This window comes from Candidatus Nitrosopumilus sp. (genome assembly GCF_028278985.1).
GTDB lineage: Archaea > Thermoproteota > Nitrososphaeria > Nitrososphaerales > Nitrosopumilaceae > Nitrosopumilus.
Map to the genome: position 1 here is coordinate 1 of NZ_JANQTA010000018.1, position 57671 is coordinate 57671.

General features: G+C 34.1%; 64 protein-coding genes and 1 pseudogene (1 of these 65 running past the window's edge). 32 read left to right on the forward strand and 33 right to left on the reverse strand.

The window, feature by feature from the left end; genetic code table 11:
- Together Q0941_RS05810 and Q0941_RS05815 are read left to right on the forward strand one after the other, a co-directional pair.
- A pseudogene (locus Q0941_RS05810) lies at positions 1 to 404 on the forward strand (DNA-binding protein); the annotation flags it as partial.
- Positions 367 to 624 (forward strand): hypothetical protein, encoded by a 258-nt coding sequence (locus Q0941_RS05815; RefSeq protein ID WP_299292159.1) that lies wholly within the window; start codon positions 367 to 369, stop codon positions 622 to 624. The pseudogene Q0941_RS05810 and the gene Q0941_RS05815, both read left to right, overlap by 38 nt.
- On the opposite strand, the gene Q0941_RS05820 is transcribed toward Q0941_RS05815, so the two are convergent.
- The 3 genes from Q0941_RS05820 to Q0941_RS05830 form a co-directional block, all read right to left on the reverse strand.
- Positions 610 to 1236 carry a LysE family transporter gene (locus tag Q0941_RS05820; RefSeq protein ID WP_299292160.1) on the reverse strand — a complete coding sequence of 209 codons (627 nt, stop codon included), beginning with the start codon at positions 1234 to 1236 and terminating at the stop codon, positions 610 to 612. The genes Q0941_RS05815 and Q0941_RS05820 overlap by 15 nt on opposite strands.
- 44 nt (positions 1237 to 1280) lie before the next feature.
- Positions 1281 to 1994, reverse strand: a complete 714-nt coding sequence (locus Q0941_RS05825; protein ID WP_299292161.1) for a PAC2 family protein — start codon at positions 1992 to 1994, stop codon at positions 1281 to 1283.
- A gap of 64 nt (positions 1995 to 2058) precedes the next feature.
- A complete protein-coding gene (locus tag Q0941_RS05830; RefSeq protein WP_299292162.1) occupies positions 2059 to 3153 on the reverse strand; it encodes an NAD(P)/FAD-dependent oxidoreductase in 1095 nt (364 codons plus the stop codon).
- A 102-nt stretch (positions 3154 to 3255) separates the two neighbouring features.
- On the opposite strand from Q0941_RS05830, the gene Q0941_RS05835 reads away from it, so the two are divergent.
- Both Q0941_RS05835 and Q0941_RS05840 read left to right on the forward strand, forming a co-directional pair.
- Entirely contained in the window at positions 3256 to 3429 is a 174-nt protein-coding gene (locus Q0941_RS05835) for a hypothetical protein (protein WP_299292163.1), read from the forward strand.
- Between the two features lie 9 nt (positions 3430 to 3438).
- Positions 3439 to 4245: a hypothetical protein gene (locus Q0941_RS05840; protein WP_299292164.1), complete on the forward strand. Its 807-nt coding sequence runs from the start codon at positions 3439 to 3441 to the stop codon at positions 4243 to 4245.
- Here the strand turns inward: Q0941_RS05840 and Q0941_RS05845 are convergent.
- The 3 genes from Q0941_RS05845 to dcd form a co-directional block, all read right to left on the reverse strand.
- Entirely contained in the window at positions 4242 to 5879 is a 1638-nt protein-coding gene (locus Q0941_RS05845; RefSeq protein ID WP_299292165.1) for a FeoB small GTPase domain-containing protein, read from the reverse strand. The genes Q0941_RS05840 and Q0941_RS05845 overlap by 4 nt on opposite strands.
- Positions 5880 to 5899: 20 nt before the next feature.
- Positions 5900 to 6154 (reverse strand): hypothetical protein, encoded by a 255-nt coding sequence (locus tag Q0941_RS05850; protein WP_299292166.1) that lies wholly within the window; start codon positions 6152 to 6154, stop codon positions 5900 to 5902.
- Between the two features lie 186 nt (positions 6155 to 6340).
- The gene (gene dcd / locus Q0941_RS05855) at positions 6341 to 6892 is read right to left on the reverse strand and encodes a dCTP deaminase (protein WP_299292167.1); all 552 of its coding nucleotides are present in this window, start codon (positions 6890 to 6892) and stop codon (positions 6341 to 6343) included.
- A gap of 369 nt (positions 6893 to 7261) precedes the next feature.
- Between dcd and Q0941_RS05860 the strand changes: the two genes are divergently transcribed.
- The 4 genes from Q0941_RS05860 (at position 7262) to Q0941_RS05875 (ending at position 10982) form a co-directional block, all read left to right on the forward strand.
- A complete protein-coding gene (locus Q0941_RS05860; protein WP_299292168.1) occupies positions 7262 to 8644 on the forward strand; it encodes a GTP-binding protein in 1383 nt (460 codons plus the stop codon).
- On the forward strand, positions 8632 to 9672 hold the full coding sequence (locus tag Q0941_RS05865) for a WD40 repeat domain-containing protein (RefSeq protein WP_299292169.1): 1041 nt from the start codon (positions 8632 to 8634) through the stop codon (positions 9670 to 9672). The genes Q0941_RS05860 and Q0941_RS05865 overlap by 13 nt, the downstream gene beginning before the upstream one ends.
- 8 nt (positions 9673 to 9680) lie before the next feature.
- Complete coding sequence (locus Q0941_RS05870; protein WP_299292170.1) at positions 9681 to 10340, forward strand: bifunctional precorrin-2 dehydrogenase/sirohydrochlorin ferrochelatase; 660 nt, start codon at positions 9681 to 9683, stop codon at positions 10338 to 10340.
- 234 nt (positions 10341 to 10574) lie between these two features.
- Complete coding sequence (locus tag Q0941_RS05875; protein ID WP_299292171.1) at positions 10575 to 10982, forward strand: helix-turn-helix domain-containing protein; 408 nt, start codon at positions 10575 to 10577, stop codon at positions 10980 to 10982.
- A gap of 13 nt (positions 10983 to 10995) precedes the next feature.
- Here Q0941_RS05875 and Q0941_RS05880 read toward each other — a convergent pair whose 3' ends face one another.
- Positions 10996 to 11937: a deoxyhypusine synthase gene (locus Q0941_RS05880; RefSeq protein ID WP_299292172.1), complete on the reverse strand. Its 942-nt coding sequence runs from the start codon at positions 11935 to 11937 to the stop codon at positions 10996 to 10998.
- Positions 11938 to 12031: 94 nt separating this feature from the next.
- Here Q0941_RS05880 and Q0941_RS05885 point away from each other — a divergent pair, with 94 nt between their 5' ends.
- The gene (locus Q0941_RS05885; RefSeq protein WP_299292173.1) at positions 12032 to 13126 is read left to right on the forward strand and encodes an inositol-3-phosphate synthase; all 1095 of its coding nucleotides are present in this window, start codon (positions 12032 to 12034) and stop codon (positions 13124 to 13126) included.
- Here Q0941_RS05885 and Q0941_RS05890 read toward each other — a convergent pair whose 3' ends face one another.
- Positions 13127 to 13858: a carbon-nitrogen hydrolase family protein gene (locus Q0941_RS05890; protein WP_299292174.1), complete on the reverse strand. Its 732-nt coding sequence runs from the start codon at positions 13856 to 13858 to the stop codon at positions 13127 to 13129.
- 173 nt (positions 13859 to 14031) lie between these two features.
- Here Q0941_RS05890 and Q0941_RS05895 point away from each other — a divergent pair, with 173 nt between their 5' ends.
- Complete coding sequence (locus tag Q0941_RS05895) at positions 14032 to 17556, forward strand: chromosome segregation SMC family protein (RefSeq protein WP_299292175.1); 3525 nt, start codon at positions 14032 to 14034, stop codon at positions 17554 to 17556.
- On the opposite strand, the gene Q0941_RS05900 is transcribed toward Q0941_RS05895, so the two are convergent.
- The gene (locus Q0941_RS05900) at positions 17553 to 18515 is read right to left on the reverse strand and encodes an ABC transporter ATP-binding protein (RefSeq protein ID WP_299292176.1); all 963 of its coding nucleotides are present in this window, start codon (positions 18513 to 18515) and stop codon (positions 17553 to 17555) included. The two genes, Q0941_RS05895 and Q0941_RS05900, sit on opposite strands and share 4 nt — an antisense overlap.
- A 97-nt stretch (positions 18516 to 18612) precedes the next feature.
- Here Q0941_RS05900 and egtD point away from each other — a divergent pair, with 97 nt between their 5' ends.
- Positions 18613 to 19635, forward strand: a complete 1023-nt coding sequence (gene egtD, locus Q0941_RS05905; RefSeq protein WP_299292177.1) for an L-histidine N(alpha)-methyltransferase — start codon at positions 18613 to 18615, stop codon at positions 19633 to 19635.
- Here the strand turns inward: egtD and egtB are convergent.
- Genes egtB through Q0941_RS05920 form a run of 3 tightly spaced genes read right to left on the reverse strand, consistent with a single transcriptional unit; the run spans position 19632 to position 22767 of the window.
- Positions 19632 to 20942 (reverse strand): ergothioneine biosynthesis protein EgtB, encoded by a 1311-nt coding sequence (gene egtB, locus Q0941_RS05910; RefSeq protein ID WP_299292178.1) that lies wholly within the window; start codon positions 20940 to 20942, stop codon positions 19632 to 19634. The two genes, egtD and egtB, sit on opposite strands and share 4 nt — an antisense overlap.
- 49 nt (positions 20943 to 20991) lie before the next feature.
- Positions 20992 to 22434: a proline--tRNA ligase gene (gene proS, locus Q0941_RS05915; RefSeq protein WP_299292179.1), complete on the reverse strand. Its 1443-nt coding sequence runs from the start codon at positions 22432 to 22434 to the stop codon at positions 20992 to 20994.
- 48 nt (positions 22435 to 22482) lie between these two features.
- A complete protein-coding gene (locus Q0941_RS05920) occupies positions 22483 to 22767 on the reverse strand; it encodes a hypothetical protein (protein ID WP_299292180.1) in 285 nt (94 codons plus the stop codon).
- A 103-nt stretch (positions 22768 to 22870) separates the two neighbouring features.
- Here Q0941_RS05920 and serB point away from each other — a divergent pair, with 103 nt between their 5' ends.
- The 5 genes from serB (at position 22871) to Q0941_RS05945 (ending at position 26550) form a co-directional block, all read left to right on the forward strand.
- The gene (gene serB, locus Q0941_RS05925) at positions 22871 to 23521 is read left to right on the forward strand and encodes a phosphoserine phosphatase SerB (protein ID WP_367277478.1); all 651 of its coding nucleotides are present in this window, start codon (positions 22871 to 22873) and stop codon (positions 23519 to 23521) included.
- Between the two features lie 33 nt (positions 23522 to 23554).
- The gene (gene cofE / locus Q0941_RS05930) at positions 23555 to 24280 is read left to right on the forward strand and encodes a coenzyme F420-0:L-glutamate ligase (protein WP_299292182.1); all 726 of its coding nucleotides are present in this window, start codon (positions 23555 to 23557) and stop codon (positions 24278 to 24280) included.
- A 47-nt stretch (positions 24281 to 24327) separates the two neighbouring features.
- The gene (locus Q0941_RS05935; protein ID WP_299292183.1) at positions 24328 to 25242 is read left to right on the forward strand and encodes a PHP domain-containing protein; all 915 of its coding nucleotides are present in this window, start codon (positions 24328 to 24330) and stop codon (positions 25240 to 25242) included.
- Between the two features lie 67 nt (positions 25243 to 25309).
- A complete protein-coding gene (locus Q0941_RS05940) occupies positions 25310 to 25543 on the forward strand; it encodes a sulfurtransferase TusA family protein (RefSeq protein ID WP_299292184.1) in 234 nt (77 codons plus the stop codon).
- An 8-nt stretch (positions 25544 to 25551) separates the two neighbouring features.
- On the forward strand, positions 25552 to 26550 hold the full coding sequence (locus tag Q0941_RS05945) for a cysteine synthase family protein (protein WP_299292185.1): 999 nt from the start codon (positions 25552 to 25554) through the stop codon (positions 26548 to 26550).
- Here the strand turns inward: Q0941_RS05945 and Q0941_RS05950 are convergent, their stop codons facing one another.
- From Q0941_RS05950 to Q0941_RS05965, 4 genes are read right to left on the reverse strand one after another with little or no spacing between them, the layout of a single operon-like run.
- Entirely contained in the window at positions 26551 to 27024 is a 474-nt protein-coding gene (locus Q0941_RS05950; protein ID WP_299292186.1) for a hypothetical protein, read from the reverse strand.
- Between the two features lie 38 nt (positions 27025 to 27062).
- Entirely contained in the window at positions 27063 to 27272 is a 210-nt protein-coding gene (locus tag Q0941_RS05955; protein ID WP_299292187.1) for a hypothetical protein, read from the reverse strand.
- Positions 27269 to 28273, reverse strand: a complete 1005-nt coding sequence (gene trxB / locus Q0941_RS05960) for a thioredoxin-disulfide reductase (RefSeq protein ID WP_299292188.1) — start codon at positions 28271 to 28273, stop codon at positions 27269 to 27271. Before trxB ends, Q0941_RS05955 begins: the two co-directional genes overlap by 4 nt.
- Positions 28274 to 28321: 48 nt before the next feature.
- Positions 28322 to 28453 (reverse strand): hypothetical protein, encoded by a 132-nt coding sequence (locus Q0941_RS05965; RefSeq protein WP_299292189.1) that lies wholly within the window; start codon positions 28451 to 28453, stop codon positions 28322 to 28324.
- A gap of 128 nt (positions 28454 to 28581) precedes the next feature.
- Between Q0941_RS05965 and Q0941_RS05970 the strand changes: the two genes are divergently transcribed.
- Complete coding sequence (locus Q0941_RS05970) at positions 28582 to 29022, forward strand: universal stress protein (RefSeq protein ID WP_299292379.1); 441 nt, start codon at positions 28582 to 28584, stop codon at positions 29020 to 29022.
- Positions 29023 to 29066: 44 nt separating this feature from the next.
- Here the strand turns inward: Q0941_RS05970 and Q0941_RS05975 are convergent, their stop codons facing one another.
- Entirely contained in the window at positions 29067 to 29528 is a 462-nt protein-coding gene (locus Q0941_RS05975; protein WP_299292190.1) for a CBS domain-containing protein, read from the reverse strand.
- Between the two features lie 112 nt (positions 29529 to 29640).
- On the opposite strand from Q0941_RS05975, the gene Q0941_RS05980 reads away from it, so the two are divergent.
- Positions 29641 to 29976 carry a hypothetical protein gene (locus Q0941_RS05980; protein WP_299292191.1) on the forward strand — a complete coding sequence of 112 codons (336 nt, stop codon included), beginning with the start codon at positions 29641 to 29643 and terminating at the stop codon, positions 29974 to 29976.
- Positions 29977 to 30006: 30 nt separating this feature from the next.
- Positions 30007 to 30918: a lactate dehydrogenase gene (locus tag Q0941_RS05985; RefSeq protein WP_299292192.1), complete on the forward strand. Its 912-nt coding sequence runs from the start codon at positions 30007 to 30009 to the stop codon at positions 30916 to 30918.
- Here the strand turns inward: Q0941_RS05985 and Q0941_RS05990 are convergent.
- Together Q0941_RS05990 and Q0941_RS05995 are read right to left on the reverse strand one after the other, a co-directional pair.
- Positions 30898 to 31668, reverse strand: a complete 771-nt coding sequence (locus tag Q0941_RS05990) for a DUF6775 family putative metallopeptidase (protein ID WP_299292193.1) — start codon at positions 31666 to 31668, stop codon at positions 30898 to 30900. The two genes, Q0941_RS05985 and Q0941_RS05990, sit on opposite strands and share 21 nt — an antisense overlap.
- A 22-nt stretch (positions 31669 to 31690) precedes the next feature.
- Positions 31691 to 32509: a sulfide-dependent adenosine diphosphate thiazole synthase gene (locus Q0941_RS05995; RefSeq protein WP_299292194.1), complete on the reverse strand. Its 819-nt coding sequence runs from the start codon at positions 32507 to 32509 to the stop codon at positions 31691 to 31693.
- Between the two features lie 177 nt (positions 32510 to 32686).
- On the opposite strand from Q0941_RS05995, the gene Q0941_RS06000 reads away from it, so the two are divergent.
- Positions 32687 to 34495 carry a nitrite/sulfite reductase gene (locus Q0941_RS06000; protein ID WP_299292195.1) on the forward strand — a complete coding sequence of 603 codons (1809 nt, stop codon included), beginning with the start codon at positions 32687 to 32689 and terminating at the stop codon, positions 34493 to 34495.
- The gene (locus tag Q0941_RS06005; RefSeq protein WP_367277476.1) at positions 34492 to 35289 is read left to right on the forward strand and encodes a sulfurtransferase; all 798 of its coding nucleotides are present in this window, start codon (positions 34492 to 34494) and stop codon (positions 35287 to 35289) included. Before Q0941_RS06000 ends, Q0941_RS06005 begins: the two co-directional genes overlap by 4 nt.
- On the opposite strand, the gene Q0941_RS06010 is transcribed toward Q0941_RS06005, so the two are convergent.
- Positions 35290 to 36432, reverse strand: a complete 1143-nt coding sequence (locus Q0941_RS06010; RefSeq protein WP_299292197.1) for a tetratricopeptide repeat protein — start codon at positions 36430 to 36432, stop codon at positions 35290 to 35292.
- Positions 36433 to 36556: 124 nt separating this feature from the next.
- Between Q0941_RS06010 and Q0941_RS06015 the strand changes: the two genes are divergently transcribed.
- Positions 36557 to 38179 (forward strand): collagen-like protein, encoded by a 1623-nt coding sequence (locus Q0941_RS06015; RefSeq protein WP_299292198.1) that lies wholly within the window; start codon positions 36557 to 36559, stop codon positions 38177 to 38179.
- Between the two features lie 162 nt (positions 38180 to 38341).
- On the opposite strand, the gene Q0941_RS06020 is transcribed toward Q0941_RS06015, so the two are convergent.
- The 3 genes from Q0941_RS06020 to Q0941_RS06030 form a co-directional block, all read right to left on the reverse strand.
- Positions 38342 to 38560 carry a hypothetical protein gene (locus Q0941_RS06020; RefSeq protein WP_299292199.1) on the reverse strand — a complete coding sequence of 73 codons (219 nt, stop codon included), beginning with the start codon at positions 38558 to 38560 and terminating at the stop codon, positions 38342 to 38344.
- Positions 38561 to 38676: 116 nt separating this feature from the next.
- The gene (locus tag Q0941_RS06025; protein ID WP_299292200.1) at positions 38677 to 38814 is read right to left on the reverse strand and encodes a hypothetical protein; all 138 of its coding nucleotides are present in this window, start codon (positions 38812 to 38814) and stop codon (positions 38677 to 38679) included.
- Positions 38815 to 38872: 58 nt separating this feature from the next.
- Positions 38873 to 39982, reverse strand: coding sequence for a GTP-binding protein (locus Q0941_RS06030; protein ID WP_299292201.1), 1110 nt, complete (start codon positions 39980 to 39982; stop codon positions 38873 to 38875).
- A 109-nt stretch (positions 39983 to 40091) separates the two neighbouring features.
- Here Q0941_RS06030 and Q0941_RS06035 point away from each other — a divergent pair, with 109 nt between their 5' ends.
- The 5 genes from Q0941_RS06035 (at position 40092) to Q0941_RS06055 (ending at position 45534) form a co-directional block, all read left to right on the forward strand.
- Entirely contained in the window at positions 40092 to 40787 is a 696-nt protein-coding gene (locus Q0941_RS06035) for a phosphoglycolate phosphatase (RefSeq protein ID WP_367277477.1), read from the forward strand.
- Position 40788: 1 nt separating this feature from the next.
- Positions 40789 to 42672: an arginine--tRNA ligase gene (locus tag Q0941_RS06040; RefSeq protein ID WP_299292203.1), complete on the forward strand. Its 1884-nt coding sequence runs from the start codon at positions 40789 to 40791 to the stop codon at positions 42670 to 42672.
- A gap of 224 nt (positions 42673 to 42896) precedes the next feature.
- Positions 42897 to 43646, forward strand: coding sequence for a sirohydrochlorin chelatase (locus Q0941_RS06045; protein WP_299292204.1), 750 nt, complete (start codon positions 42897 to 42899; stop codon positions 43644 to 43646).
- Between the two features lie 138 nt (positions 43647 to 43784).
- Positions 43785 to 45227 (forward strand): SLC13 family permease, encoded by a 1443-nt coding sequence (locus Q0941_RS06050; protein ID WP_299292205.1) that lies wholly within the window; start codon positions 43785 to 43787, stop codon positions 45225 to 45227.
- Between the two features lie 61 nt (positions 45228 to 45288).
- A complete protein-coding gene (locus tag Q0941_RS06055) occupies positions 45289 to 45534 on the forward strand; it encodes a hypothetical protein (protein WP_299292206.1) in 246 nt (81 codons plus the stop codon).
- On the opposite strand, the gene Q0941_RS06060 is transcribed toward Q0941_RS06055, so the two are convergent.
- The 4 genes from Q0941_RS06060 to Q0941_RS06075 all read right to left on the reverse strand — a co-directional run bounded on the left by Q0941_RS06060 (position 45515) and on the right by Q0941_RS06075 (position 48329).
- A complete protein-coding gene (locus Q0941_RS06060) occupies positions 45515 to 46603 on the reverse strand; it encodes a hypothetical protein (RefSeq protein WP_299292207.1) in 1089 nt (362 codons plus the stop codon). The genes Q0941_RS06055 and Q0941_RS06060 overlap by 20 nt on opposite strands.
- Positions 46604 to 47243: 640 nt before the next feature.
- Positions 47244 to 47756 (reverse strand): hypothetical protein, encoded by a 513-nt coding sequence (locus Q0941_RS06065; protein WP_299292208.1) that lies wholly within the window; start codon positions 47754 to 47756, stop codon positions 47244 to 47246.
- Positions 47757 to 47811: 55 nt separating this feature from the next.
- On the reverse strand, positions 47812 to 47946 hold the full coding sequence (locus Q0941_RS06070; protein WP_299292209.1) for a hypothetical protein: 135 nt from the start codon (positions 47944 to 47946) through the stop codon (positions 47812 to 47814).
- A gap of 62 nt (positions 47947 to 48008) precedes the next feature.
- Positions 48009 to 48329 carry a hypothetical protein gene (locus tag Q0941_RS06075; protein WP_299292210.1) on the reverse strand — a complete coding sequence of 107 codons (321 nt, stop codon included), beginning with the start codon at positions 48327 to 48329 and terminating at the stop codon, positions 48009 to 48011.
- A 314-nt stretch (positions 48330 to 48643) separates the two neighbouring features.
- On the opposite strand from Q0941_RS06075, the gene Q0941_RS06080 reads away from it, so the two are divergent.
- The 3 genes from Q0941_RS06080 to Q0941_RS06090 are packed head-to-tail and all read left to right on the forward strand — an operon-like array spanning position 48644 to position 51745.
- On the forward strand, positions 48644 to 49486 hold the full coding sequence (locus tag Q0941_RS06080; protein WP_299292211.1) for a tRNA (adenine-N1)-methyltransferase: 843 nt from the start codon (positions 48644 to 48646) through the stop codon (positions 49484 to 49486).
- 37 nt (positions 49487 to 49523) lie between these two features.
- On the forward strand, positions 49524 to 50387 hold the full coding sequence (locus tag Q0941_RS06085; protein ID WP_299292212.1) for an NAD(P)H-hydrate dehydratase: 864 nt from the start codon (positions 49524 to 49526) through the stop codon (positions 50385 to 50387).
- Positions 50388 to 50392: 5 nt separating this feature from the next.
- Complete coding sequence (locus Q0941_RS06090) at positions 50393 to 51745, forward strand: M20/M25/M40 family metallo-hydrolase (RefSeq protein ID WP_299292213.1); 1353 nt, start codon at positions 50393 to 50395, stop codon at positions 51743 to 51745.
- On the opposite strand, the gene Q0941_RS06095 is transcribed toward Q0941_RS06090, so the two are convergent.
- Positions 51742 to 52158: a DoxX family protein gene (locus tag Q0941_RS06095; protein ID WP_299292214.1), complete on the reverse strand. Its 417-nt coding sequence runs from the start codon at positions 52156 to 52158 to the stop codon at positions 51742 to 51744. The two genes, Q0941_RS06090 and Q0941_RS06095, sit on opposite strands and share 4 nt — an antisense overlap.
- A 105-nt stretch (positions 52159 to 52263) precedes the next feature.
- On the opposite strand from Q0941_RS06095, the gene Q0941_RS06100 reads away from it, so the two are divergent.
- On the forward strand, positions 52264 to 52848 hold the full coding sequence (locus Q0941_RS06100) for a proteasome subunit beta (protein ID WP_299292215.1): 585 nt from the start codon (positions 52264 to 52266) through the stop codon (positions 52846 to 52848).
- Here Q0941_RS06100 and Q0941_RS06105 read toward each other — a convergent pair.
- From Q0941_RS06105 to Q0941_RS06125, 5 genes are all read right to left on the reverse strand, one after another.
- Entirely contained in the window at positions 52845 to 53321 is a 477-nt protein-coding gene (locus Q0941_RS06105) for a PUA domain-containing protein (RefSeq protein WP_299292216.1), read from the reverse strand. The genes Q0941_RS06100 and Q0941_RS06105 overlap by 4 nt on opposite strands.
- Positions 53318 to 54328 carry a homoserine dehydrogenase gene (locus tag Q0941_RS06110; RefSeq protein WP_299292217.1) on the reverse strand — a complete coding sequence of 337 codons (1011 nt, stop codon included), beginning with the start codon at positions 54326 to 54328 and terminating at the stop codon, positions 53318 to 53320. The genes Q0941_RS06105 and Q0941_RS06110 overlap by 4 nt, the downstream gene beginning before the upstream one ends.
- Positions 54329 to 54405: 77 nt before the next feature.
- Positions 54406 to 54816, reverse strand: coding sequence for a peptide-methionine (R)-S-oxide reductase MsrB (gene msrB, locus Q0941_RS06115; RefSeq protein ID WP_299292218.1), 411 nt, complete (start codon positions 54814 to 54816; stop codon positions 54406 to 54408).
- A gap of 36 nt (positions 54817 to 54852) precedes the next feature.
- Entirely contained in the window at positions 54853 to 56469 is a 1617-nt protein-coding gene (locus Q0941_RS06120) for an FAD-dependent thymidylate synthase (protein ID WP_299292219.1), read from the reverse strand.
- Positions 56470 to 56497: 28 nt separating this feature from the next.
- On the reverse strand, positions 56498 to 56785 hold the full coding sequence (locus tag Q0941_RS06125) for a hypothetical protein (RefSeq protein ID WP_299292220.1): 288 nt from the start codon (positions 56783 to 56785) through the stop codon (positions 56498 to 56500).
- A gap of 133 nt (positions 56786 to 56918) precedes the next feature.
- On the opposite strand from Q0941_RS06125, the gene Q0941_RS06130 reads away from it, so the two are divergent.
- On the forward strand, positions 56919 to 57671 hold the 5' portion of the coding sequence (locus Q0941_RS06130; protein ID WP_299292221.1) for a CdvA-like protein. Its footprint extends 126 nt past the window's final position; only the first 753 of its 879 coding nucleotides appear in the window; the start codon lies at positions 56919 to 56921; the stop codon falls past the right edge of the window.

The following is a 57671-nucleotide window of genomic DNA, read 5'->3' on the forward strand; positions in this document are numbered from 1 at the left end:
CACCTGAACCAGAACCAACACCTGAACCAGAACCAACACCTGAACCAGAACCAACACCTGAACCAGAACCAACACCTGAACCAGAACCAACACCAGGCCAAAATGACAGTGACACTGATTCAAAACCTGTTGAAGAACGAGATGTGATTTTTGTTGGCACAAAACCAATTATGACTTATGTTTCTGCCACTTTGACTCAACTTTCTACTAGGGATACTGTTACTATCAAGGCTAGAGGAAAGAGAATCACTCAAGCAGTTGATGTGTCTCAAATGATTGTAAAAAGAATGGATTCTGTTGGTTATGTTGTTAGTGATGTTAGAATCTCATCTGATTCTTTAACATCCCAGGATGGAAAACAACGTAATGTTTCAACAATGGAAATTGATATCTCAAAAAACTAATTTAAAATATTTTATCATTATTGGTTCTGTTTCTTTATTTGCATTAATTCTTGTACTCAATTCTGATGACTCATGTGGCGTATCTCATATTCAAATTATTTCACAAATTAATTCGTATGAAAAAACACTTGATCCTGAATTTTGTGAAGAAATTGTAGAACGAATTGACACATTTAATGAAATATGTGAGCCAAAAATTGAAATTTTAGATTGTGGATAAATCTACTTCTTTCAAAAAATTAATTCCAAAATAAACTAACATTGCACTTAATCCAATCGTTACTATTTTGTAATTTCTGTTAGAAAGAATGTTTCTACTTTTAGATGCTAAATATGAAACTGCTCCCAACCACGCAAAATCCATCCATATGTGTAATGCAAACATGATGAGCACTCCCCCAAATGCCCAGATCAACATGGCATCTGAAATGAGTTTGAAACCAATAGTCAGCCACCAAATTAGGAAAAATGGATTTAGTGCACTAAAAGCAATACCAGCTAAAAGTGGGCCTCTAGTTGAATTACTGTTAATTGGATTGTTTTTGAAAACCGTTCTAATTTGTAATCCTGCAAAGACAAACAATGTAATGGCCCCTAAAATTGAAATTATTATTCTAAATTCAGGAAGTGCTTCAAAAGAGAAAACTCCAATTCCTAGCAAAATTACTAAAGGTAATTCCACCATTGTATGGCCAATGGCCATTTTGATTCCTGCCTGAGCCCCCTGTTTCAATCCATAAGTGATATTTGCAGCAAAAAGTGGACCTGGTGCCATCACTCCTGAGGCTGATATGTCAATTACAATTAATGCAAATTCAAAAACTTGAATCAATTATCTCATATCTGTGATATTTTGTTATGAAATAAAGCTTAGAATTATCTATACATTGTATCTTTGAGATGTTTTGATTCTTCTTCAGTTTCTTTGATTACTGCTTCAGCTTTTTCAGCCTCTTGCTGTAATGATGGAATGTTGCATGATGCTCCTGGAATTAATTGAGACATTGCAATACAAAGTTGTGCACTTGATTTGAAATCTGGACCATTTCCATCAGTATGGAAAATTATCACAATTACATCTTGACCGCTTAAACTACCTTCATTTAGAAGCATTCCTGGAATTCCAGGAACAGTGCCGTGTTCTAAAACTTTGAGTCCTGCATCCTTTACTTTTTGTCTGGCAGCATCTGTACTACCAATTCCTATCATTTCTTCATTTCCATCAGGTGATTTGATTGCAACACTGCTAACAATTAATCCAATTTTGTGTTTCTTTGCCCACTTTAGCATTGTTTTAGCTGTAATTCTATGCAATGACTGATCAAGAGTTAGATATGACAAAAAGACTCCAATTTTCAGATCTTCATTGACAAAAATTCTAGTTGGATAATTTGGTTTTCCGTCTTTTACCACACTGATTGGAGGAAAAATATCTGAATCGATAATTCCTACTTGTTCAAATTGTGATGTATGAATCATTGATTCTGTTGCAATGGCACTGCTAAATCCTACTGATGGAAATCCATCAATTAGGTATCCGTTTTCTAAATTAATTGGCTTAAGTTCTTTAATTCTAATTCTTGGATACAATATCTTAATTTCTAAATTATAGAATAATAGTTTTTATCTACTTTTTTCGGCTAATGATAATTTCTTAGCAGGCACATTTATCTTCAATGCTGCTCAGATTATCAAGATACATTCCTTCTTTCTTGTATTCTTCAACTACTGATGCTACATCTTTACTTAATTTAATGGCAATATGATTTGCAACTACGGCAAATCTCTGTTGAAATTTGTAAATAAAGCAAAAAATCATATCGTGTTGTTGTAGCAACGGACCAGTTACATATAGTCCTGGAGATTTTGTAGATTCATCATATGAGTTTAGTTGTGCTTTTCCTTCCTCCCAATCAAACAACTCTTTGATTAATGATAGACTTCCTGCAAATCCTGTTGCAAGAATTGGTTTTGTTTTTGACGGAATTTTCTTTTGTTCAGTATAAACTGTATATTCATCTTGATTCTTTTCTACTTTGATAACTCTTCCAGTATGAAATTCAATTGTGTTGTTGGCATTAGCCCTTCTAAGTCTGTCTTTTGTATATGGTGATATTGTTCTGCTAGGATCAATATCTTCACTCTCAAGCAAGTTTTCCTTGTCAATAATTAGAACACGCTTTTTTCTTTCAGCCAAATTAATTGCCGTATCCATACCACTTTCATAACCCCCAACAACTAAAAATTCATCACCCTGAACTTCATCCCAATTGGTAATCAGACTGTTATGGATACAATGCTCTGAACCTGGAAATGTATTGTCTTTTGGATATTGAAATTCACCACCAGACCAAACTAAGATTTGTGTTTCAATATTTCCTTTATCAGTATTGATGACAAATCCTTCTTTAGTTTTTGTAACTGAATCTACGTTGGTCCAAGTTTGAACAGGTAACTCAAAATGGTCAGCAAGTTTTTTGAGATAAGCTGCATACTCATGTCCACTTGGATGTTCTGTTTGAAGTGTCAAAGCTGGAGATGTATCAAAAGAGATAGCGTTAAGATCTATCATTCTAAATGTATTGCTGAAAAATGAGGGAGTAAGTAACTTCATCTGCTTTGGCCATTTTAGAAACGAACTACCTATTTCATTGCGTTCTATAACTGTAAAATTAATTCCCATCTTTTTTAGAATTATTGCAATTCCTATTCCTGATGGCCCTGCACCTACTACGACTACCTCGAACATAGGTTGTGTTTCGTGCGTAGACTATTAAAACGTTAAATAATTTTATTAACAATTAATAAGATTCCATTAAATCTTAATATACAAAAATGCCTTAGATTTCCTATGGAAGAATACGAAGCATACGATGTTAAAGCAAGAAAAAAAGTCAAGATTATTGATCCCGAAGTTGTTCAACTCAAAAACAAGCGTTGGGCACTAAAAGGCAAGAGCTCTGAAACAGGTTTGACAGTATTTCGTATGATTGGAAAAGAACAAGCAGAAAAACTAAAAAAATAACTACCGACAATGAGTGATGAAAATCAACCCTACAGTAAAACAGGCAAGTTTGTTGAAAATCTAAAAACCACACAAAATTCTACTGATGAGGATAAAGAGCTATATTCAAAATACGTCCCAAAATATATTCAAAAGAACTGGAAAAGTATATTCTCAAAACAATTGTATGGCATTGGAAAAGATATACTTCATACCAATAACCTCTTGATACAATATGGCTTTACAAAACAAAGACCCCCCGTACCTGAACAGGGAAGTAGCCAGTATTCATTTACTGATAAAAATGATCAAATACATCTGTGGGGTTTTGGAATGGTATTTGCATCAGGAAATCATGGATTATATTTATGGCGTCATGAATTTGTCCCAAAATTACTTGATATTAATTCACTTCCATCCAATGTCTGGTCTCCAGAACAGCTTCCAGAATGTACAATTCCCAAAACTCCTGATGAAACATCATTAATGTTACAACTTCTTGTGAAATCCATCAAGTGGTTAGAACGATATGAAAATTGGGTGGTTGCAACATGTGGACAATCATATCGTGATAAATCTCTACGGTCTCCAAATTCATCTAGCACATCGTCTCTTTATTTAGATCAAAAGTGGTCAGAGTTAAATGAAAAATTTGAAAAAATTCTAAAGAATTCTGAACCGGAACCCGTTGAGGATGTTATTGAAACAGAACCTGTACAACCAAATTTTGAGCAGCCTTCTGTTGTGCCAAAGAACACTTGTGGAGCCTGTGGTGAAAACTATCCTGAAGACATGAAATTCTGTCCATCTTGTAGTTGGGAAGAATTACCCTGCTAAATTCCACCAAGTTTCAAAATTTTATCTGAATGTGCTAGCAGTAATGTAAACGCAGTTACTGCAACAACCTGTTTTCCTATCATTTTAAGTGCAAATATCCATGACATTTCACGAATGACTGTCAAGAAAGTTACAATACATGGAAGCAAGGTTCCAGCAAGATAAACTGCTGTCAAAATCTGTATTGCAGAAAGTGAGTTTACTAGACTTGGTTCAGCAAGTAGCAACAAACCGTCTTTTCGAATAGATCCAAAAATTATTGCAAGTGCTGAATCCTCAGGCAGATTGAAAAATTGCATTAGAAAACCAATCTCATTTGCAAAATAATCAATAATACCTATCCAATCTATGATGGATGCAACAAATGTGATTGCAAAGAAAATCGGAAGTGCCATCTTAAAGAATTGACTAATGTTACTCTTTGATTCTCTCCAAATTGAACTAAATGAAGGCCTCTCAAAGAATACTTGACCTTCAATCACTGGCATGTTTAACTTTAAGCGATTTTCCTTTCTGCTAACTAGTCTGGTGTAAAGAATTGTAGTTCCAGTCAAATAAAGCAAGAATGGGGTTACCAACCATGGCATTCCTGCAGCAGCAAAAACCGCAATAGATGAACCAAATTGATACGAACATGCAGAGCCAAAACTAATTGCAGAAACAGTTGAACCTCTTGAACAACTCGAACAGGATCTACTACTGATGACAGCCGGTACATTACAACCAAATCCCATAACTATTCGAGTTACATCTCTTCCACTGACTCCGATTCTTTTTACTAGAGGATGGATTGCTAATGATGTTCTGTCTAACAACCCTGTAGCTTTGTAAATTCCAAGTAATACTGCGTATATTACAACTACAGGAGCTGCCCAAACAAAAAGAAATGGACCCATAGAAACGAATCCATAATCTCCTGCAAGAATATCTCTTAATGGCGATGGAAGCGTATTCAGGTATTCTATTGGTACAGTAAGGAGATTTGAAATAATTGGATGAACAAAGTCTGCAAAATAATTTGCTCCAATAACTGATAGAATAGATGGAGAAAGCAATAATGCCAATCCAATTAAAATTCCCATGTGCTCTTTTTCCAGAACTGTTGGTTTTGGTTTAATTGAAATTCCTGTATGAAATGTTTTGTTTGAAAATGTTCTTGGATTCTCTAAAGCATCAAAAATTTTACTTTTTTGAGATTCGGTAATTCTTCTTGCATCAACAGGTATTATTGGTACTTTAAGATCTTGCTCTAGATTTTCCAGTTTTGTTGCAGCATTTTTTGAATTGACTCTGTCCCAATTTGTTGCTATTATTACTCCTTTTTTGTTTTTGATTAATGGAAGAAAATATTCAAGATCATCGTCAATGTTTGTGGCACGTGCAACAAGCAATATCGTGTCGTTTCCTTGCATTGATGAAATTGCAATCTTTGTTGTTTCGCTGTCTGAGTCAAAAACAATCCCAGGTGTATCGATGAAGGTGTATTCATCTTTGTTGTAAGATTCTCTTGAAACAGTAGAACCTTTAAGATTACTACTTTCAGCATACTTTCCTGTAAGTGAGGAGATTAATTGTGATTTTCCAACTCCTTCTTTTCCAATTACTGCAAATTGAAAATATTCATTATATGTCATAAAAAAAATGTGAATTGGACCTAGCTACATGATATCTTATTGATTTGAAATATTTCAGTCATGGTGGCATACTCTTCGATTTTTTGTTGTATGTCATCAGAAGTTGTATCATCCATGCCAGAAAAACCAGCTTGGAAAGCGATTTTATTTCCAGATACGTTCACATTTGCCACCTCCATATCTGCATAGACGTTAACGATTTCATTAGCCCACTCTTGTGCTTCGTTTTGGTCCACGTTTTGGACGTCAAGATTTACTTGAATCATCTTTGTCATATGCCCACTTTTAGGCTCGCCCTATTTATCTATTATTAAAAATACCATGAGATTTGATATTTATTATTAAAAATCACTAATTTACTAATAATTCTAAGAATGGCACCTGCCGACTTGTAGAATAAACAACATTTTCTAATTTTGTGTTAACAGGAATAGTAAATTAAACAAAGTAGGATTTTCAGATCAAACTTTTGGAAGAGTTATTCCTTTTTGGTTTTGATATTTTCCTTTTCTGTCTTTGTATGTTGTTTCGGGCTCTTCGTCACTTTCAAAAAACAAGACTTGAGCCAGGCCTTCATTTGCATAAATTTTTGCCGGTAATGGGGTTGTATTTGATATCTCTAGAGTTACATGACCTTCCCATTCAGGTTCAAATGGTGTGACATTAACTATAATTCCACATCTAGCATAAGTTGATTTTCCAAGACATACAGTCATTACATTTTTTGGGATTTTGAAATATTCAACACTACGTGCAAGTGCAAATGAATTTGGAGGGACGATACACACTGGTCCTTTAAAATCAACAAAAGATTCAGAACTGAAATTTTTTGGGTCAATTATTGAATTGTTCACATTTGTAAAAATCTTAAACTCATCAGATACCCGCAAATCATATCCAAAAGACGAAACTCCATATGAAATTGCATCGTCTCTCATCTGTGCTTGTTCAAAGGGTTCTATCATCCCATTTTCTAATGCTTGTTTTTTTATCCATCTGTCATTTTTGATCATACTGTTTACTTACACCTCGACATTTTCAATAACCAATTTTTTCTATTGTACACAATACAGGACGTTCTTTACCACATTTTATGCAAATTTCAGAATGATTGCTGTTTATTTTTCCGCATGGACATTTCCAATAATCTATAGTGAAACTATGGTCCTCTTTTGTTGAGTCTAGGTTATTTTTCATTTGTAAATGCCTCTAACAATTATTTGAATTTCATTTAACAGGTATTTCGTATCTTGTTTTGATTTTTGATTCGATATGATTTTCTTTTCGAGATATTGCACGTCGACGACTAATGATAATAATAATTTAAGTGCTTATAATAATTATTATTAAGAATTATATAATACTTAATAATTGGTTGATCTATGAGTGATACCAATCAACAAGTAGAAACAGTTCGTCCTAGTGATTATCGTGTTCCAGTTACTGTAGTTACTGGATTTCTAGGTTCTGGGAAAACCACTTTACTAAATTATATTCTAACAAAAGAACATGGAAAACGAATTGCAGTAATCGAAAATGAATTTGGAGAAATTGGAATTGATAATGAGTTAGTAGTTGGTGCAGATGAAGAAATTTTTGAGATGAGTAATGGTTGTATTTGCTGCACTGTTAGAGGAGATCTTATTAGAGTTTTAGGAAACCTAATGAAAAGAAAAGACAAATTTGATTATATTTTAATTGAAACAACCGGTATGGCAGACCCATCACCAGTTGCCCAAACATTCTTTGTTGATGATGATACAAAAGATAGTTTTGATCTTGACGCAATAGTTACAGTTGTTGATGCAAAACATGTTTGGCAACATATTGATGATAGTAGTGAATGCCAAGAACAAATCGCCTTTGCAGATATTATTTTACTAAATAAAACAGACCTTGTTACACCTGCTGAGATAGACAAGTTAGAACAAAAAATCTATTCTATGAATTCATTGGTTAAAATTTACCGAACACAAAATTCTGAAGTAGAACTTGAAAAGATTCTAAATGTAAAATCATTTGATCTAAAAGGAAAATTAGAACGCAAGCCAGATTTCCTTAAGGAAGATTTACCCTTTGAATGGATTGGAAAATACAAAATTTCAAACGGTCTTTATGAGATTAATTTCAAAGAAGGACCTGACCCATCTATTAACATGGCAGTAATTCCTGTTAAGGAATCAGATGACATGGAATCAATCAAAGATATGGGTGTGAGAACATTTTCCAATAATATTGGCCCATATGCTAACGAGGATACGTTCACTCAATCCGAAAATCCAATAAAATTCACATTTCCTGAAGAGGGTTCATCAAAAATAAAATTCAAAATTGAAAATTCTGATTCAGATACATATGCAATATTTACAGAACATCTTCCTTCAGAGTATGAAATGACAATTTTAGATGGTGAACAAGTTAAAGAGCCACTAGAAACAAAGATTTATCCTCATAGTCACACTCACGACAATACCGTTTCTTCAATTGGAATAGACATTCCTGGTTCTGTTGATTACAACAAATTTAATGAGTGGTTAGGAGATCTTTTACGAACAAAAGGAACTGACATCTTCCGCTCAAAGGGAATTGTTAGCATTAAAGATAGAGATGATAGAATCATTTTCCAAGGCGTACACATGTTACTTGATGTTACATCTGATAGACAATGGGAAGAAAATGAACAGAGAATAAACAATCTTGTATTCATCGGACGAAATCTGAATCGAGAAGAAATCACAAAAGGATTTAGTTCATGTCTAATCTAAAAAATGAAGAAAAAAAATCAGATAGCATAGAACGTTGGGTTTTTGAGATATCTGATTTTGCATCTAATGTGAAATGGTCTTATGATGGAATGTTTGTAGCAGTTGCATTAGTTTCAGGACCGATTAAGATTTTTAATTCCAAAAATGGTGAAGAAAAAACTTTGGACGGTCATGAATTTGGAACCATGGAAATTAGCTGGTCTCCTGATAATTCCAAACTAGCATCTGTAGGACAAGATGGTCATGTCAAGATTTGGAATGTTAAAACCCAAAAAATTACCAAGACATTGAAAGGAGGTTCTCAGTGGGTTGAGCATGTGTCTTGGTCTCCTAATGGCGATTATATTGCATCTGCAGCAGGTAAGATTCTAAAAATTTGGAGTTCAGATGGTAATCTGTTTCAAGAATACAAGGAACATCCAAGTACTATTACTGCATTTCAATGGAATGCAAATGGTACCGAGATTGCAACTACATCTTATGGAAAAATTTTGATTTTTCTAATTGGTGTAGATGAACCTAAGACAACCTTACCTTATCCAAGCTCTTTGGTATCTTTGTCTTGGCATTCAAGTGGAAAATGGATTGTTGCTGGTACACAAGAAGGTTCACTGGGTGGTTGGGAGTTACCCCCTACGGATGATTCACATTTTGAAATAAATGGATACGAGACAAAAGTGACTCATTTATCTTGGAGTAAAAATGGAAGAAACCTTGCCTCTGCCGGAGGTAGCATGATTGTGATTTGGGATTTTTCAGGTAAGGGGCCAGAAGGAAAAGAGGCTAAAGTTCTTAGAGATGATAGAAGAATTACACAAATGTCTTACCAAAATAATGGAGATCTTTTAGTTTCTGGTACTAAGGATGGCTCGATTCTATTTTGGAGACCAACAGTTCCTGAAAAACCAAGACTTGTCTTTGAAGTGGATGGAGCAATAAGCCAATTAGAATGGTCAAAGGATGGTTCTTCTCTTGTAGTGTGCAGTGAAGATGGCAAAGTAAGAATTTGGAAATCACCTAGAGGTTAAGTGAAAAAATGATTGTTGATTTGGATCTAAAGGGAGGTCACGTAATTCTCATTGGAAGTGGTTTTGAAGGAATGTTGAAGTTAAAATCACTACTAACACAAGATTGTAAGATTTTGGTTTTCAGTGAAGAATCCAATAAAGAAATTCAGAAATATGTTAAACAAAAAAAGATTACTTTTAAGAAATTGAAAATAAAAAATTTGGATTTTTTAGAAAAATATGACCCAGTTATGATAATGGCTACAACTGAAGATAAAGAACTTAATAGAAAAATTTACGAAAAGGCAAAAGCCATGAATTGTTATGGTTATACAGTAGATGATCCATCATTCAGTGATTTTTCTCATCCATCACTTATCAACATAGAAAACTTGGTGCAAATTGCAATATCTACTAAGGGAAAAAGCCCAATAATGTCAAAAAAGATAAGAATTGAATCAGAAAAAATCTTTAAAAAAATAATAAAAAAAGAATATCTGAACTACATTCGAATTCATGAATATGCTAGGGATCTGGCTAAAACGAAAATTCAAACTGCCGATGAGCGAAGAGAATTCATGTATAGCCTGATGGATGATAAGAAACTCAATCGAAGTCTAAAAACAGGAAAACTAGCTGACGCAAAAAAGCAAATCAAAGTACTGTTTGATTTGTGGGTACAAAATTAGTTTATCTTCTTGAAATTGACATTCAAGTTTTGTATTAAATAAAAAAAGAACAAGTGGTTATCCACAAGTACAATTACAACTATTGTCATTGTTACATGAACTGCCACATGTGCAAGTACATTTACATTCGTCTGTCATGCCTTCACCTCCACTCATTTTCCTATAGTAACTATAGAAAGTTAAGTTAATAAACAGTCAAGTGTCAATAACTATAGTAGGTTAGGTTTTGTTAAGTTGCCACGAATTATAGATTTTCTACCAGAAACTTGCAAAAATGAACCAATTGATAATACTTTTAGAATTATTGGCAAAAAATTTACTATTCATATTCTACGAAACATGGTGATACTTGATCAAAACAGGTTTAACGAATTACTAAATTCAATTGAAGGGATTAACCCTAACACATTATCTGCTAGATTACGTGAAATGGAGAAAGAACGATTAATTGAAAAAAATATCACAAAAGGCAATCCTGTCAAAATCGAATACTCGTTAACCAATAAAGGAAGAGCACTTCAACCTATCTTAGAAGAGATGGCAAAATTTTCAATGAAATTTTGTTGCGATGATATTTTTAAAGACGCAAAGCCTCGTACGTTTAAACAGGTCTATGGAAACACCTTGCCAATAATTGACTAGAACAACTCAAAAATTATTTTCTTAATTTGGACAGTAATGCTGAATAAATGAAAGGCAAAATTGTTGTAACTTCTGCATGTAGTGTTGATTGTCTGGCTTTCTGAGTTACTTTACCCCAGGAAATTGCTTCTCTGACTAGTGCACCACTAAGACTTCCATCAAATTCTTGAGCAGTTGTTATGTAAAATGCATAATCCAGTCCTTCTCTGTATTGATTCCACCATAATGTGTGATGTTTTGAAATTCCTCCCCCAATCATGAATGCTCCTGATTTTTCGGCTTTGAAAATATATCCTGAAAGCAAATCTGCATCTCCTGCCATGTTTAATTTGAAATCATTATGTTTTTGTGTAAATAACCAAATCTGACTTCCAACTGCCCCATCCATTATTCCTGGAACAACTACGCTAACGTCATTTTTGTATGCCCAATAAAGAAATGAGTCCTCGCCAAGATGCTTGCCAATCATCTTACAAATTTCAGCAGTATTCATTTCTTTTACTCCATTTTGATACTCTTCTTCTAAAAATGCCTGCATCTTTTCTTCAATTAATGGACCGTAACTATCCATTGGAACTAGAACGTTTCCTAGTCTGTGGATATTTTGATCAGCTAACTCATTATCATCCATTGTAAATGCACCTTCCTTGTAATGTGAAAAATGCCTTGCAATGTCATGATCTAGTGCTCCACATGTAGTAATTGCAACATCAAACCACTTGTTTTTGATCATGTCTTTGATAATTCCTCTAAGTCCAGTTGATACTACAGCTCCTACAAATGACACAAATTTCAAACACTTTTCATCTGAAATCATTTTTGTTAAAATCTCTAATCCATCAGATAGATTGACTGATTCAAATCCTCCTGATTGGGACAACTCTTCAAATATTTTTTCAATTGGAGTGTCTGAATTGATTTGGATATCTTTTACAGGACGACCGGGATCTATCATGATCTTCTTCGTTGAATCCAACTATAAAATCCTGCCTTAAACTTTGTAATCCTCCAAGAAAACTTTAAACCCGCCCAATAACACCAAATTTCGAATGTCAGGTAGAATCAAGGTTGGTTTAGTAGGAATAGGAAATTGTTTTTCTGGTTTAATTCAAGGAATTGAATATTATCGTAAAAATCCATCACAAGAAGTAATTGGAATTATTCATGACAAGTTAGCAGGTTATGGAATTCATGACATTGACTTTGTCTGTGGATTTGATGTAGGTGAAAATAAAGTTGGAAAACCAATCAATGAAGCTATCTATGAGTATCCAAACATGGTTGACTGGATTCCAAAAGATGACATGCCAAAAACAGATGCCAAAGTCTTTGAAAGTCCAGTTTTAGATGGAGTCGGATTGTGGGTTGAAAATAGAGTCAAACCAATCAAGAGCGAAAAATCTGATGAACAAATTGCTGAAGAGGCTAAAAAAATAATCAAGGATACTGGTGCAGAAATTATTGTATCTTATTTGCCAGTAGGTTCAGACAAAGTAACCCAGTTCTGGGCACAAGTTTGTCTTGATACAAACACTGCTTTTGTTAATTGCATTCCTTCCTTTATTGCATCAGACCCAGAATGGGCCAAAAAGTTTGAAGAGAAAAACATTCCGTGTATTGGTGATGATATCAAAGGACAAGTCGGTGCTACAATTGTTCACAGAACATTAGCAAAACTTTGTAATGATAGAGGAACAAAGATTGAAAAAACATACCAAATCAATGTTGGAGGCAACACTGATTTCCTAAACATGAAAGAACAAGACCGATTGGTCTCAAAGAAAATTTCAAAGACTGAAAGTGTTCAGAGTCAACTGGATGAGAGATTAGATGATGATCAAATCTATGTCGGACCTTCTGACTTTATTCCATTTTTGGGGAATACAAAATTGATGTTTATGAGAATTGAAGGACGCCAATGGGCAAACATACCATACAATATGGAAGTTCGTCTAGATGTTGATGATAAGGCAAACTCTGCTGGTATTGTAATTGATGCAGTTAGATTGGCAAAGATTGCACTTGATAGAGGTGTAGGCGGCCCAATCAAACCTGCTAGTGCATATCTGATGAAACATCCAATTGAACAAACATCTGATGTTGCAGCAAAACAAGCTTGTGAAAAGTTTGTAGCAGGCGAATAATCACTTAAAATTATTAGAATCAGAAAATCTCTTCTTTCTGCTTTTGACTAGTTTATCTAGATTGAAATCTTTTACAATCTGATTTTCTCCTTTCAGTTTTGTTACCTTTGTGTTGACAACTTTATTTTTTTCAGACAAATCTATCATAATGCTTTGTCCTCCAAACCTTCTATTCTCTACATTTGCAGCCAGAATTGGAATTCTATTCTCCAATGCTCTTACCTGAACATACATGTGCCATGGTTCTATTCCTCGTCTAACAATTCTGCTGGGTGAGAGTAGAATCTGCGCTCCTTTTTTGGCCAAAGCGTTTGCTACCTTTGGAAAGACCATGTCATAACAAATTATGATGCCAAATTTACAGGCAGTTTTGAAGATTTTAGCCTCTTTTCCAGGCTTGACTGTGTCAATTTCATAGTCAAAAGGATGGATTTTCTTCTGATGCCCTATGATGTCTCCTTTGGGTCCAATTACTGGGGATATGATATGTGTGACATTTTTTGTGTAAAATGCACCTGGAATAATCGTCATGCCATAGTCCTTTGCTATTTTTTTGAATTGAGCAAATTCTGAATCAAAATCTGAAATAATATTGTTTTTGAGCCACTGCTCTGGCAGGCATACAATTTCGGTTTCTTTCTTGCCTAGTTTTTGCAAGATATTTGCAACCTTGGATATTCCAATTTCATTTGTAGAATAGTTTACAGTCTGAACCATTCCTATCTTTGGCATGTAATAACAAAATCAACTTCATAATTATAAGTAGGCATGAATAGTCGATCACTTTTGATTTCAGTATAACCACCACTACGAAAAATATCATAATACAACAAGAAAAATTATGCAATTATGTCAACTAAACTTGTTAACCATCGATTATCCTACATAAAGTGAAATTATTCCTATTGGTTCATGTTAAAAAAGTCGAGATCTTCGGTTTCAAATCATTTGGATTCAAAAATACTACTGTAAATTTTGAACCTGGCCTAGTATCGATCTCAGGGCCTAATGGTTCAGGAAAAAGTAACATCTTGGATGCCATTATTTTTGCAATGGGTGAAAACAAACCCAAAGTTATGAGAGTTGACAAATTACGTTCATTGATTCATGATATTGAGGGTACTAGACGCGGACCAAAAATGGCTCGTTCCAGTGTACACTTTGATAATTCTGATAGAAAAATTCCAGTTGACTCTGATATTGTAGAAATTACAAGAGAACTTGATGAGCAAGGTGATAACACATACTATCTAAACAAAAAGAAAACTAATCGAAGTCATATCCTTGATCTCCTTGATATGGCAAATGCCGGATTGGGCCAACTCAATGCTGTCCAACAAGGAACTGTGACAAGAATCTCTGAATTTACTTCTGAAGAAAAAAGAAAGACAATCGAAGATTTGATTGGTCTATCTTACTTTGATGAAAAAAAGACAGAGGCTGTAAAACAGCTAGATGAAGCTGATAGAAGATTGGAGATTGCTCTTGCAAAAATGGGAGAAATCAAGAAAAGAATTGATGAGCTTGAAGAAGAACGTAACCAAAAACTCCGTCATGATGTGCTTGAGCGTGAATTAAACAGGTACAAAGCAATTTCTGCTGCAAACAGAATGAAGGTAATTTCTGCTCAAAAATCTACTAAAGAAGGAACACTACGTGAAATTATTTCTGAAGTCACAAAATTAGATGATGAGAGAAAGACTTTGAGAACTGAAATTGAATCCTTGGAAACTGAAAAATCAAAATTAATGGCAGAGGCAAATGATTACACTCAAGCTAAAGCTGCACTTGATTCAGAAATCAGTTCTGCAATGGAACAATATGAAATTGATAACAGTGCAATTTCTGCATCTAAGAAAAGAGTTGAACAAATAGAAAATAGAATTCCTGAAATAAAATTAGAACTTGATGGAATTCACAATGCACGAAGTGATATCGATACACAAATTTTAAAAATTAAAGAATCAATTGATGAAACAAATGTAAAGAAAGATAAAATTAATGATGACATGGAAGTTGTTGATTCACAAAGAAATAAAATTCTTACAGAACAATCTGAAGCTGCAGCAAAAAAGTCAGAAATTGATAACAAAATTCAATCTCTTACTGATCAATTGAACTCTGCAAAACTAAAGTTATCAAAAATTCAACATGAAAAAGATGAATCTGAAATAAAAATCAAAACAAATTCAGAAAAGTTTACTGACATTGAAAATGATGTTGTAAAGCTAACTGGTTATAGGGATCAACTTGAATCTATGGTTAAAAATCATGATGCAACAATTGTAGAATTAAAATCAAGAATTAAAAAATTACACATACGAAAATCCAAAATTAATAATGACATGGATGAACTATCCTTAATACTAGAAAAATCAAGTAAGGCCGCAACACAATATGAATCAAAAATAAAAACTGTCAAAGGTTTCATGCATGAAGATTATACTGTTGCAAAATTAAAAGAAGATGCTGATAAACTTGGAATAGAAGGTTTAGTTTATGAAATGATTTCTTGGGATAAGAAATACGAGCGTTCTGTCCTAGCTGTTAGTTCTGATTGGATAAAGGCAATTGTCGTAAAAGACTTTGCAACATTGTTGGGAATTGCAGAAGTTGCTCGTGGTAAAAAATTACCAAAATTAAAAATCATACCTCTTGATGCAATTCCAAAATTCAAATTGGATTTGCCCAAGGAATCAGGGGTTTTAGGCGTGCTTTCTGACTATGTAAAGTGTAATGATGCCTATTCTGCACTCAAAACCTTCTTGTTTGGAAATATTGTCCTTACTGAAACTCGTGAATCAGCATATGCAGTTTCTCAAAATGGATACAAAGCAGTAACTATGGATGGTGAATATTTTGAGGCAAAAGGAGGAACTGTTGTAATTGATATTAATTCAAAGATTTCAAAACTTACAAAATTAATTTCTATGAGTGGTGATATTGATGGCTTATTCCAATCTATAGGTATTATCAAAAAATATCTTCAAAAGAAAAAATACTCTCTAAAGAAATTAGAAGATTCTATCCAGTCTTATTCTGAAAGATTATCTATATCTGAAAAATCTCTTACTTCAACTAATGAAAATTATTCTAATTTGAAATCAAGAATCACTTCAGCCCAAACCATGAAAGAGCAATTAAAACAAAGAATTTCTGAATTAAAATCTAGAAATGATTCTATTGATTCTGAAGTCTTGACAAATGAATCTCATGTAGACTCGTTAAATGAAAGAATAACAATCATGGAAGAAAATTACGCTAGCGGTGAACAGACAAGAATAGCAAATGAACTTTCAAAAATCAATCTAAAGAAAGCTAATGTTGAGAAACTCTACACTACAATTATGAACGAATTTAGAGATAAATCCGCACAATTAACAACTTTGCAAACCCAAGATAACCGAGAACAATCACAATCTAATCGTCTTCATGATGAAGAAAACTCACTAAATTCTGAAAAACAGGAACTGCAAACAAAAATTCAAGAGCTAGAAACACAAAAAGAATCTAAAAATGAAGTTTTGGTTCAATTAAGAGAAAAAGAACAAGAACTCATTGAAACATCTGGTTCTTCTATTGGACAACTAAAAGAATTTGATGACAAATTAAAAACATTGACTGATCAAGACCGTGACCTTACTAAACAAATTAACACGCTAGAAAGGCAATCTGATTCTCTTAATCGTGATTTGAAAGATTTGATAGAAAATGAGGCTAAATTACAGCAAATTTTGACGGCATTTGGATTTGACAAAGATATGGAAACCTTTGATGTTGATGGAATTGTTCAGGAATTAACTGCAGAACTAAATTCGCTTAATGCACTAAATGCAAAAGCTCCTGAAACATATCTTGAGGTATCTCATGGATACCGTTCAATGTCAACCAGGAAAAATTCACTTGAAGAAGAAAGAAATTCTATTGTTAAATTCATTGAAGATATCGAAAAAGACAAACGTCAAACATTCTTGGACGCATTTGATAAAGTTGACAAAGAGATCCGATTAATCTTCAACAAGATGACTGGTGGAAATGCTTGGTTAGAATTACAAAATGAAGATGATATTTTCAATTCTGGAATATCTTATTTAATACAGTTCCCAAACAAACCGAAAAGAGAATCTACCTCAATTAGTGGTGGTGAAAAAACACTAGCTGCAATTGTCTTTGTACTTGCACTTCAAAAATTAAAACCATCTCCATTTTACTTGTTTGATGAAGTTGATGCACACCTTGATGCTCCAAACTCTGAAAGACTATCTAACATTCTAGAAGAAAGATCAAAAGAAAGTCAATTCATTATGGTTTCATTAAAAGACTCTGTAGTTCAAAAAGCCAAATTGATTTATGGTGTCTTCCCAAAAAATGGTGTCTCAAATGTTGTGACATACAAAGATAAGCGAATGCCTTCAGTCAAAACAAGCTAGTCTAGTTTAACATAACATGCAGTATGATGCATATTTTCAATTTCTTCTAACTCTGGTTCTGTATCACACTTTTCAATTGCATAAGGGCATCTTGCTTTGAATCTGCATCCTCCTAAATCTTTGATTTCTGTAGGCTCTAGAATTCGAATTTTCTTTTCTTTATGGAGATTTTCAGGATTTGGTTCTGAAATAGCATCAATTAGTGCCTGTGTGTATGGGTGTTTTGGAGATAGTAGTACATCATCAATTGGTCCCATCTCGACAATTTTTCCTAAATACAAGATTGCAATTTTTTGCCCAAAATATCTGGCTGTTGCCAAATCATGTGTGATATAGATAAATGATATTTCGTATTTTTCTTGCAATTCGTGCATTAATTCTAGCATTTCAGCTCTAATGGATACATCTAACATTGAAACTGGTTCATCTGCAAGAATTACTTTTGGTTTTAGTGCTAGTGCTCTAGCTAAAACTACTCTTTGTCTTTGTCCACCAGATAGCATATGTGGATATTTCTTTATGATTTGATCAGCTGGTTCTAGTTTTACTTCTTGCAATACTTCGATGACTCTTTTCTTTCTTGCATCTTTGTCTCCTACATTGTGAATTTCTAATGGCTCAACTACAATGTCTCCTATTTTCATTCTAGGATTGATGGAATCATATGGATCTTGATGAATCATTTGGCAATTCATTCGAATGTATTCTAAATTCTGTTTATTTTTACTGATTTCCTTTCCTTCAAAAAATATTTTTCCAGAATCTGATGGAATTGATTTTAAGATTAATTTTGCAATGGTTGATTTTCCAGAGCCTGATTCTCCTGCAAGAACAAATACTTCGCCCTTGTTTAATGAAAATGAAACATCATCGGTTGCTTTAATGGTGGATTCTGTTCCAAACATCCCTTTTTTAACAAAATATTTTTTCAAATGTTCAATCTTTAGAATTTCATCCACAAGTGACTCTTGTAAGAAGAACTATATCAAGAAATATGATTTATGCGTGATTAATTGGGATAAAGCATTTATGTAAACTAGATTTGATCTTAATACTTTGAATGACTCTGTTCAGAAAAATCAAGATTACAAAAAATTTGTAGTTGACAATAGGCTTCAATATTTCAAGCCTCATGCAACTAAAATTGAAAAATCCTTTGCTGAAGAGGTATATTCCAGCCTGAATAGAAATTCAAAATTCATTCATCCAAAATTTTTCTATGATAAGAAAGGTTCTGAATTATTTGAGCAAATTTGCTCTCTTCCTGAATATTATCCTACTAGAACAGAGGAATCGATTCTCAGAAAACTCCAATCTCAGTTGTCAGAATTTTTAGACGACGAATACCGTTTAGTGGAATTGGGTAGTGGTTCTGCAGTGAAAACAAGATTATTGCTTGATGTATTTTCTAAACTACAAGATAGAGTTGAATACTTTCCAATTGATATCTCTGAAATCCTTGCAGAAAGTTCTGAACAATTACTTCAGAATTACAAAAATCTTACAATAACTGGCATAATCGATACTTATGAAGGTGGATTAGAATTTCTAAAAACTTACGATGCTAAGAAAAATCTGATAATTTTTCTTGGTTCTAGTTTTGGCAACTTTTCACCTGTTGACGGCTACAAATTCTTAGAAACTGTTTACTCTACAATGAAAACTGGTGATTTATTTTTAATTGGACTAGATTTGGTAAAAGATACCACAATTTTGGAATCTGCATATGATGATTCACAGGGAATTACTGCTAAATTCAATCTTAATGTTTTATCTAGAATTAATGATGAGCTTGATGCTGATTTTAATTTGAAAAACTTTGAGCACCACTCATTGTATAACGAAAATGATCAAAGAATTGAAATGTATTTGAAATCATTATCTGAACAATCTGTTGTTATTTCAAAATCTAATCTTGTTCTAAAATTAAAACAAGATGAATTAATTCACACTGAATATTCTCACAAGTATCGCTTATCTCAAATTCATGATTTACTTGATGATGTTGGTTTTGAGTTGAAACATACTTGGCTAGATGACAAAAAGCATTTTTCATTAACTTTGGTTTCAAAAAATTAATTATTTTCAGCACATCTAAAGCCTGAAAATAGCCATCTTTCATCTAATCTGAAGAAATTCCTGTAACTTCCCCTGATTGACATTTCAGGTGTTCCAAATGAGCCTCCTCTGAGAACTTTTTGATTGGTAAACCACTTGTCATTATATTCATCAAATCCAGATTTGTATCCTGGGTATCCTGTAAATTCTGATGATGTCCATTCCCAAACATCTCCAATCATTTGTTGACATCCTGATGGACTTGTACTATTTGGATATGCTCCAATTTCTGAACATCCCCACTGATATGATTCTAAAAGATTACATCTTTCAGAGGTTGGCTCATCATTTCCCCACGGAAAAATTGTTTTTTCTTGTTTTTCTTCATTCCAACATGCAGCTTTTTCCCATTCTGCTTCTGTTGGGAGTCTTTTACCTGCCCATTTACAATAAGCATCTGCTTCATAGAAACTAACATGGCATACCGGTTCATTTGGATTGATTTTTCTAATTCCTAAAAAGTCTCTAACGTGCCATTCTCCGTTAATTTTCTCCCAGTACATTGGTGCTTTCCAGCTGTTGGCTTTTACCTTCTCCCAACCATCTGATAACCAATACTTGTATGTCTCATATCCGCCATCTTCAATAAATTCTAGATATTGCTCATTTGTTACAGGATAGACATCTAATTTGTAATCATTAAGATACACTTTGTGTTCTGGCAGTTCAATATCATAACAATAATCTTCTCCGTTGTATCCCATAGTGTAAAGACCTCCATTGATTTCTACTGATCTTTTTTGAATTGTCTCTTGTTTTCTGATTTGATTTTTTCTTACGGGATTGTATTGTTCTGCAAGTAAATGTTGTAGATCATAAACTAGTAACTCTTGATGTTGGCATTCATGATGAAATCCCATTGTAATTAATCTAATTGCATCTTTTGAGAGTTCTTGACTTTCAATGAATTTTTCTACTCTTTGATTAATTGTGTTGAAATATTGAAAAATTTGATCAACTGTTGGGCGTGATGTGACTCCTCTGAGACCCTTATCGTGCGGAACTCCAAATTGTTGATAGTATGAATTAAGATATTCTGAAAATTCTTTAGAATAGAATTCATAATTTTTATCTAATTTACTCATTATTGCTTCGTAAATCCAACTGACATGGCCAATATGCCACTTTGGTGGACTCATGAAAAAGGCTGTTTGAACAACAAAATCATCTTTTTCTAATGTTTTTACTAATTCTAAAGTCCTGTTTCTTGTTTCTCTAAATAATTCTACAAGCGGTTTTCTTTGCTCTAATTCAGGATTCGTGGTCAATACTCAAAATTGAATTTTTTACATTAATTATGTTTGCTGTTGATTTTTCCTAGTATCCTCTTGCAAAAATTGGAACACAAGTACTTTGTTCTGGACAGCATATGCATTTTTTGCTAGTATCTTCACTTCCAAATGGAATGACTCTGATGTCAGCTCCAGTTTCTTCTTTGACTTTTTCTTCACACTTTAATTCTCCACACCATGGAGCTTTGAAGAAACCCCCATCTTCTATCTTGGATTTAAATTCTGAATAATCAGAGATTTCTTTTGTATTCTTTTTGGATTCTTCTCTAGCTTTTTCTAACATCAGTCCTTGAATTTGGTCAAGAATTTCAGAAATCTTTCCAATCTCACTAAATCCTAAATTGATTTTTTCACTATTGTATCTTTTTGCAACAACAATACTTTCTTTTTCAATATCTTTTGGTCCCAATTCAATTCTGATTGGAACTCCTTTCATTTCCCAGTCATTGAATTTGTAACCTGGTGACATACCTGTTCTGTCATCAACATGAACTCTGAAATTCATCTCAGTTAATTTATTTTGAATTTCCTCTACTTTTGGAATAACTTTGTCTCTTCCTTCATCATTTCTATAAATTGGAACAATTACAATTTGAATAGGTGCAACTTTAGGTGGTAAAACTAAACCTTGATCATCTCCATGTGTCATGATCATTGCACCGATTAATCTCCATGAAACACCCCATGAAGTTTGCCAGGCAAAATGTTCTACATTATCTTTATCTGCAAATTTAACTTCAAATGGTTTTGAGAAATTCTGACCTAGAAAATGAGATGTTCCCATTTGTAGTGCTTTTCCATCTGGCATAATTGATTCCATGGTAGTTGTATATACAGCTCCGACAAACTTTTCTTTCTCACTCTTTTTTCCAGTTGTTACTGGAATAGCTAATTCTTCTTCTACTGTGTTTTTGTAAATTTCTAAAATTTTCATTACTTCTTTTTCAGCTTCTTCTTGTGTAATGTGGACTGTGTGGCCTTCTTGCCACAAAAATTCTGAAGTTCTCAAAAATGGTTTTGTAGCCTTTATTTCAGCTCTTAATGCTGTATTCCAAAAATTGATCTTTAGTGGGAGGTCTCTCCAACTTTGAATCCATTTTGAATATAATGTGTATGCTAATGTTTCAGATGTTGGTCGTAAAGCTAGTCTGTCCCCAATTTCGTTTGTTCCTGAATGTGTTACCCAGAATACTTCTGGATTAAAACCTGCAAAATGCTTCTGTTCTTTTCCTAAGAGTGATTCCGGAATTAATACAGGCAAAAATCCATTTCTAATTCCATTTTTTGCAAATTTTGCATCAAATGTTCTCTGTAATGATTCCCATATGGAAAAACCATCTGGTCTTAAAACAATCAATCCTTTTACAGGTGCATAGTCTGCAAGTTTTGCTTTGAGAACTACTTGAGTATACCATTCGCTAAAATCGTCATTTTTAGATACTGTAATACCGACATCTTCTTTGCTCAAACTAGCATTACAAGAAATAATTAACTAATGAGCCTTTCGTGGATTGTTCTAAAGTTTGTCGCCTTTACAGAGTACTTTTCCAGTTACTCTACTTTGAAAATTAGGACATACGAAACACTGGATAAAATGAGTATCTCCTTCTAGTACTGGACATTCGACATATTCTTGCTTCATTCTTTTGAGCATTTTTGGACTAACACCCTTCAACTTTAGTTTTCCTTTATCATCCATCATTCCTGATGCTTTTAATTCGTCTTTGATTTCTTGAGGTAGCTTCTGTCTTCCTTCTCTTTCTTTGATTTCTACTTCGTATTTGTGTTCTAGTTCATCCATATCTTCTCACTAATACTCTGTGATTTATTACTAACGTTTTTTCGATCTCAAAAAAGTTTAAACTTTAATATAATTAGCAATTTTTTTGCAAATCAGAAATCAATTGCTTGTAATTTTTGATGTTGAGGGTGTTTTGTATGATGAAGAATACCTTCCTATTCTTGCTGAAAAACTCAACAAACAGGATGAAATTTGGGAAATCACAAAACAAGGAATTCAAGGAAAAATCAATTGGGAAGAGGGCTTACGAACTAGAGTTGCTGCATTAAAAGGACTAGATGAAAAAACATGTCAGGAAGTTTCTGATGCATTACCAATTATGACTGGAGCAAAAGAAGCATGCAGAGTTCTCAAGGCCGCTGGCTGGAAATTAATGGCTGTATCTGGTGGATTTACTTTGATGATGGCAAGATTACAAAAAGAATTAGGCTTGGATTATGTATATTGTAATGAATTATTGTTCAAAGATGGAAAATTAGATGGCGTAAAAATCAATGTAGATTCTGATAAATCAAAATCTGCAAAAATCAAAATTGCAGAGTGGGGAGAACAAAAAGAAGACATTGTTTGCGTGGTAGATGGAGCAAATGATGTAAAATTGTTTGATATTTGTGGATTAGGAATTGCCTATAGAGCACAAGATTTGGTTAAAGATTTAGCAACTACTACATTAGAAGAAAAAAACCTATCAAAGATACTTGATATCATCAACAAACATTTCAAATTAGAATTAGAAACCACGACTCCTGCATAAACAATTTTTAGAGCATCTATCCAACATTCTTCATTGCAAATCATTCCAGTTCATATTAAAAAAGAGATAGATTCATCAGATAATCTGTCTGATTTACTATTGAATGCTACATCAATTGAAGATGGAGATATTATTGTAGTGGCTCAAAAAATTATCTCAAAAAATGAAGGCAGGATTGTTACTTTATCATCTGTTTCCCCTTCATTGTTAGCAGAAGGAATTGCATCTCAATACAAAAAAGATCCTAGAATTGTAGAATTGGTTTTATCTGAAACAAAAAGAATTGTTCGCATGAATAATGGCATAATCATTGTAGAAACAAATCATGGCTTTGTTTGTGCAAATGCAGGAGTTGATGAAAGTAATATGGCTGAAGGTTTTGCCACTTTACTTCCAATTAATTCAGATAAATCGGCAGAAAATATTCGAAAATCTGTAAAAGATTCATCTCAAAAAAATATTGCCGTTTTGATTTCTGATACTTTTGGTAGACCATTTAGAATGGGTCAGACAAATTGTGCAATTGGGATTTCTGGAATGGCGCCTCTCCTAGACTATGAAGGTACTTTGGACTCTTTTCAAAAGATTCTTCGTGTAACTGAAATTGCTGTTTCTGATGAATTATGTGCTGCAGCTGAATTAGTAATGAAAAAAACTACTAAATGCCCATTTGTTATCATTCGTGGCTATTCTTTTGATTTTGAAGATCATGGGATCGAAAAAATAATTCGTTCTGAAAATGAAGATCTTTTTAGATGACAAACGATGGCATAGAATTATAATCTATAGAAGAAATTTTCTTTTCAATGCAACTCAAAACTGAACTTCACTGTCACAATTCATTTTCAAATTTTCATCTTGGTGATCATGAGGCACCCTATGATAGTAATGTGCTAATTCAAGAACAATTAGAGCGATCATACAGTCTGGGATTGGATGCAATTTTTGTAACCAATCATAATACATTAGATGGCTATCATCAATTACTAGAATACAAAAATGATCATGAAAAATTCAAAAATATTGACGTTTTTCCTGGAGAGGAAGTCACCACTGATACCGGAGCACATGTTTTAGTTTATGGAATTCATGAATCAATTCCAGCTGGAATTTCAATTGATGAAGTTTTAGATGAAGTTAAAAAACAAGGTGGCGTTTCATCTGCCCCTCATCCATTTAGTCTTCTTGATGCCCTAAGAAATGATGCAAAAAAGTGTGATATGGTGGAAATTTTCAACAGTAACAATGTAGATATTCTTTCTAATTCTCGTGCAAAGCAATATGCAGTAGATAATGAAATGATACAGGTGTCTGGTAGTGACTCTCATGTGTTATCTACTTTGGGAAGATGTGTTAATGTAATTGACTCTGAACGTAATCTTGATGATGTATTACGTGCAATGAAACAGGGTCATGTCAAAATAACTCAAACTGGATATGCAACACAATCTGAAACTCTTGATCATCTTCAATACAAAATCAATAACTCAAAAGAATATTTTATTGACTATATTCAAAAACATTATCCTAACGCAAAATGGCTATTGAACCTATTGTTGCAAATTTATGAATCTAATCAAAATAGCCGTATGTGGGAATTGTCTTACAAAACAGCTGTTTACTTGATGAAAAGAATTTCTTACAAAATCAATATTCAAAACCAAGATCCTGGTTTCATGAAAGAACGAAATCTTGCAACTATGTTCAAAATGGCATTGTGAGAAAATAGGTCAAGCTAAACTCGAATAGATTTTAATATGACAAATCGCTTTTTATGATCTGTATATCATGTCTGAATCTGAAAAAAAATTAGATGCAACTGGCTTGTTTTGTCCTGAACCTGTTTTCAGAACAAAAATTGAAATTGAAAGAATGCAAGTTGGTGAAACATTAACAGTATCTGCAGATGATCCAGCAGCAGAAGAAGATATTTCTCGTTGGGTTCAAAGACAAGGTCACGAATTACTTGACATGTCAAAAGACGGAAACACCATTACATTCCAAATTAAAAAGGTGAAATAACCTACATCATGACCACTGTAACTGATACAGATGTTTTGAACCGTGTTGGGAATACCCCCCTTGTGAATCTTGATTCTCTTTCTCATGATAATGCCAATTATTTTGCAAAACTAGAAGGCCATAACCCATTTGGTTCAGTGAAAGATAGAGCAGCATTTTGGATGATTAAGGATGGAGAAGAACGTGGAATTCTCACTAAAGGAAAAAGTATCATTATTGAGCCAACATCTGGAAATACTGGAATAGCTCTAACTGGAATTGCAAATTTACTAGGATACAAAGTTGAAATTGTTATTCCTGAAAAAGCAAGCAACGAAACTAAAGAAATCATAAGAAATCTTGGAGCAAAAGTTTTTGAAACTACTGATGATCTTTGTCCAAAAGTTGGCGCTGGAACAGATCAAAGCATTGCATTGGCAACATCAATTGCATCATCCCGTCCCGATACCTATTATTCCCCTAATCAATATGCAAATGAGGCTAATTTCAAAGGCCATTACGTTGGAACAGGCCCTGAAATTTGGAAACAAACAGAAGGAAAAGTAACTCACTTCTTTACTGGCGTAGGTACTGGAGGTACAATTACTGGAATTGGAACTTACCTTAAAGAGAAAAATCCTGATGTGAAAATCATTGGATGTCAACCACAACAAAACCATTTGATTCAAGGATGGAGGAATTTTGAAGAATCCGCAAAACCTGACCTATTCTTAAAACGTGAAAATGTTGTAGATGATTGGGTTTCAGCTGATAACAAAGAATCTTTTACAGTTGTCAAGGAAGTATTTGAAAAAGATCAATTACTTATCAGTCCTTCTTCTGCTGCAGTTTATGCATGTATGAAAAAATATCCTATTGACGGTGATGCATGCGTTGTTGGAATATTTGCTGATGATGGTAGAAAATTCAAAAGTGTTTACGCTGAACAAAATGTTATGACTGAAGATGAATTTAACAATGCAGCAAATTCAGCACAACATATGTCTGAATTAGCATATTCTTTGTAGTTATTCTAAAATATTCTTGAGATTTTTCTCATAAAATTCTCTAAATGAAGTATTCATATCCATTTCATGACGCAAGCATTTGTTACTATGTTCTGTAATGCTTGTTTTGATTTCTTTACTCCACTGACTTTGTTGTTTGTCTTTTTTATCCATAATTGTTGGATTTTCTTTGATTTTCTCCATCATCTCAATTAACTCTAAACCCATTTGTCTGAATTTACTTGCTCTTAAAAGAAACATTTGTGCCTCCTCTTTGTTAACGAGTTTCATTAGTGCATAAACTTGATTATAGTATTCAAAACCCTTGTCACTGTATTTTTTGAAATCTTCTATTCTCTTATTCCAATATTCTTGAGTTGATTTTTCCTCGATTCTGTAGCTGAACTGAATTTCTCCCAATTCCATGCCTAGTTTTGCCAATTTGTCACTGTTTTCTTTGGCTGATTTCTTAAGATCATCAGAGTTCTCACTCATGAATTCATCCCAGTATACTAGAATAAAGAGTTAGATGTCTATCTATTTTCCCACATTATCTTTGATTCGTCAGCATATTCTTTGATACAATTTTCACAAAAAGAATCCCATTCATCAATTTGTAATTTTTTAAAATAACTTACTGACCAATCATAACTTGGTTCCTTTCGATATTGAAATTGTTGAATTGTGTAAATGTCTTTTTCTTGGAATTTATTTAGACACTTTTTGCATTGTGCATTTTTCATTCTTGCTTGTCAGCACTTTCTGTTAGATATTTATCAACATCAATTGCTGCCATACAACCATAACCTGCTGCAGTAATTGCTTGTCTGTAACTTCTATCATGAACATCTCCTGCTGCAAAAACTCCTTCAACATTGGTATGTGTTTTATTTTTTAGGACTACGTATCCTTCTTCATCTAAATCAATTTGGCTTTTGAATAATTTTGTATTTGGTTCATGACCAATTGCCACAAACAATCCTCCTGCGTCTAAAGTTGATTCTTCATTTGTTTTTAGATTCTTTAACACTGCTTGTTGCATCTTTTGATCACCTTTAATGTCAGTCACTGCAGAGTCCCAATGGAATTTAATTTTTGGATTGTTTAATGCTCTATCTTGCATTATTTTACTTGCACGAAGCTCATTTCTTCTGTGAACAAGGTGAACTGTGGTTGCAAATTTTGTAAGAAATGTTGCTTCTTCAATAGCAGAATCTCCTCCACCTACTACGATTAGTTCTTGATTTCTAAAGAATGGACCGTCACATGTAGCACAATACGAAACTCCTTTTCCTCCAAACGTTTCTTCACCCTCTAATCCTAATTTTCTGGGGTTTGCACCAGTTGCAATAATTATTGTTCTACCCTCGTATTCTTCAGAGGCAGTTAAAACTTTGAGTGGTTTTCGTCTAAAATCAACATCTACAGCCTCATCATCTACAATTGTTGTACCCATTCTTTGACATTGCTTCCTCATATCTATCATCAAATCTGGACCCATGATTCCATTTTCAAATCCTGGATAGTTTTCAACTTCAGTAGTGTTAACCAGCTGTCCTCCAGGTAAGATTCCTGATAAAATCAAAGTATCGTATCCTGCCCTAGCACAATAAATTCCTGCAGTATATCCTGATGGACCTGCACCAATGATTACTACGTCAAATTTTGTTTTCTTCTTATCTGGCATTTTTGGACTGTCGTCATTTGTTTCAAGAACTGCTGCACCTGCATCTGCTGCCATCATGATATTTCATTCATGAGTATTCATTAATTTAAGTGAATATCCTATGGATTATTCATTTTTCATTCTCATTAGAATCTGATCACATATTTTTCTCATCTCTGAATCAGATCCAACACTTGATTTTTTTATTGCTTCTTGAATTGTAGATGAGCCATCTTTACTTAGAACTTCTATATTCATGATTTGATTCACATACGTATTTTCCACAAAAACAAATCTTTTCTCAATTATATGCTATGATTTCTAAATTATCATCATTGAATATCAGTCTAGATAATCGATATGACATTTAAAATTATTTTAAAACAATATTCTATTGTGGTAATCAAAACAAAAAAATACTAGTCCCATTAGATGGTTCTAAAAATTCTATTCGTGGTTTGGATATGGCAATACATCTTGCAAGACAATCTCATGGGACAATTACTGCGCTTGCTGTAAAATCTGTGCCTGGAATTTATGCGATTCACCCACTTGGATTTCTTGATTTCAATTCCATGAAAGAAGTAAAAAAATTTCTAAATGATGCCAAAATTAGAGCAGCTAAAAAAGGCATTCAATTAACTGCAAAAGCACTTGCTGGTGATCCTGGTTATGATATTGCTAAGTTTACAAACAATTCTAAAAACAAAATTGATCTTGTTGTTATTGGTGCTAGAGGTAGGGGTGCTGCACAAGAAATCTTCTTGGGAAGTGTTTCAAACTATGTGTTACATAAATCCAAAAAACCAGTTATGGTTGTTAAATAAGTGATAAACCTCCCAGATTCCCACAATAATTGCTATTACTATTTCTAATTGTATGGACTGTATTCTTTGTAGATTTTTGCTATTGAATGAAAATACATGTCTCTCATATCTTCTTCAACACAAACTGATAACATGTTCACTAGATCAGTAGATGTAATCATACCCACAACTTCTTTGCCTTCTAGAACTGGTAATTTTCTTACTTTTCTCTCATGCATTACATCTGCTGCAACTCTAACAGAATCTTTAGGATCTACTGCAAAAACTGGTGAAGACATTATTTGTTTAATTGGTGAAGAAATGGGATAAGCATGTGCTGCAACTTTGACTGCAAAATCTCTATCTGTAACAATTCCCATTGGTTCATTATTTTCCATAATCACAAGTGAACCAACTTTTGTATCTTCCATCATTTTTGCTGCTTCATTAATTGTTGCTGATGAATCAATTGAAATTACTGACCTACTCATTACATCTGCAATTGTTATGGATTTTGCTTCAGACATTGCTAACGATACGTATTTTTCAATATAAGGTGGATTCAAGAATACCAAAATTGAAAATCATGATTGGTAATTATTGTAGTTGTTTTTAATCCAAAAAAATTATTTGTAACTGATGCCAAATGTTCCTCTTTACATTATAGGTTTACCCAAAGATGAGCCTGTAAACGAAGTTTTAATGTCCAAAATTGGAGGGGCATTAGAAAAATTACAAAAAGTATTCCCCAATGTAATTGAGTCTAAAGTTTCAATCAAAACTCAAAATTCTGAAGGCTCTAGGAAGTTTTATGAAGTTACAACTACTGTTAATGCTGGTAAAAACAGCCTCATTTACAATGATTCTGGATGGGATCTTCTCAAAATATCTGATGAGATTTGTAGAAAATTAGAATCAGAACTATCCACTAAGGAAAACAAGAGACAAAGAGAGAGCATACGCAAAAAGGAATAATTTTTGTATTTTACATTCAAAGTGATTTTTTTGATTTCAATAATCGGAACTGGTCGTGTTGGTTCAACAATTGGCTTTTTGTGTGTCTCACATGCCTTAGATGATGTATTGTTTGTCAATGCTGATAAAGAAATTGCAATTGGTGAATCATTGGATATTGCAAGTGCAATTCCTTCTTCCTCAAAATTTTCTATTAGTGCAACTGATGATATTTCCCAAATCAAAGATTCCAAAATTGTAGTTATTGCTGCAAGTGTGGGTGTCTACACTACTGATAGAGCAGAACACATTGATGAACAAGTCAAAATGATAAAGAGTATTGCTGGTGATGTAAAAAAATACTGTCCGTCTGCAATTGTTTTAGTAGTTTCAAATCCTCTGGATGTTTTAACATATTATTTTCAAAAACAATCCCAATTTTCACGATTCAAAGTTATTGGTATTGCATCTAGTTTAGATTCCAGTAGATTTCGTTATCATGTTTCTGACAAACTTTCTGTTCCCCAATCTTCAATTAATGATGCATTTGTTTTAGGTGAGCATGGTGACTCTATGGTTCCAATTTTTTCTAAAGTCACAATTAATGGAGATTCATTATTATCAAAAATTTCTGAAAATGATGTAGATGAAATAACTTCTAGTGTGAGAGACTATTGGAAGGCTTTAAGAAATCACAAGAGCAGGTCTATGTTTGGTATTGCAAAAAATGTCTTTGATGTGATAAATTGTATCTATGCCTCCCAAGAAATGACTGTTTCAGCCGCAATTTTGCTAGAAAATGAGTATGGTGAATCTGATATTACAATGGGAATTCCTGTAAAAATCAATAATAATGGAGTTTCAGAAATTGTTACAATTCCAATTAACGAGAAAGAATCTGAATTATTGAAAATATCTGCATCAAAGATTCGACATCAAATATTATCTGTTAGTACTGAGTAATTTTTCTAATTCTTTACTGTGTTTTTCACAAAGTTGTGGATTTTTTAATTGTGATTCAAAAAGATCTTTTTGCCAGTGTGCATTAAACAATCTACAGTCTTTGTTATCACAAAATGCATTTCCTGTTTCTACATAAAATATTGCTTGTAACAAGTAACCTTCAACTATTTTTCCAAGTCGATTATCATGATATTCTAAAAATTGGCCTTTGTATTTCTCTTTAATTTCCTTAATTCTTTCTTCAGAAAAATCTCCAATTAACTCCATATAGTATTGTTTTGGCTTTGCAGGTGCCTCAATAATTCCTGTAGTTGAAATTATTGTAGGATTTGTTCCAATCAATGCTCTTGCATGATATCTGAAATCTTCTTCAGAAAATGTTGCAGTAAGTTTGTTTGTAAAAATTATGTGTAATGTATCTAGATTTTGTTCTTTAATTGATTCTGCAACAATTTGCTCTAGTTCATATCCGTCATAAAGAAAAACTTCATCATTTTCTGTCATATCTTTGTTTGATCTTTCTATTTCAATTTCATCTTGAGTTGGGTCGTGTTGCTGAAATGGTTTTTTTAATTCAAAAACTCGTTTACTTGCAATATTTCTACATTCTTCATCTTGTAAATTCTGAAAAAAATTATCTCTGATTTCAATTTCTAAACCAAATATTGATTCTAAAAACTTCTTTTGATGAGTAATTTCTATTTCTGGAACTGTTGGTTCATCATATAGGATAATTTTATTGAGTTTCACACGTGTAATTGTGCCTAATTGTTTATCTTTCTAACTCTTTGATCTTCTCAGCTGCAATCTCTGCTGCTCTTTTACCTGAGAATAACATTGAACCAAATGTTGGTCCCATTCTAGCTAATCCATGAGTTTCTGTAACTGACATTCCTGCAGCAATTAATCCCGGATAAATTTCACCAGTTTTATGAACGACATGCTCTTCTCCATCATTTACAAACATTGGTTCCATACCTTTCCATTTTGCTAATCCTCGGTCTACAAGTCTTTTTACAGCAACTGAATCATGTCCAGATGCATCAATGATTACTTTAGATTCAAAAGCAACTGGATCAACACATGTGATGTTTCTAGGTAATGCTGAAACTGGCATCCAATTTACAACAATTCCTGCTACTCTTCCATTTTTTAGAACTAAATCGTCAAACTTTGTTAGTTGTAAAAATTTAACACCTGCATCACATGCCCCTGCAATTAATTTAGAAACTGCATGAGGTCCTGGCGTCATGTATAATCCATCTTGAACTTTTTTGTATGGTACTCCCAATTCATCCCACATTTTTTGTGCTGGTTCTCTTACAGTTACAGGATTCATCATGTAACCTCCAAGCCAATAACCTCCTCCAAGATAGTTATTTTGTTCAATAACGAGAACTTTGAATCCCATGTTGGATAATTCTCTACTTGCAGTTAATCCAGCAGGACCTGCACCAATAATGATTACATCTGATTCTGCTCTATCAATTAAAACGTCATGAAATTCGTTTGCAATTGCACGTGTAATTTCAACTTCACGTGCATCTGTGAAAATTTTAGAAGACTGTTCTGCTACTTTTGCTTCTTGCATGCGTACTTTCATGCTCTTTTCAATTAATACTTTGCCACAAGAATTTTTGAAATTAGGTAGCACTAATGAATACGCTAGTAACAAATACAGGAAAATTCTGTATCTCCTTGAAAATTCATTACCAAAATCATCCCAATATCAAAAATTTATAACCAAACTAAAAGGAATTTCTTTGTATTGACAGTATCTGATCTAGAACAATCTCGACCTGATTCGAAAAAAGCAAAAATCGATTGGGCTCGTATGGAAGAGGCAGACAATTTTGCAAAAACTGTAAAATTATTCCGTCAGGGAAAATATGACGCAGATAGTTTTAGACGATTTAGACTACAACATGGTGCATACGGTACTAGAATGACCGGTGACTATGCTATGGTTCGTATCAAACTTCCAGCAGGTGAAGTCTATCCTAATCAGCTTGAAAGAATTGCTCAACTAAGTGAGCAATATTCTATTGGAAGTGCTCACTTTTCTACAAGGGAAAACATTCAACTCCATTGGGTAATACTTGAAGATGTTTCTGAAATTCTTCGTTCTTTAGCTGAAGTTGGATTAACATCTAGAGAAGCTTGTGGTAACTCTGTTAGAAATGTAATGTGTAGTCCGTTATCGGGAGTTTGTGAAAATGAAGAATTTGATGCAACACCTTATGCACTTGCAACTGCTAGATTTTTCTTAAGAAATCCAATGGCACAAAATCTTCCAAGAAAATTCAAATTCAATTTTACATGTTGTGAAAAATGTGGAATGGTGAGAATTGTTGATGTTGGTTTAATTCCTCAAATTAGAGAAGTTGATGGTGAAAAACAACGTGGTTTCAAAATCTTCCTTGGAGGAGGTCTTGGAAACAAATCTTATGTTGGACATCAATTAGAAGACTTTACTCCTGAAGAAGATTTACTTTACACTTCAATGGCTGTTATGCGTTTGTTTGATAGAATGGGTGATAGAAAAAATCTAGCACGAAACAGAATGCGTTATCTCGTTCATGACATGGGTTGGGAAAAATTCCAAAACTTGGTTCTAAAAGAAAGAGCAATTGTTAGAGCAACACAATCAGTTGTAACTCAATTAGATGTTGATCATACTCCGGATGAAATCAAGCGTCCAATCAGAATTTCTGATGAAAGTGGTTCTGGTACTCCTGATGGATATGCTAGATGGCTTAAAGCAAATACCGAAAAGCAAAAGCAATCAGGCTACCGTTCTGTATTTTTGACATTAGAGGCAGGAGACATTACTGCAAATCAACTAGAGGCATTGGCCGGAATGATCAGAGACTTTTCTGCAGAAGGCAAGGCAAGAACTGGATTTACACAAAATATTGCACTTAGATATGTTCACGAAGATGATTTACCACTACTCTACTCAAAACTACTTGAGGTAGGACTGGCAAAATCAGGCGCACTAACCATGACTACTCCTATTGGTTGTTCTGGTACAACATCTTGTAATCTTGCATTGACGAACTCTCATCGTTTAGCCAAAGAGATTCAAAGAAAATTCTTGGAACTCAAATACGATGAAGATGATGATTTGAGAGAGTCTTCTATCAAAATCAGTGGATGTCCAAACTCTTGTGGTCAACATGGAGTTGCAACAATTGGATTCTTTGGAGGTGGCGCTAGAGTTGGAAAAGACATGTATGCAAACTATCAGATGCTCTTAGGAGGACGTGCCGATGGTGAAGCAAGATTAGGTGATATTTGTTTACGTGTTCCAGCAAAACGTGTAATTCCTGTAATTCTCAAAGTAATTGAACTCTTTAAAACAAACAAAAAACCTGATGATGATCTGAAAACTTGGATTCATAGAATTGTCAACAACAGCGGTGATACTGAAATCAAAACTATGGCTGACATCAAAAAAGCAGTAGAACCTTTGACAATTCCTCCAACTAAAGAAGAAGATCCTGATTTCTATCTTGATTATGGAAGTGATTCTAGTTATCATACAAAAACTGGCAAGGGTGAATGTGCTGCTTGACAGATTCTGGTAAAATTACAACTGACGTTGATTCTTTACGTTCAGAAATTAGAGATAAGTCTGTTAGAGTTATTGATGTAAGACGAGAAGATGATTACAAACAAGATCATATTCCAACTTCTGTAAATCTTCCACTTGCAAATCTATTATCTGATGACAGTCCTGACCGAGTTCAAAAATTAATTCAATCAATGGGAATTGATGATGAAACACGTGTTGTTGTTTATGATGATACATTTGGTGCCTTGGCATCAAGGGTTGCTTGGACTCTGGAATATCTTGGACATTCTGATGTCACTTTGCTTGAAACCACGTACAGTAACTGGAAATCATTAGGATTGGAAAATGATTCAGATGTTCCTGAAGTTCAAAACAAAGAACACTCTGTTAACTTACAATCTGATATTTTGGCAACATCTGATTATCTTGAAGGCGCAAAAGAGCGTGATGATGTGATTCTAATTGATAATCGTGAGAGGTTAAACTTCTTAGAACAACATATTCCTGGTGCAATTAGCCTTCCATATCGTACATTGGCAAGTAAGGACAAAATTTTACGCTCAAAAGAAGACATGAAAAGATTATTGGAAAATCGGGGAGTATCTGGTAATTCTGAAATTATTACTTATTGTGGCAGTGTTGGTACTCTTTCTGGATTGGCATATTATGCATTAAAATCAGCAGATTTGCCAAATGCAAAATTGTATGTCCGCTCCTTTAAGGAATGGAAAAATCTTCAAAAACCAACTGTAAAACAAGAAGATGCAAGTTATTGGGATCTTTCTGCAGAATAATTAAGAAATTTTATTTCTAAGTTGCTTAGTAATTGTAACTTCAACGTTTTCAAAAAGAATGATCATCTTTTCTTTATTTTCAATCAAATAGTCGACTCCTCTATCTTTTAATCTGATTTTCCATAATCTGATTTCTCGATGTTCATCAAAGAAGTTTTCAATCATATGTTCACCTGATCTTGTTGGATCAATAAACTCTTCAAAAATTTCCATTGTCTTTTCTACATCTTCTTCTTCAATTGATTCTTTGACTGATTGAATTGCACTGCTTAATTCTTTGAGATTCTTTACAGGTTTTGGTAATCTCTTTCTTGTAATTCCAAACAACCCTTTCTTCTCTTTTCCCATTTTTTCTGCAACGTTTGGTGCTAAATCCCAAACCGGAATTCTACTTAGACCATCTCGTTTTTCATTTTGAATGATTAATCCTTTTTCTGTTAATTTCTTTAATGCGTTTTCTGCATCAACTTTATCCAAGAATGTTGTCCAAACAATAGAGCCAATAGTATGATATCCTTGTCTTACTGATTCTAGTACAACAACTTCTTCAATTCTTTTGAACCCTTCTTCTATTCTAACATTTACAAAATCTTTGTCTCTGATTGATTTTCTTGCATTCTTTACATCGATTTCAATAGAACGTTTGAGAGCTTCAAGTGATTCTGGAACTTGGTTTAACAAAGAAAGAAAACATGCTTTATTGTACCAAGCCATTCCATAAGTTGGATCTGATTCAATTGCTTTTTCTGCACAATCAAGTGCCTTTGAATAGTTTTTTTGCTCATAATGTACCAATCCTTTAAGATTCCAAGCTTCTGGATTTGTAACATCAATATCTAAAATTTTGTCATATACTTGAAGAGCTGCACTGTGATCATCTAAATGGAAATTTGCATATCCTAATTTCATCAAAGTTTCAACATTATCAGGATCAATTCTTAATGCTTGCTCAAAAACTACAACAGCTTCTTCTAGCTTTTCATCAGCCATTAAATTAATTCCTTTTTTGAATAATTTTTTACGATTATAATCTGAATCAACAAGACTTCTTTCTTTAGGAATTGTTGAATCTGGTTTTTCCTCTACTTTTTCTTCAACCTTCTCTTCTTTGTCCTTTGATTTTTTTCCGAACGGTCTTTTCACTAGCTCAAAATGCGATTTAATCTAGATAAATACTATCCCTCGCGAGCCTAATGCTGTCCATGCGTAAAATAGAATCTATTTTTGCGATCTAAATACAGAAATACTTGGAATATACACAAACGATGTGTCATCTCAGTCACGAATAGAAATCCAAGGACAGGCACCATTCAAACAATCTGGTGTCTATGAAGCACAAATTGCCATTGCTGAAAGCAAACCTTCTGATGATGCAATTAAAACAAAACAATTCCAATCATTATGGCGAGGAAACTATCATCTTAGAGTCAAAGATGGAACCTTTACTGAAACACTTGGTTCTCCTGATAATCCTTTACCATCTTCAATTGAAAATCTTGATAAAATTTGGGTTATTGTAACTGATCTATTTTCTGCACTAAATTCTGTATTTGAAGTTCCATTAGCAAGACCTGGAAAAGAATCAAAACCAGCACCAACTCCAAAACCTGAAACAAAAACTACTGAGACACCAAAACCAAAACGAACAACAAAAACTGTTTCATCTCAAGGAGTAGCAGGTCCACCCGGTGACAAAGGTTCTCCTGGACAACAAGGTCCAGCTGGAGATAAAGGTCCTATGGGTCCACCGGGGCAACAAGGTCCACCAGGACCAAAAGGTTCTGAAGGTCCAAAAGGTCCACCCGGTGACAAAGGTCCAACTGGAGACAAAGGATCTTCTGGTGACAAAGGTTTAGCTGGTGAAAGAGGTCTTACTGGCGATAAAGGAATTACTGGTGACAAAGGTGACAAAGGTGATAAAGGAATTACTGGTCCTCCTGGAGAAAAAGGAGAGAAAGGTCCAACAGGACCAATTGGCGATAAAGGTCCAGGCGGATTAAAAGGTCCTCTTGGAGAAAAAGGAGAGAAAGGTCCAACAGGTCCACCCGGTGATAAAGGAGTTTCTGGTTTACGTGGTCCTCCTGGAGAAAAAGGAGAGAAAGGTGCAGCTGGTCCAGCTGGCGATAAAGGATTAACAGGTCCTGCAGGTCCACCCGGAGAAAAAGGTCCGACCGGACAAGCAGGTGTTCAAGGTGAAAAAGGAATTCAAGGAGGTCCTGGACCCATTGGAGAGAAAGGTCCAGTTGGTTCACAAGGTGATAAAGGTCCTAATGGTCCACCAGGTCCTCTTGGCGATAAAGGATTAACAGGTCCAACAGGTCCACCCGGTGATAAAGGTCCTATCGGTCCACCCGGTCCAATTGGAGAAAAAGGAAACAAAGGTCCTGAAGGACCAATTGGAGAAAAAGGTCCACAAGGTCCACAAGGTCCTGCAGGCTCTAAAGGATTAACAGGAGTTCCAGGTCCACAAGGAGAGAAAGGTGACAAAGGTGCAACTGGTCCTGTAGGAGAAAAAGGATTAACAGGTCCAACAGGTCCACCCGGTGATAAAGGTCCTATCGGCCCACAAGGTTCACAAGGTGAAAGAGGTCCTGCCGGTCCATCGGGAGAAAAAGGTCCACAAGGTCCACAAGGAATTCAAGGTCCACAAGGTGAAAGAGGTCCAACAGGTCCGATTGGTTCTGTAGGTGAACAAGGTTCTGTAGGTGAACAAGGTCCTGTAGGTCCAGCTGGTCCAAGAGGTCCACCAGGTCCACCCGGAGAAAAAGGGCCAGCAGGTGGAATGTCTCCAGAACAAAAAGCAATTTTTAAAGAGTTGTTAGAAATTTTAACAAACAAAAATATTATTTCAACAGAAGAACAAATCAAACTAATGAGTTATCTTTACTAATTTACAAAAATAATTTACAAAAATAATTTACAAAAATAATTTACAAAAATAATTTTAGTTTAGAATCTTTTTTAAAAATAAATGCGCAGTTTACTTTAAGGAAATATTTGAAAAAGGTAAACAATTCGCCGTCTAATGACGATTGTTAATTTTTTGACGAGATTATCGTCTTTTTGCTGCTTTTCTCTTTGGAGCGGCTCTGCGTTTAGCTGCCTTTCCCTTTGGAGCTGCTTTTTTAGCTGCAGTTTTTCTCTTTGGAGCTGCCTTTCTTTTTGCGGCTTTTCTCTTTGGAGCTGCTTTTTTAGCTGCAGTTTTTCTTTTAGCTGCCTTTCTCTTTGGAGCTGCTTTTCTCTTTGGAGCGGCTTTTCGTTTAGCTGCCATTAGTGAATCGACATTTTCATTGTTTTTCAGTGGTTAAACTAAAGAAATTTACACAAACTGATTACTATTTGTCAAGTAATTTTTTACAAAAAAAATTGATTTGATCGATAATTTTTTCAATAAACACTTTCTGCAGATGGTCTGCGACCTTGTAACCAGCTTGTTTTACCACAAACTGTGCATTTGTACTTCCTTCTACGCTTGTAAGTAGCCATGTTTGGAAGAAAAACTAATTCTTGTTTTGTTTTTGTCATGCAAAATTTGCACCAACGATGTTCAATTTCTTGATCCATGATCGCTTCTTTTCTAAACTTATGCTCCACGTGTTTTGATAATTGTCAAAACATCTTCGTCTTGTAAAATATGTGTTAAACCAACTCTTTGTCCACCAAACTTTACACTTTTCCCCCACACCATTCCATATCTGAATTCTCTTTTCATTCTTCTATGCAATTTATTACAAACGTCTTCAACTGAATCTCCTTCTCTTGCAATAAGTGGTTCTTTGTAATCAGTCTCTCCACCTTTTGGCCGCATGTAAATTCGAATGAACTTTAATTTTCCATAAATTTTTTCTCGCAACGCTTCAATGTTAATGTCTGAATTAGCTGACACTTCAATTACATCTGATTTTATTTTTGTTTTAAGCTCTGTTAAGAATTCCTTGTCAACTAAATCGATTTTGTTTAAGACTGTTAATGCTTTAGAATAACTAATGTTTCCTGCAATGAAATCTGAAAGTTGTTCTGATGTAATATCTTCTCTGATTACAACTCTAGCACTAACAATTCCATAAAGATGTAAAATATCTTTAAGATGTTTTTCAGTAATCTTTGTCATCTTGACTTGTTGTGCAACTGCAATACCTCCCATCCCTGCTTTTTCAATTGTTAGATTTGGAGGAAGTTGGTTTAATCTAATTCCAATATTTCCTAATTCATTCACTAGAACATCTTCGTGGTATGGTTGGAATACGTCTAAGACAAGTAGTACTAAATCAGCAGTTCTTGCTACTGAGAGAATTCTCTTACCTAGTCCTTTACCTGTAGATGCCCCTTTGATAATTCCTGGAAGGTCTAGAACCTGAATGTTTGCTCCTCTGTAATTCATCATTCCGGGAACTACTGTTAATGTGGTAAACTGAAATGCCCCAACAGTAGATTTTGCTCCTGTCAATTTGTTAAGTAATGTGGATTTTCCTACACTTGGCAATCCGATAAAAACTACAGTCGCATCTCCTGTTCTTCGAACATCAAACCCATCTGATTTCATGCCTGATTTTTTGGCGACATTTTCTTCTTGCTCTCGTTTTAATTTTGCAATCTTTGCTTTGAGAAGACCTAGATGATGTTCAGTAGCTTTATTGATTTGTGTTCTTGCCATTTCATCTTGGATGGCTTTGATCTTTTCAGGAATTCCCATTCTCTATCATTTTTTACTGAATCTTTTCAAATAAAATCGTACTATTCTTTTAATTTGACAAACCTGCTTCTTACGCAGCAATTATTATTCGGTAATCTAGAGTATGTATGTGAAAAAATGTACTTTTGCAGTAGACATTGATGGAACAATTACAGAAAATGGTGGAGGTAGAATCCATCTTGATGCATTAGATGCCCTACGTAGATTAACAAACATGGGGCATAATGTAATTTTTGTCACTGGACGATCATCTGTTGAAGGATTTCTGTTATCCGTTTTTGGTGGTACCACAAAAGTTGCAGTTGGTGAAAATGGGGGTTGTATAACACTTGATTCTAATGACCATATCTTACTTGGAAATATTGAAGAATGTAAAACTGCTCTTGATATAATTCAAAATTCCATTGACAATGTAGTTGAGAAGCCTGTTTTTCCTAGAATGACTGAAGTTGTTTTAGAAAGAACCTTTGATCTAAATGATGCAAGAAAAATTTTATCTGAAAAGAAACTTGACGTTGAATTATCTGATAGCCAATATGCCTATCACATCAATTCACCTGGAATTGACAAAGGAACTGGATTCAAAGAAATTATGAAAAAAATGTCAATTAACTCTGATGATGTTATTGCAATAGGTGATAGCGCTACTGATGTCCCATTGTTTAAGGTGGCAAAAACAAGTATTGCATTAGGAAATGCTGCTAATGATGTAAAATCTGAGGCAAATATCGTGGTTTCTGCAAAGGCAGGAGATGGGGTTTTAGAAGCATTAGATAAATTAGCACCTAAACTATCACAGATGTAAGATGACTTTCAGAGCAATTTTAGACGAGGTTGAAAATAATCTAAAGAAAATTTTGTCAGATCTATCTGCTGCCGAAGTTAATTTTACAGTTGAACCTGCAAAACCAGGCTTTGGTGATGTCAGCTCTAATATTTCATTTCTCTTGGCAAAACAACTCAAAAAAAGTCCTAAAGATATTGCAGAAATGATTTCTCAAAAATATCAAGAATTACCTAAAACACTGGTCTTAAAATCTGAACCACATCCTTCTGGATATGTTAATTTTCTTGCAAACTGGGATAAACTAAATCAACTTATTCTATCTGAATCTAATCTTCCTGAATTTGGTAGTGTAGACCTTGGAAAAAATTCTACTATTGTTGTAGAACATACCAGTGTAAACCCAAACAAAGCATTGCACATTGGGCACGTCCGAAATATCATTATCGGCGATACTGTTTCTAGAATTCTTAGAAAAGCCAATTACAATGTCAATGTTCTAAATTACATTGATGATTCTGGCCTTCAAGTTGCAGATATTATTGTTGGATTCAAACATTTTGGATTTGATCAAGAGCCACCTGATGGTAAAAAATTTGATCATTACTGTGGAGATGATGTTTATGTTAAGACCACTGAAAAATATGAGCAGGATTCAAATCTTGAAGAAATTAGAAAAAATATTCTAAAAGAATTAGAAGATGGTGATTCAGAAATTGCACAATTTGGGGACAAAATTACCCGTCGTGTTCTATCAAACCAATTAGAGACCTGTTGGAATTTATCCGTCTCTTATAACTGTCTAAATTTTGAATCACAAATAATTCGTTCAGGTTTATGGTCCAAAATCTTTGAAAAACTCAAAGAAATGAATCTGGTAGAGTTTGAAAATGAGGGTAAAAATCAAGGTTGCTGGGTAATTCGTGGAGAAGGAAAAGAAGAAGATAAGGTAATAGTCAGAAGTAATGGAACTGCAACCTATATTGCAAAAGACATTCCATATGCTGCATGGAAATTAGGTTTACTTGAAGATCCATTCCATTATTCAAAATATGAAAAAGAACAACCTTTCTCAAAACTCCTTTGGCAAACTACTCTAAGTAACGGTGAAGATTCTCAAAACTTTTCAGGTGAAAAAGTAATCACTGTAATTGATTCTCGTCAAGCTCGATTACAGAATATCATTACTTCTCTGATGGGAAAATTCAAATCAGTTCCTGATGCATATGTTCATCTTGGATACGAATCAGTTACACTAAGTTCTGATACTGCAAAGACTTTGGGATTGGAAACAGATGGAAAACAAGCTCAAATGTCAGGACGAAAAGGACTGTATGTAAATGCAGATTCTGTTTATGATTTACTAAAGAAAAAAACAATTGAAGAAACAAAAACACGTCATCCTGAAATGTCTGATAATGAAATTAATCAAATTGCACACAACGTTGCAGTAGGTACCTTACGATATGAGATGATTAAACAAGATTTAGACAAAATCATTGCTTTTGATCTTGGAAAGTCTCTTAGTCTTGAAGGCGATACTGCCCCATACATCCAGTATACTCATGCACGCGCATCCAGAATTTTGGAAAAAACACAACAAACTCCTTCAATAGATGTTGATTTTTCATTGCTAAAAGAAAAACCTGAACTTGATTTGGTAAAAACAATTGGATTGTTTGATCTTAATGTTAGAGATGCTGCAAAAAATTTGTCACCTAAAGTTATTTCACGGTATTGTCATGATTTGGCTGTAGCATTCAACTCTTTTTATGAAAAATCCAAAGTGCTGGATCTTGGAGATGAGAATCTTGAAAAATCAAGATTATGTTTGGTAAATTCATTTAAAATAACTATTGAGCGGGCATTAGATTTGCTTGGAATAGTTGCTCCTGAAAGAATGTAATGTCCCAGGACGTGCACTACACGAATGCTGGCTGTCGCCCTGGGTTGTTGGCGTGCAAACCAATCAATATTTAGCGAGTTAAACTAGGCCAAAAATGTTTAGAATTTTTTTCTACATCTCATGCCTAAACTATATAAATTGGATGAACCATCCGATAATATAAGTATCTCAGTTTTTCTACACTTCCTAATGTACTTCTGTGTTTTATTTTTCTGGTGGGAGTTATGAAGCACGGCATATTGATTATTGACAGGGGAAGCAGAGAGCAAGATGTAAGAGATGAACTCTCAGACATTTGTAGTGAATTAAAGAAAAGCGGCACATACCAGTACACTGGATTCTGCTTTCTGGAGGTGGTTTCTCCCTACATCAAAGATGGAATATCTGATGCGCTAAAACACAACCTTGACCGCCTTACGATTGTGCCTTATTTTCTATATCCCGGTAGAAAATGGAAGCTTGCAGTAAAGACTGCTATGGAATTTCAAAAGAATACTGCTACAGAGATTGTCATAACAAAACCGTTGAACTCACATCCTGCAATGGCAGAACTTGTGAATCAAAGAATAGTTGAGGCAATAGACCTCCATGCAGTTGCTACACCAAAAGATAAAATCGATGTGTTGATTATAGGGCATGGGAGCATGGATCCTGATGCAAAAACTGCATTACAGTATGTCAGAGACAAACTTCAGAGAACTTACAAAACAGTACAACATTGTTTTTTGGAAATAGAACAACCTAACATAAAACAAGGAATAGAAATATGCCAAAAAAACAACTCTCAAACACTTGTTGTGATGTTGTATTTCTTACACCGAGGCGCTCACGTGAAATACGACATTAACCATGACCTTGATCCTGTAATGAAATCATCAACCATTAAACAAATCATAACAACCAAACATCTTGGTGCAGATCCTAAAATAATCGATTTAGTAGATGAGAGAATATGTCAGGCAAACAGTATTTGATGTGAAAACCAATTTTTGTAATGCGAGATTTGGCTTAAAAGTTTGATATTTAAAAACTACTCTTATTTTATGAACTGATGCCTAAAAATACTAACATTATAGATTCAATCTTAAATAAAATCTCGTTTGAATTACTGAATGAATGATCTGGGGAAGTGGTTTCCTTATTCTAACAAACTTCGATTAACCGGATTTGTAATTGGACCTATTATCTTTACAATAATTCTCTCCTTTCCAATCGAGGAATTGACATTTGAGGCCAAACTTGTGTTGGGTTTAGCTGCATGGATGGCAATTTGGTGGGGAACTGAGGCCATTCCATTTTACGTTACAGCTTCAATTCCATTTTTTGTTTTCCCCATTCTTGGCGTAGCAGAAATTGATAAGGTAATTTCTGCATATGGTGACAAGTTAGTGTTTTTGTTGATGGGTGGTTTTCTTGTTGCAAAAACAATTGAAAAAGTGAATCTTCACAAGCGATTTGCATTAAACACTCTAAAAGTAGTTGGAACTAAACCAAAAAACATTGTTTTTGGATTTATCATTGTTACAGGATGTCTTAGTGCCTGGATTACAAATACTGCAACAACTTTACTAATTCTCCCTATTGCAATTGCGGTAATTTCCCAAGTAGATGTTGCACAGAAAAAACAATTTGCAACTTGTCTTATTCTTTCTGTTGCATATGCAGCAAGTCTTGGTGGAATGTCCACTTTAATTGGTACTGCACCAAATGCATTATTTGCATCATTAAGTGAATCCTTAGCAAATGTTGAAGTTATTTTCTTTGATTGGATGCTAGTCGGTGTTCCATTAAGTGCAGTTTCTCTTTTAGTTTTGTGGATATACATGACAACTTCAACAAAATTAGATAACAAAAAACCAGTACTCAAAAACAAAAATATCATTACAGAAGAACTGAAAAAACTTGGAAATTGGAGCAAAAATGAAAAAATTGTTTTGATAATTTTTGCTGCAACTGCTATTGCTTGGGTAACTAGAGGGTTATTTTGGAAAGACTTGGCTCCTTTTGTAGGAGATCATGTGATTGTTCTTGTTGCAGTAGCTGCATTATTGTTACTTCCTTCAGGCAACAAGAGAGAACGATTACTGGATTTGAGGACTGCTAGTAAAATTCCATGGGGTGTATTGATATTGATTGGTGGTGGTTTAGCTTTGGCGAGTGGCTTTACTGCAACTGGTCTTGATACATGGATTGCAGATAAGATGTTGTTTATTGGGGATCTTGATTATTTCCTGATTGTTCTAATTATTGTGACAATTACTATGCTGACTAGTGAACTCATGAGTAACACTGCAGTGGCAGCTTTACTGTTGCCAATAATGGCTGTCTTGGGTAGTGCCAGTGAATTAGATCCTATCTTGTTTATGGCACCTGTTGCGTTTGCAACTAGTTATGGATTCATGATGCCTGTAGGAACTCCACCAAATGCAATTGCGATAGGAAGTGGTCATGTTTCAATTCGGCAAATGGTTCGATATGGACTTCCATTTGATCTAATTTGTATTCCAATAATCACAGTAATGATGGTGATTTTACTACCATTAGTTTGGGGATAATTATCTACAATTTCAACTTGAAAACCCATACAGTTTTGTATTTTCTTTTAATTTAATGACTATGGGACATGAGGATTTCTTTGAGCAGCAATTAATTGAATTTACTTTTTGGGAAGATGGCTCTGAGAAAACTTTGGTAAAATATGATGGGTTTGAATTATTGCCTCCACATCTGAAAGAAGAATTGGATAAAAATCCATCTGAAATAATGTTAAAAGGTAAACATTGGAAAATAGTAGAAATTAATCGTGATCTTCGTGCTCATGGAAAAGGAATGCATGTTAAAATCAGACTTGATTTAGGTTAGAAACTAAACTATCTAATTTCTTGGATGCAAAAGTAATTCCGAGACTTCCTGCAATTGCGCCTGGAATAGTACTCATTATCCAAATATTTGTCAACAAATCTGTTGATGTGTGTAGGACATCATATGGAAATACATCATTATACACATAGATTTCTAAAAATGTCATTCCTAGCATTGGGAAACTAAACATGAAAAACACAGAACCTAAAATTGAACCTGCAATCTTGTTTTTGTGTTTTTGAATGAATTTGTTGTTGTTTTTGTAAAGAATGTAATCAGCTCCTAATGTTACAATTAGAGGGATTATGTACATTGGCAAAAACATGAAAAGGTTTTCTGATGTGAAAATATTTGATGTGATATTCATTACAACAAATGATAATGCAGCTGCACTTGCTGCTCCAAATTTGTTTATTGATTTTGATGCACTCCAAAATACCAATGAATATGCAAATGGCAATGCTAGAAAAGTTAGAATAATTGCAACATGTGGGTCTGGATTAAAATTATGAGTTTCTCCTTCTGATATTGGTAATACAAAAAAGAAGATTAACCACATCACATTAAACCAAAAAACTCCAAATGCTATTGGTAACATAGTTTTGATGAATTTATTATTCTGGCCAAATTCTGAGCGAATTCTACCCATTCCTACCAAAACCCCAATAGACGTCATCAAAATTCCTAGAGCTAAAACAAGATGGGTTGGACTCAGTAACCCATCAAGACCAAACATTTCATGCCAGTAAAAATCTCCTGGGCCTGCTATTATCTGAAAAATTGATCCAACTATGATTAGTTTTGAACCAAAAGCAAACCCTTGTCTCCTTAGTTCTTTTTTTCTTGCCAAAACGCCGACGTTGATTAGGCCACTAATCAAACTGATTCCAACTCCTGTGTACAAAACTAGGTGTGATGGAGTAAAGAATGTCTCCGGCGTTCTTAGAAGGTGTGCAGTTATGTCCCAACTAGCCCCCCATACAGAAAGGGCTACTCCCACAAATGCCAGAAAATATGATGCAAGTGTAATTTTGGAATATTTTCTAACTGATTCTTTTTCTATTTTCAACTATTTGATTTCTTTTTGATTAGATAAAACCCATTTGAATAAGAAAAATTTCACAAATTATCAGTTTTGTAGATTTTATTGTTTGTTCATTTTGAATTACTGCCTACTTAATTCAATTATGGTAATGGTATTGTGATGACACTTTTACTGTTAGGTATAGGACTTGGAATTGTTTTAATTGGAGCAATTTTTTGGAAATATCTTAAAACTCCAAAATTTGATTATGTGTCTGTGGAATTGAATTGTAAGCATTGTGGGGATAGAACCAATGGTCTAAAATGTCCTCGTTGCGAAAACAAGAAAATTTCCCCAAAATATTAAATCAAATTTTAAATGTTTATTTTTTTAAACAGACAAATCATTAACATCTCTTTTCACGTAGTTAATTTGCGTCCTAATGTGTATGTGCTTCAGGCCTTAAAGGAACAAAATTCCAATAATGCCTGAATCATTTTTTTCTAGATACAATTAATCTGTAAATTCACTATCGTCAAAATCGTAATCATCATCATCGTAATACTCGATGAAATCAAATTCTTCAAATCTCATGATAATTCTTTTCAAATCAAGCACTTAGATCTTAGGTTGATGAAATACTGATACCTATGATAACTATAGAGATTATGTTTTGATTTTAGGCTCAGCCGTACATTGATTTTTCAGATGTTGCTTCTGATGAATTTGTAGTTGCTGATAGTCCGCTAAAATTGGAACGAAGAATCTTTTGAACGTGTCCTGAAACTCTAGCTACATTATCCCATGTGTCATGAAATGAAATCCTGTTTAATCCCTGCTCATCAACATGTGAAAAAATTGCCAAGCCTACTATACTCTCTTTGTCTTTTACCCACTGATGACCAACTGAGCAAACTGTACAAATTTCGCTTATCTCCATAATTGCTTTAGAAAATGAAGGGTTTCCCATTGTCAGTAATTTTGTATCATTAGGAGTAAATCTCATGTTTACATTCAAGTGAATTCTGTCATTCCTGTTTGCATTTTTACTGACAATGACATTGGTTCCAACATGATATTGCCATTCAATCAAATTGCTTTTTTCTCTAACTTTGTCTGTTTGATCTTGATAATCTATGCCAGTAACTTTGATGTATTCTTCTACAAGTTGTTTCATTTCTTCAGAAGATTTTGTCATGTATGAAATTTAGAGTGGTCACATATATTCATCATGATTAACGAAAAAAAGAATTCTAGCAGTGACCACAACCACAAGAATCATGTCCTGAGGTGCCTGCAGATTCTTTTCCGTCACATCTGGAACATTTGTTAGAACCTGTTGGTGAGAAAAAACCAATTCCACATGAAACGCATTTTTGATTTGCCATGCAGCTTTCTACAAATAACAGTATTTAATGAATGCGTATTAATTGAAAAAGATAGTTCTGAGTCATTCTTTTTTCTGAAAAACTCTGTATTCGCCAATTATTGAATTACACTTGTGACATGTGTATTGGCCTCTTTCAATTAAGACTAACCCGTCTGCTACATCCTCATTTGGTGCTTCTTCAATCTGAATTTTAGTAGGCCCCTCAAATTCTGAATTGCATTCTTTGCAAAAATGTTTGATCATTATTGAGGTATCTAGTTTTTCAAGTGATGCTAGAAAATGTTTATCTACGTTTGGAACAAGTTTGGATTTTGCAACTTGTTCATCTGTAAGTTCTGCATTCACCCATCCTCCTGAGCCTGCTAGTTGAATTTCTGTCATTATGATGATTCTTTATGCTTGGCATTAAAATACTGTTGGCATTAATTTGTCCACTGAAAAAAAAGTCAGTCTCCTTTACTGTGGAGACTCTGTAATGTATTAACTAGTTTATGTGAGCTTTGGGCCCCCAGCTAACACCGCGAGATGTCTCTGACTCAATGGGTACTATAGGGATGCACTTGTGATAAAAAATTGGAATCAAAAATAATCACTTTTGGGTAAAATTTCTAAACGTTCGATCAGAAAATTTCATTCCTGATGCCAGAATTTCTCCCCACCAGTAGATTCTTATCTAATTTTCCTTGGATTTTTTCATGGATAAAATCAAGCAGAATTCTCCTGTATTGTTTTACTTTAATAATTCAAAAAAATGGCTTGTCAAGGTTTCAAAGAAAGAATCTCTTCATACTCATATTGGCGTGATAAAACATTCTGATGCTATTGGAAAAGAATATGGTTCCCGATTAGTTACAAACAAAGACAAGTATGTCTATCTTCTCAAGCCAACAATGTATGATTATGTCATGAAAATTCAGCATGGTACTCAGATTGTTTATCCAAAAGATTTGGGCTACATTGTTGCAAGGGCTGGAATTGAAAGTGGCCAAAAAATTCTAGAGATTGGTACTGGTAGCGGCTCTTTGACTTCATTTGTTGCTAGTATTGTTAAACCAAGAGGACATGTTTACACTTTTGATGTTGATGAAAAGTTTATGAAAATTGCTGAAAAAAATATTGAAAAAGCTGGAGTTTCAAAATATGTCACTCAACATAATCTTGACCTAAAAACTGCCAAGAAAATGCCTCTAAAAGACATGGATGTTGCATTGATTGATTTGGGTGATCCTTGGGTTGTGATTCCACAAGTACGTAAAATGCTAAAGGGCAGTGGCTCAATTTTTGCAATTTGTCCTACAATGAATCAACTTGAAAAACTGACTATGGCTTTAGTTGAAAATGAATTTACAGATATTGAATCAACAGAGCATATTCTGAGAACTATTGAGGCCCGTGAAGGAAAAACAAGACATTCTTTCCAAGGAATAGGCCATACTACATACTTGTGTTTTGCAAGAAAAGCTTTCTTTGAGCGTAGTTCCAAAAAATCTGCAAAAAAACCCAGTACTAAAACAGCAAAAAAGACCACAAAATCCTAAAACAAGATTTATTCATCTGGTTTCTAGTTAAACAGTATTGGTTCGAAAAAACCTCACACCATCAATTGTTAAAAAAATGATTCCTGCTAGGAAGGCAAAATCTAGAAAGGGAGAAAATGGAACCGTTCTGATTGTTGGAGGAAGTTACATCTATCATGGTGCTCCTATACTATCTTCAATTGCAGCTTTGAGATGTGGAACCGATTTAGTATATACCTCAGTTCCAAAAATCAATGTGTCATCCACACGTTCAGTTTCTCCAAATCTTATTGTATTGCCTTTAGTTGATCAAAAACTTACCAAAGGCGCTGTTAACAAATTACTTGGAACATTACCTAGAAATCTAGACTCTGCAACAATTGGAATGGGTCTAGCTATTCAAGAAAAAAATGCTCTGTTACATTTGGTAAAATCATTATTGGACAGAGATGTACGATTATCCTTAGATGCAAGTGCACTCATTCCCGATGTCTTGCCTTTACTTGCCAACAAAAATGTGGTAGTGACACCTCATGCAGGCGAATTCAAACGATTGTTTGGGACTGCTCCTTCAAACTCCAAAAAAGAAAGAATCACGCTAGTTGAAAAAATGGCAAAAAAATTTGGAATTACGATTTTGCTTAAGGGACCGACAGATGTCATTTCCAATGGAGCAACCACATATCTTTATGAAAAAAAGACTCCTGGTATGACAGTAGGTGGAACTGGTGATGTTTTATCTGGCTTGGTTGCAGGAATGCTTTCTAAAAATCGAAAAACTGTAGAATCTGCTGCATCTGCCACTTTCATAAATGGACTTGCGGGAAAAGCAGTTCAAAAGAAATTTGGTTTACATATGACGTCGATGGATATACTTGATGAACTTCCATTTGTCATGAAGCCTTTTGATAAGATAGTGTGAGAAAGATGAACTCTCTAAAGCATGTTGATTCTCATATGGATGAATTAATCGCTGATCTGCAAAAATTGATTAGACAACCAAGTGTCTCTGCCAAAAATGAAGGAATTGAAGAGTGTGCTTCATTAGTAAAAAAAATGCTACAAAAAATTGGAATAAAATCTGAACTACTTCGATTAAAGAAAGGTGTTGCTCCAATTGTTTTTGGAGAAATAAAATCAAAACAAAATCCGTGTAAAACATTACTTTTTTACAATCATTATGATGTTCAGCCTGCTGAGCCTTTTGATTTATGGGATGATCCTCCTTTTAGTGGAAAAAGAAAAGGAAACAAAATTTTTGGGAGAGGCGCAACTGATGACAAGGGTGAATTAATTACAAGAATCAAAGCAGTAGAGGCATCTCTGAAAACCACTGGAGATGTTCCTTGCAACATCAAATTTCTCATTGAGGGTGAAGAAGAAACAGGAAGTGCACACATTGAACAATATTTGAAAAAATTCAAAAAGAAATTTTCTTGTGATGGTGTAATTTGGGAATTCGGATATGTTGATGCTAAGAATCGACCTATAGTTGGACTTGGAATGAAAGGATTGTTGTTTGTTGAATTATCTGTTAAGGAATCAATTCGTGATGCTCATTCTAGTTTGGCAGTTGTAGTAAAAAACCCTGCATGGCGGTTAATACAAGCTGTAAACACTCTTCGAAATGACGATGGTAAGATATTGATCAAGGATTGGTACAAGGAAGTTACCCCACTATCGAAAAAAGATCTTCAATTAATCAAAAATGAACCCTTTGATGAAAAATCCTTCCAAAAAGAGTTTGGAATTACTTCTTTTGTTGGAAATAAGAAAGGAATTGAAGCTAAAAAGGCACTTGTTGCAGGCGCAACTTGTAATATCGCCGGATTTGTCTCTGGATATACTGGTGAGGGAGCAAAAACAGTTCTTCCAGGGGAGGCATTGGTGAAAATTGATTTTAGACTTGTTCCAAAAATGGATCCTCAAAAACAAGTAATGCGATTAAAAAAACATTTGAAATCAAAAGGATTCTCTGACATCAAAATCAAAGTTTTTCATGGAGAGGCAGCAGCTAGAACAAATTCATCCGAACCTTTTGTGCAAAATGTCAAAGAAGCTGCAGACAAATCATATGGAAAATCTATCCTAAATGTTTCGAATGCTGGAACCGGCCCTATGTTCCCATTTGTTGAGATTCTAAAAGCCCCATGCATTTCAATTGGCAGTACATACATGTTTTCAAGAATACACTCTCCAAACGAATTTGCACGTGTTGATTTGTTAAAGAAAACAACAAAATGCATTTGTCTGATTATGGAAAACTTTGGAAAATCTTAGTGAAGACATCTGGGTATTTTTTTGATTGCTTGAGCTAGAGATATTCTTCCTGGTCCTGCAATCATGATTACTAGTGATGCTGCAAGTAAAATTACATCAAATTCTACTCCTCCGTCACCTGTCATACTTTGAGCTCCCTTTACATGGAAAATTGCTCCTATCATAACTATAGAAAGCAACGCTCCTGAGAATCTACTAAGGACTCCAATTATCATCAAAACTCCTGGAACTACTTCTGCAAGTGCGATTGGAATTTGCATTTCCGGTGGTAATCCCATGTTTGGCAGAGCGTTTGCAAATCCTGGATTGAATTTCATCATTCCATGAAGAATAAAGATCACTCCGATAGAAGATCTTAAACCCATAAAGACAACATCGTTGAGTACTTTTGCCTTAATCTCTGCGGTGGTCATACCTTCACACTGTTTTTTTAGTATAATTATCTTGCTCATTATTTTCCCGCATATGTAGAAAGCCCTTTATTATGCGGACAAATTATTTGAAATATGTCAATGTACATGCCAGGAGCAACCGCTGTTGGAATTACTTTTGATGGTGGAGTAGTTTTTGCAAGCGAGAAAAGGATCGCATTTGGAAACTTTCTTGTAAGCAAATCAACCAAAAAGACATTTCCGATTACTCCTAAAGTTGGTGCAACCTGTGCTGGACTAGTTGCTGACATGCAAATTTTATCTTTACAAATTTCTGCTTTGGCAAAAATTAGAAAAATGGAACTAAAAAGAGAGGTTCCTCCAAACACCGTAGCCAAAATGATGTCAAACATGATGTATGAAAGACGATACTTTCCATTATTGACACAGGTGATTGTTGGTGGGGTCGTCGATAAACCAATAATGTATACCTTAGATCCTTTGGGTTCAGTTCTACCTGATGATTATGCCGCAGTTGGAACTGGTGCTGAAATGGCATTAGGTGTTTTAGATCCACAATTCAAACCAAACATGTCTAAAGATGAGGCAATTGATTTGGCAAAACGTGCAGTCAAATCTGCTTCTTTGAGAGACTCTGCAAGTGGTGATGGTTTAGATGTTCTTGTTATTACAAATGACGGAACTGAAGAATTTACAGAATCTATTAACTAGTCGTAGATAGTTTTTCCAATTTCCCAAAACTTGTCAGATATGTAGTGTAAATTTTTTAAAACTTCTCCTTTATCCATTGTTTCTAATTCTGAACTTGATACCATTGCTTTTCCAACAGCTAAAAACTTATGTCGAGATTCTTCAATAATGCAAACTAGTTTGTCTTTTTCAAATTCTGAAAAACTTTTGATTCCTGGCCTCATTACATTAGCTCCTTTACACATGAATTTGACTGCCCCCATGTCTACCATTACATTAGGAAATTTTTCTAGCATCTCTGTTTCTGAAAGAAATGGTAAATAGTCATCATTAATTTTTAAAATTTTTACACCTTTGCCTGTAATGAGCTGTGCATCATCTGTGATTTGATGTACTTTGAGATTTTTATTTTTAGGAAATTCAATTTCCCACTTTTCGGAAACTGTTTTGATGAGTGTTGAAGTTTCACTCTTTGAAATTAAATTTGATTTCAAGTTCGTGCTATCTCTTTTCTAATATCTAACAAGTCTCTAAGAATTGAACTGGCAGTTTCCATACCTCCTGCACCTCTGCCGATAATTGTTTGTGTGCCAGAGTGCTCAGATGTAAATGCAATTGCATTTAGAGTTCCATTTACGCATAATGGATCCTCATTTGAGACTTCGATAGGACTTACTTTGAGATCTTTGTTGCATGATGCAATCAATTTTACTGAGCAATTATTTTTTTCAGCTTTTTTAATGTCGTCAGTTGTAACTTTTCTAATTCCTGTACAATTGATATCTGGTAGTGTGACTTTCATTCCCATAATCCAATTTGCTAAAATTACTAATTTTGCAGCTGCATCTAAACCATCCAAATCCAATGATTCGTCTGCCTCCACGTAGCCTTTGTCTTTGGCATCTTTTAGTGCTTCATCAAATGATAATCCTGTAGCCATATTTGTTAGGATGTAGTTAGTTGTTCCATTCAGAATTCCAGCAAATGATGTGATTCTCTCTCCACTTAGACTATTTTTTGCATAATCTAGAATTGGAGTGCCTCCTCCTACAGTACCGCTAAATTTGAACATGACTTGATTATATGTTGCAAGTTCCATAAGTGATGGAAATGCAAGTGCTAGTGGTCCTTTGTTTACTGAGATCACATGCATCCCTTTTTTCATTGCAGTTGTAATGTGAGTCATACCTGGTTCTGCATCTTTGTAATTACTTGCAGTTGTTTCTATTAACACGTCAGCTTCGACATTTTTGAGTATTTCAATTCCTGTCATGGAATTTTTTGTATTTGCATAATTTTTTACAGTCCCAAATTTTTTCTTTACTTCAACAAGTTTGTTAAATTCTAAACCTGAGGAATCAACTGCACTTCCTTTACTGTCAAAGACTCCAACAACTCTTGGTTTTACTCCATATTTTGCATACAGGTCTTCTGCTCTAGAATCAAATAACTTTACTAAACTTTGGCCAACAACACCAAAACCACATAATATTATTCTCAAATCGTTTCATTCCTTTTGTTCATTGTATGCCTCTTGATTTTCTTATCATTAATGGTGTTTTATTAATAATTTTTGAATTAAGATGTTTCTTCTTCGTCTTTTTCATGTTTGAGAGAAATTGAGTTAATACAATATCTCAAGTTTGTTGGCTTTGGACCGTCATCAAATACATGTCCTAGATGTGCACCACATTTGTTGCAGTTTACTTCCGTGCGAACCATTCCATATGATGTATCAGAGATGTACTCTATTCTTTCATCTTCAATCGGTTTCCAAAAACTGGGCCACCCTGAACCTGAATCAAATTTTGCTTCAGATGAAAATAATTCTTCACCACAGCATGTGCACTTGTAGTAACCTTCTAGTTTACTATTGTTATATTTTCCAGAAAATGGTGGTTCTGTACCGTGATTAATACAAATCTCGTATTGATCTGGAGAAAGTTCTTCCTTCCATTCATCAGGTGATTTGGAAATTTTTTCTGTCATGATTTGATATGGACTTTAACATATTAGAATATTTTTCTATTTTAGCTTCTTTCTTTTTTCTTCGGTTCTTTTTTCTGATTCAAATCTTTCTAAATCATATTCTTTTAAATCCACAAATTTCATTATTTGACTAAGTTTTGGATGAACTTTGTTAATTTGGTGATACATCTGTTGAGCAACTCTTCTATAATCTACATGTCCCTGAGGAACCGTTCTTAATTCAATTAAATGACATGCCTCTCTTAAATTGAATTTCATAAAATATGGATAGTTGTATGCAAAGTTTACTACATATTGTCCTTGCTCTGGATATTTTTTCCTGATTTTCTCAAATGCATTTTTTGTATTGTCCATGCATTCTTTGAATTCTTTTTCAATTCCTAAAATTTTGATTTCATTTGACATATTATATCCATGATCAGTTGTCAGCAATTGTCTTTCAAGTGTCAATGCTCTATGCCTATGAAGATCTCTAAACATTCCAAAGTTATTACACAAATCAAATGTATAGTATACATTTTCAAATGCTCTTGAAGGTCTATGTCTTCTATTTGTTCTAAGTTTTGCAAAATCTTTGATAATTTTTTCTTTTTTAGTTATTGTCATCTTTTTTACTTGAGATGAAATGTTTTGATATGATGTACTTGGTGATTGCTCGTAAATTATACTTGTAATTATTTTATCAATGGCATTTTTTTCTGATTCATAATCCACTAATTTTGTAATTGTTCCTTTAACTGGTTTTGCTTTGATTTGTTTTGAAACTGAAATTGATTTCTTTTTGATGTCTCTTAGATATTTTTGAAATGCTTTTCCGTATTTATCATCAGCACGCCTGACAAATGACTTTATTGTCGTGTCTAGTTCTTTTTTGATTTTTGAGGCTAATTCTTGCTCTTCTTTAAGTTCAGATGAGCCTAAAACTGTTAACAGATACTCAAAGGCTCTTCCATTGCCGGTAATTCCAACATTTGTTAAGGTTGATGCTGGTAACAATCCTCTGAGAATATCTAATGCTTTGGCTTTAGTGGAGCCCTTGTAAATCATATTTGCTGATTTTATATCTCCCTCAACTTTTAATTTTGAAAAACTTTTTTCTTTTCCATCAGTTGAATCTTTAAAACTATATTTTTCAATTGGATATTTTTCTCTAACATAATTTACCATTGGTTCTATGTTTTTTGAATAAACATCAAATGAAAAATTACATGCTTCTTCATACAAATCTCCAAATTTAGATTTCATCAAGTCAGGATCTCTGTAAAATCTGTATTTTCCTTTTTCTTTTTTATTCCAAGCTACATATCTTGAAGACTTTTCTAAATATGATAAACCAATTCTTCTATCTTGAATTTTTTTTACAGCAATGTTTGTCAACCCCTCAATTGCGATTTGAGCTTCACCAAGTTCAGCAACAGAGTCATCCCCATATTCTAATAAGACTCGATTGTAAAATTCCTCACCTCTACTTTTATTTTTTAAAAATTCATCAAGAAAGATCTTTCTCATACTTTTGTCTGTTCTACTATATCTTGACATGAGTGCACCACGATCTACTTGTCTTGGTGTAATGATTGCAAAAACACTGCCATCCGTATTTGAAAAGTGATCGGACAGAATCTTTTTTTCTTTAATTGAAAACTCTGACAACATTGAAGTCAGGTTCTTCAATTATTAAATTCTATTTCTTTTTTCCAATCTGAATTAGATCGGGACCTTTGTCACTTTCATTTCCTTTTTGTTGCCATCTGAACAAAACTTGTTTGAATGCTTCTGCATCCTCCGGGTTTTCAGTATACATTGCTGTGGTAACCCAGTATCCTCCCTTGGCTGTTTTTCCACCAACAGAATTCATCCAGAAATCTTTTGGCAAACTTTCTAATGCTTTGCTGTTTGGGTCCTTTGTAACTTCGACCCATCTATTTGCAATAAAGTTCAAAATCTGTTCAACTTCCTCTCTTTGAATCATGAGCCTAAGTCATATCCTTCTAAATTTTAAAATTTCTAAATCTGCCTGGATTTTAGTTGGTAAAAATTAACTCACTAAAACTAAAAACATTTCTTACACTTTGTCGGTTATACAAATCTCTAAACTACTTGGCATGACCCACGACGATATCGAGATAATCGGTAAAAACGTCAAAGACATGTACGGAACATTCATGGGTAAAGTCGCTGGAACAATAACTGACATTGATGGCAGTATCCAATCTGTCGGAATCGACTGCGGTGCTCAAGGATTACAGCAAATCCAATATGAGCAATTAGTAGCTCAAAACGATGTTGTTATTTACATTCCAAAATGGAGACTCGACTCTCAAAGACTCATTCGTGAAAAACAACTAACTTTACGTCGTCTAAAAGCATTGATTGATATTGTTTCTGAAAACGATGATATGAAATCTGACGCAGAAATCATCCATCAAAAATACAAGTCAAAACTTGTAGAACTAGATGAAACAGAAGGCGAAATCAAAGCTAAACTTGAGGCAAGATTGACAGAGTTAGATGAACAAATGAAGTCTGCAAAGATGTTAGTATTTGATGCAAAAGTACAATTCAAGAGCAATGAAATTTCAGAAGCAACATTTGAGACCGTGAAGTCATGCACAAATGAGGTAATTGAGCATGTTAATCACGAAGTCGCAGAAATTGCTAATGTAAAAAGTAGAATTGCTGACCTTGAATTAGAAGTTCAAGAATTAACAAACCCTCCACAACAAAACATCCAAGAATCTGCCGTTACATATCTGGAGACTTCTGAACCACAACAAGTAGTTCAGACAATACTTCCAGAAGCACCAACAGAACCTATCACAACAACTTCAGAACCAATTGAAGTCGAGGCAGCCCCT

What these genes read in the sequence shown, in the direction of transcription:
- Q0941_RS05815 (WP_299292159.1), top strand. Translation starts at nt 367, where the DNA reads ATGTTTCAACAATGGAAATTGATATCTCAAAAAACTAATTTAAAATAT.
- Q0941_RS05830 (WP_299292162.1), bottom strand. Translation starts at nt 3,153, where the DNA reads ATGTTCGAGGTAGTCGTAGTAGGTGCAGGGCCATCAGGAATAGGAATT.
- Q0941_RS05835 (WP_299292163.1), top strand. Translation starts at nt 3,256, where the DNA reads ATGGAAGAATACGAAGCATACGATGTTAAAGCAAGAAAAAAAGTCAAG.
- Q0941_RS05840 (WP_299292164.1), top strand. Translation starts at nt 3,439, where the DNA reads ATGAGTGATGAAAATCAACCCTACAGTAAAACAGGCAAGTTTGTTGAA.
- Q0941_RS05845 (WP_299292165.1), bottom strand. Translation starts at nt 5,879, where the DNA reads ATGACATATAATGAATATTTTCAATTTGCAGTAATTGGAAAAGAAGGA.
- Q0941_RS05850 (WP_299292166.1), bottom strand. Translation starts at nt 6,154, where the DNA reads ATGACAAAGATGATTCAAGTAAATCTTGACGTCCAAAACGTGGACCAA.
- dcd (WP_299292167.1), bottom strand. Translation starts at nt 6,892, where the DNA reads ATGATCAAAAATGACAGATGGATAAAAAAACAAGCATTAGAAAATGGG.
- Q0941_RS05860 (WP_299292168.1), top strand. Translation starts at nt 7,262, where the DNA reads ATGAGTGATACCAATCAACAAGTAGAAACAGTTCGTCCTAGTGATTAT.
- Q0941_RS05865 (WP_299292169.1), top strand. Translation starts at nt 8,632, where the DNA reads ATGTCTAATCTAAAAAATGAAGAAAAAAAATCAGATAGCATAGAACGT.
- Q0941_RS05870 (WP_299292170.1), top strand. Translation starts at nt 9,681, where the DNA reads ATGATTGTTGATTTGGATCTAAAGGGAGGTCACGTAATTCTCATTGGA.
- Q0941_RS05880 (WP_299292172.1), bottom strand. Translation starts at nt 11,937, where the DNA reads ATGATAGATCCCGGTCGTCCTGTAAAAGATATCCAAATCAATTCAGAC.
- Q0941_RS05885 (WP_299292173.1), top strand. Translation starts at nt 12,032, where the DNA reads ATGTCAGGTAGAATCAAGGTTGGTTTAGTAGGAATAGGAAATTGTTTT.
- Q0941_RS05890 (WP_299292174.1), bottom strand. Translation starts at nt 13,858, where the DNA reads ATGCCAAAGATAGGAATGGTTCAGACTGTAAACTATTCTACAAATGAA.
- Q0941_RS05920 (WP_299292180.1), bottom strand. Translation starts at nt 22,767, where the DNA reads ATGGATGAACTAGAACACAAATACGAAGTAGAAATCAAAGAAAGAGAA.
- Q0941_RS05935 (WP_299292183.1), top strand. Translation starts at nt 24,328, where the DNA reads ATGCAACTCAAAACTGAACTTCACTGTCACAATTCATTTTCAAATTTT.
- Q0941_RS05940 (WP_299292184.1), top strand. Translation starts at nt 25,310, where the DNA reads ATGTCTGAATCTGAAAAAAAATTAGATGCAACTGGCTTGTTTTGTCCT.
- Q0941_RS05945 (WP_299292185.1), top strand. Translation starts at nt 25,552, where the DNA reads ATGACCACTGTAACTGATACAGATGTTTTGAACCGTGTTGGGAATACC.
- Q0941_RS05950 (WP_299292186.1), bottom strand. Translation starts at nt 27,024, where the DNA reads ATGAGTGAGAACTCTGATGATCTTAAGAAATCAGCCAAAGAAAACAGT.
- Q0941_RS05955 (WP_299292187.1), bottom strand. Translation starts at nt 27,272, where the DNA reads ATGAAAAATGCACAATGCAAAAAGTGTCTAAATAAATTCCAAGAAAAA.
- trxB (WP_299292188.1), bottom strand. Translation starts at nt 28,273, where the DNA reads ATGATGGCAGCAGATGCAGGTGCAGCAGTTCTTGAAACAAATGACGAC.
- Q0941_RS05965 (WP_299292189.1), bottom strand. Translation starts at nt 28,453, where the DNA reads ATGAATATAGAAGTTCTAAGTAAAGATGGCTCATCTACAATTCAAGAA.
- Q0941_RS05975 (WP_299292190.1), bottom strand. Translation starts at nt 29,528, where the DNA reads ATGTCTGAAGCAAAATCCATAACAATTGCAGATGTAATGAGTAGGTCA.
- Q0941_RS05980 (WP_299292191.1), top strand. Translation starts at nt 29,641, where the DNA reads ATGCCAAATGTTCCTCTTTACATTATAGGTTTACCCAAAGATGAGCCT.
- Q0941_RS05995 (WP_299292194.1), bottom strand. Translation starts at nt 32,509, where the DNA reads ATGCAAGAAGCAAAAGTAGCAGAACAGTCTTCTAAAATTTTCACAGAT.
- Q0941_RS06020 (WP_299292199.1), bottom strand. Translation starts at nt 38,560, where the DNA reads ATGGCAGCTAAACGAAAAGCCGCTCCAAAGAGAAAAGCAGCTCCAAAG.
- Q0941_RS06025 (WP_299292200.1), bottom strand. Translation starts at nt 38,814, where the DNA reads ATGACAAAAACAAAACAAGAATTAGTTTTTCTTCCAAACATGGCTACT.
- Q0941_RS06030 (WP_299292201.1), bottom strand. Translation starts at nt 39,982, where the DNA reads ATGGGAATTCCTGAAAAGATCAAAGCCATCCAAGATGAAATGGCAAGA.
- Q0941_RS06040 (WP_299292203.1), top strand. Translation starts at nt 40,789, where the DNA reads ATGACTTTCAGAGCAATTTTAGACGAGGTTGAAAATAATCTAAAGAAA.
- Q0941_RS06045 (WP_299292204.1), top strand. Translation starts at nt 42,897, where the DNA reads ATGAAGCACGGCATATTGATTATTGACAGGGGAAGCAGAGAGCAAGAT.
- Q0941_RS06050 (WP_299292205.1), top strand. Translation starts at nt 43,785, where the DNA reads ATGAATGATCTGGGGAAGTGGTTTCCTTATTCTAACAAACTTCGATTA.
- Q0941_RS06055 (WP_299292206.1), top strand. Translation starts at nt 45,289, where the DNA reads ATGGGACATGAGGATTTCTTTGAGCAGCAATTAATTGAATTTACTTTT.
- Q0941_RS06065 (WP_299292208.1), bottom strand. Translation starts at nt 47,756, where the DNA reads ATGACAAAATCTTCTGAAGAAATGAAACAACTTGTAGAAGAATACATC.
- Q0941_RS06070 (WP_299292209.1), bottom strand. Translation starts at nt 47,946, where the DNA reads ATGGCAAATCAAAAATGCGTTTCATGTGGAATTGGTTTTTTCTCACCA.
- Q0941_RS06075 (WP_299292210.1), bottom strand. Translation starts at nt 48,329, where the DNA reads ATGACAGAAATTCAACTAGCAGGCTCAGGAGGATGGGTGAATGCAGAA.
- Q0941_RS06080 (WP_299292211.1), top strand. Translation starts at nt 48,644, where the DNA reads ATGGATAAAATCAAGCAGAATTCTCCTGTATTGTTTTACTTTAATAAT.
- Q0941_RS06090 (WP_299292213.1), top strand. Translation starts at nt 50,393, where the DNA reads ATGAACTCTCTAAAGCATGTTGATTCTCATATGGATGAATTAATCGCT.
- Q0941_RS06095 (WP_299292214.1), bottom strand. Translation starts at nt 52,158, where the DNA reads ATGACCACCGCAGAGATTAAGGCAAAAGTACTCAACGATGTTGTCTTT.
- Q0941_RS06100 (WP_299292215.1), top strand. Translation starts at nt 52,264, where the DNA reads ATGCCAGGAGCAACCGCTGTTGGAATTACTTTTGATGGTGGAGTAGTT.
- msrB (WP_299292218.1), bottom strand. Translation starts at nt 54,816, where the DNA reads ATGACAGAAAAAATTTCCAAATCACCTGATGAATGGAAGGAAGAACTT.
- Q0941_RS06120 (WP_299292219.1), bottom strand. Translation starts at nt 56,469, where the DNA reads ATGTTGTCAGAGTTTTCAATTAAAGAAAAAAAGATTCTGTCCGATCAC.
- Q0941_RS06125 (WP_299292220.1), bottom strand. Translation starts at nt 56,785, where the DNA reads ATGATTCAAAGAGAGGAAGTTGAACAGATTTTGAACTTTATTGCAAAT.